This is a genomic window from Lentzea sp. NPDC102401 (assembly GCF_044765805.1).
GTDB classification, from domain to species: Bacteria; Actinomycetota; Actinomycetes; order Mycobacteriales; family Pseudonocardiaceae; genus Lentzea; species Lentzea sokolovensis.
Genome location: NZ_JBIWKS010000001.1, coordinates 662,717 through 720,387 on the forward strand (window position 1 = coordinate 662,717; position 57,671 = coordinate 720,387).

Annotated in this window: 40 protein-coding genes (1 of these 40 cut by a window edge); 20 read left to right on the forward strand and 20 right to left on the reverse strand. The window is 69.1% G+C overall.

The features are described 5' to 3' along the window. The first annotated feature begins 140 nt into the window (after positions 1 to 140). Entirely contained in the window at positions 141 to 2,717 is a 2,577-nt protein-coding gene (locus tag ACIRG5_RS03045) for a glycoside hydrolase family 9 protein (protein WP_402899253.1), read from the forward strand. Positions 2,718 to 3,232: 515 nt separating this feature from the next. Here ACIRG5_RS03045 and ACIRG5_RS03050 read toward each other — a convergent pair. Next, positions 3,233 to 3,790: a hypothetical protein gene (locus tag ACIRG5_RS03050; RefSeq protein WP_402899256.1), complete on the reverse strand. Its 558-nt coding sequence runs from the start codon at positions 3,788 to 3,790 to the stop codon at positions 3,233 to 3,235. Between the two features lie 706 nt (positions 3,791 to 4,496). Between ACIRG5_RS03050 and chvE the strand changes: the two genes are divergently transcribed. The 11 genes from chvE to ACIRG5_RS03105 all read left to right on the forward strand — a co-directional run bounded on the left by chvE (position 4,497) and on the right by ACIRG5_RS03105 (position 17,489). Further along, entirely contained in the window at positions 4,497 to 5,582 is a 1,086-nt protein-coding gene (gene chvE, locus ACIRG5_RS03055) for a multiple monosaccharide ABC transporter substrate-binding protein (protein ID WP_402899258.1), read from the forward strand. Between the two features lie 26 nt (positions 5,583 to 5,608). Beyond that, positions 5,609 to 7,111, forward strand: coding sequence for a multiple monosaccharide ABC transporter ATP-binding protein (gene mmsA, locus ACIRG5_RS03060; RefSeq protein WP_402900873.1), 1,503 nt, complete (start codon positions 5,609 to 5,611; stop codon positions 7,109 to 7,111). Beyond that, on the forward strand, positions 7,111 to 8,325 hold the full coding sequence (mmsB, locus tag ACIRG5_RS03065; protein ID WP_402899261.1) for a multiple monosaccharide ABC transporter permease: 1,215 nt from the start codon (positions 7,111 to 7,113) through the stop codon (positions 8,323 to 8,325). Before mmsA ends, mmsB begins: the two co-directional genes overlap by 1 nt. A gap of 37 nt (positions 8,326 to 8,362) precedes the next feature. After that, positions 8,363 to 11,434 carry a family 43 glycosylhydrolase gene (locus tag ACIRG5_RS03070; RefSeq protein WP_402899264.1) on the forward strand — a complete coding sequence of 1,024 codons (3,072 nt, stop codon included), beginning with the start codon at positions 8,363 to 8,365 and terminating at the stop codon, positions 11,432 to 11,434. Between the two features lie 13 nt (positions 11,435 to 11,447). Next, the gene (locus ACIRG5_RS03075; RefSeq protein WP_402899267.1) at positions 11,448 to 12,533 is read left to right on the forward strand and encodes an aldose epimerase family protein; all 1,086 of its coding nucleotides are present in this window, start codon (positions 11,448 to 11,450) and stop codon (positions 12,531 to 12,533) included. A 20-nt stretch (positions 12,534 to 12,553) separates the two neighbouring features. Further along, on the forward strand, positions 12,554 to 12,718 hold the full coding sequence (locus tag ACIRG5_RS03080) for a hypothetical protein (protein WP_402899270.1): 165 nt from the start codon (positions 12,554 to 12,556) through the stop codon (positions 12,716 to 12,718). 365 nt (positions 12,719 to 13,083) lie between these two features. Further along, positions 13,084 to 14,622 carry an amino acid adenylation domain-containing protein gene (locus ACIRG5_RS03085; protein ID WP_402899273.1) on the forward strand — a complete coding sequence of 513 codons (1,539 nt, stop codon included), beginning with the start codon at positions 13,084 to 13,086 and terminating at the stop codon, positions 14,620 to 14,622. Continuing rightward, positions 14,619 to 15,851 carry a hypothetical protein gene (locus tag ACIRG5_RS03090; protein ID WP_402899276.1) on the forward strand — a complete coding sequence of 411 codons (1,233 nt, stop codon included), beginning with the start codon at positions 14,619 to 14,621 and terminating at the stop codon, positions 15,849 to 15,851. The genes ACIRG5_RS03085 and ACIRG5_RS03090 overlap by 4 nt, the downstream gene beginning before the upstream one ends. A gap of 10 nt (positions 15,852 to 15,861) precedes the next feature. After that, positions 15,862 to 16,635, forward strand: a complete 774-nt coding sequence (locus ACIRG5_RS03095; RefSeq protein ID WP_402899279.1) for an enoyl-CoA hydratase/isomerase family protein — start codon at positions 15,862 to 15,864, stop codon at positions 16,633 to 16,635. A gap of 12 nt (positions 16,636 to 16,647) precedes the next feature. Beyond that, on the forward strand, positions 16,648 to 17,157 hold the full coding sequence (locus ACIRG5_RS03100; protein WP_402900876.1) for a sigma-70 family RNA polymerase sigma factor: 510 nt from the start codon (positions 16,648 to 16,650) through the stop codon (positions 17,155 to 17,157). Next, a complete protein-coding gene (locus ACIRG5_RS03105; RefSeq protein WP_402899282.1) occupies positions 17,154 to 17,489 on the forward strand; it encodes an anti-sigma factor family protein in 336 nt (111 codons plus the stop codon). Before ACIRG5_RS03100 ends, ACIRG5_RS03105 begins: the two co-directional genes overlap by 4 nt. A gap of 4 nt (positions 17,490 to 17,493) precedes the next feature. Here the strand turns inward: ACIRG5_RS03105 and ACIRG5_RS03110 are convergent, their stop codons facing one another. From ACIRG5_RS03110 to ACIRG5_RS03135, 6 genes are all read right to left on the reverse strand, one after another. Continuing rightward, a complete protein-coding gene (locus ACIRG5_RS03110) occupies positions 17,494 to 19,452 on the reverse strand; it encodes a family 43 glycosylhydrolase (RefSeq protein ID WP_402899285.1) in 1,959 nt (652 codons plus the stop codon). Continuing rightward, entirely contained in the window at positions 19,449 to 21,086 is a 1,638-nt protein-coding gene (locus ACIRG5_RS03115; RefSeq protein WP_402899288.1) for a glycoside hydrolase family 27 protein, read from the reverse strand. Before ACIRG5_RS03115 ends, ACIRG5_RS03110 begins: the two co-directional genes overlap by 4 nt. A 63-nt stretch (positions 21,087 to 21,149) precedes the next feature. After that, positions 21,150 to 22,604: a non-reducing end alpha-L-arabinofuranosidase family hydrolase gene (locus ACIRG5_RS03120; protein ID WP_402899291.1), complete on the reverse strand. Its 1,455-nt coding sequence runs from the start codon at positions 22,602 to 22,604 to the stop codon at positions 21,150 to 21,152. 39 nt (positions 22,605 to 22,643) lie between these two features. Then, positions 22,644 to 23,657, reverse strand: coding sequence for a cellulose binding domain-containing protein (locus ACIRG5_RS03125; protein WP_402899294.1), 1,014 nt, complete (start codon positions 23,655 to 23,657; stop codon positions 22,644 to 22,646). A gap of 168 nt (positions 23,658 to 23,825) precedes the next feature. After that, positions 23,826 to 24,881 carry a LacI family DNA-binding transcriptional regulator gene (locus tag ACIRG5_RS03130; RefSeq protein WP_402899297.1) on the reverse strand — a complete coding sequence of 352 codons (1,056 nt, stop codon included), beginning with the start codon at positions 24,879 to 24,881 and terminating at the stop codon, positions 23,826 to 23,828. Positions 24,882 to 25,006: 125 nt separating this feature from the next. Further along, positions 25,007 to 25,774, reverse strand: coding sequence for a FadR/GntR family transcriptional regulator (locus ACIRG5_RS03135; RefSeq protein WP_402899300.1), 768 nt, complete (start codon positions 25,772 to 25,774; stop codon positions 25,007 to 25,009). A gap of 298 nt (positions 25,775 to 26,072) precedes the next feature. Here ACIRG5_RS03135 and ACIRG5_RS03140 point away from each other — a divergent pair, with 298 nt between their 5' ends. Then, on the forward strand, positions 26,073 to 28,448 hold the full coding sequence (locus tag ACIRG5_RS03140) for an RICIN domain-containing protein (RefSeq protein WP_402899303.1): 2,376 nt from the start codon (positions 26,073 to 26,075) through the stop codon (positions 28,446 to 28,448). Positions 28,449 to 28,614: 166 nt separating this feature from the next. On the opposite strand, the gene ACIRG5_RS03145 is transcribed toward ACIRG5_RS03140, so the two are convergent. After that, positions 28,615 to 29,997, reverse strand: coding sequence for a glycoside hydrolase family 6 protein (locus tag ACIRG5_RS03145; protein ID WP_402899306.1), 1,383 nt, complete (start codon positions 29,995 to 29,997; stop codon positions 28,615 to 28,617). Between the two features lie 502 nt (positions 29,998 to 30,499). Here ACIRG5_RS03145 and ACIRG5_RS03150 point away from each other — a divergent pair. The 6 genes from ACIRG5_RS03150 (at position 30,500) to ACIRG5_RS03175 (ending at position 40,157) form a co-directional block, all read left to right on the forward strand. Further along, on the forward strand, positions 30,500 to 31,852 hold the full coding sequence (locus ACIRG5_RS03150) for an endo-1,4-beta-xylanase (RefSeq protein ID WP_402899309.1): 1,353 nt from the start codon (positions 30,500 to 30,502) through the stop codon (positions 31,850 to 31,852). 77 nt (positions 31,853 to 31,929) lie between these two features. After that, the gene (locus ACIRG5_RS03155) at positions 31,930 to 33,303 is read left to right on the forward strand and encodes a glycoside hydrolase family 43 protein (protein WP_402899312.1); all 1,374 of its coding nucleotides are present in this window, start codon (positions 31,930 to 31,932) and stop codon (positions 33,301 to 33,303) included. Next, positions 33,300 to 34,640, forward strand: a complete 1,341-nt coding sequence (locus ACIRG5_RS03160) for a PHB depolymerase family esterase (protein ID WP_402899315.1) — start codon at positions 33,300 to 33,302, stop codon at positions 34,638 to 34,640. Before ACIRG5_RS03155 ends, ACIRG5_RS03160 begins: the two co-directional genes overlap by 4 nt. A gap of 25 nt (positions 34,641 to 34,665) precedes the next feature. Further along, positions 34,666 to 37,500, forward strand: coding sequence for a glycosyl hydrolase family 95 catalytic domain-containing protein (locus tag ACIRG5_RS03165; RefSeq protein WP_402899318.1), 2,835 nt, complete (start codon positions 34,666 to 34,668; stop codon positions 37,498 to 37,500). 45 nt (positions 37,501 to 37,545) lie between these two features. Next, a complete protein-coding gene (locus ACIRG5_RS03170; protein WP_402899321.1) occupies positions 37,546 to 38,841 on the forward strand; it encodes a cellulose binding domain-containing protein in 1,296 nt (431 codons plus the stop codon). 29 nt (positions 38,842 to 38,870) lie between these two features. Further along, positions 38,871 to 40,157 carry a ricin-type beta-trefoil lectin domain protein gene (locus ACIRG5_RS03175; RefSeq protein WP_402899324.1) on the forward strand — a complete coding sequence of 429 codons (1,287 nt, stop codon included), beginning with the start codon at positions 38,871 to 38,873 and terminating at the stop codon, positions 40,155 to 40,157. A 554-nt stretch (positions 40,158 to 40,711) separates the two neighbouring features. Here ACIRG5_RS03175 and mmuM read toward each other — a convergent pair. The 7 genes from mmuM to ACIRG5_RS03210 all read right to left on the reverse strand — a co-directional run bounded on the left by mmuM (position 40,712) and on the right by ACIRG5_RS03210 (position 50,597). Next, positions 40,712 to 41,602: a homocysteine S-methyltransferase gene (mmuM, locus tag ACIRG5_RS03180; protein ID WP_402899327.1), complete on the reverse strand. Its 891-nt coding sequence runs from the start codon at positions 41,600 to 41,602 to the stop codon at positions 40,712 to 40,714. A 183-nt stretch (positions 41,603 to 41,785) separates the two neighbouring features. Then, positions 41,786 to 42,811 (reverse strand): LacI family DNA-binding transcriptional regulator, encoded by a 1,026-nt coding sequence (locus ACIRG5_RS03185; RefSeq protein WP_319974708.1) that lies wholly within the window; start codon positions 42,809 to 42,811, stop codon positions 41,786 to 41,788. A gap of 235 nt (positions 42,812 to 43,046) precedes the next feature. Further along, positions 43,047 to 44,795: a glycoside hydrolase family 6 protein gene (locus tag ACIRG5_RS03190; protein WP_402899331.1), complete on the reverse strand. Its 1,749-nt coding sequence runs from the start codon at positions 44,793 to 44,795 to the stop codon at positions 43,047 to 43,049. Between the two features lie 20 nt (positions 44,796 to 44,815). Further along, a complete protein-coding gene (locus ACIRG5_RS03195) occupies positions 44,816 to 45,268 on the reverse strand; it encodes a hypothetical protein (protein WP_402899334.1) in 453 nt (150 codons plus the stop codon). After that, positions 45,268 to 46,533, reverse strand: a complete 1,266-nt coding sequence (locus ACIRG5_RS03200) for a lytic polysaccharide monooxygenase (protein WP_402899337.1) — start codon at positions 46,531 to 46,533, stop codon at positions 45,268 to 45,270. The genes ACIRG5_RS03195 and ACIRG5_RS03200 overlap by 1 nt, the downstream gene beginning before the upstream one ends. 11 nt (positions 46,534 to 46,544) lie before the next feature. After that, a complete protein-coding gene (locus ACIRG5_RS03205) occupies positions 46,545 to 49,421 on the reverse strand; it encodes a glycoside hydrolase family 48 protein (RefSeq protein WP_402899340.1) in 2,877 nt (958 codons plus the stop codon). Between the two features lie 243 nt (positions 49,422 to 49,664). After that, positions 49,665 to 50,597: a polysaccharide lyase family 1 protein gene (locus ACIRG5_RS03210; protein ID WP_402899343.1), complete on the reverse strand. Its 933-nt coding sequence runs from the start codon at positions 50,595 to 50,597 to the stop codon at positions 49,665 to 49,667. Positions 50,598 to 50,770: 173 nt separating this feature from the next. On the opposite strand from ACIRG5_RS03210, the gene ACIRG5_RS03215 reads away from it, so the two are divergent. After that, entirely contained in the window at positions 50,771 to 51,535 is a 765-nt protein-coding gene (locus ACIRG5_RS03215; protein ID WP_402899346.1) for a pectate lyase, read from the forward strand. Positions 51,536 to 51,568: 33 nt separating this feature from the next. On the opposite strand, the gene ACIRG5_RS03220 is transcribed toward ACIRG5_RS03215, so the two are convergent. The 5 genes in view from ACIRG5_RS03220 to ACIRG5_RS03240 are tightly spaced (at most 7 nt apart) and all read right to left on the reverse strand, a layout consistent with a single transcriptional unit that may run on beyond the window. Further along, positions 51,569 to 52,714 carry an enolase C-terminal domain-like protein gene (locus tag ACIRG5_RS03220; RefSeq protein WP_402899349.1) on the reverse strand — a complete coding sequence of 382 codons (1,146 nt, stop codon included), beginning with the start codon at positions 52,712 to 52,714 and terminating at the stop codon, positions 51,569 to 51,571. Further along, positions 52,711 to 53,979 (reverse strand): ABC transporter substrate-binding protein, encoded by a 1,269-nt coding sequence (locus ACIRG5_RS03225; RefSeq protein ID WP_402899352.1) that lies wholly within the window; start codon positions 53,977 to 53,979, stop codon positions 52,711 to 52,713. The genes ACIRG5_RS03220 and ACIRG5_RS03225 overlap by 4 nt, the downstream gene beginning before the upstream one ends. Before the next feature lie 7 nt (positions 53,980 to 53,986). After that, positions 53,987 to 54,868: a carbohydrate ABC transporter permease gene (locus ACIRG5_RS03230; RefSeq protein WP_319974716.1), complete on the reverse strand. Its 882-nt coding sequence runs from the start codon at positions 54,866 to 54,868 to the stop codon at positions 53,987 to 53,989. Next, on the reverse strand, positions 54,865 to 55,740 hold the full coding sequence (locus ACIRG5_RS03235) for a carbohydrate ABC transporter permease (protein WP_402899355.1): 876 nt from the start codon (positions 55,738 to 55,740) through the stop codon (positions 54,865 to 54,867). The genes ACIRG5_RS03230 and ACIRG5_RS03235 overlap by 4 nt, the downstream gene beginning before the upstream one ends. Next, positions 55,737 to 57,671: the 3' portion of a pectinesterase family protein gene (locus ACIRG5_RS03240; protein ID WP_402899358.1), read on the reverse strand. 249 nt of this gene lie beyond the right edge of the window; only the last 1,935 of its 2,184 coding nucleotides appear in the window; the start codon falls outside the window, past its right edge; its stop codon occupies positions 55,737 to 55,739. Before ACIRG5_RS03240 ends, ACIRG5_RS03235 begins: the two co-directional genes overlap by 4 nt.

A 57,671-nucleotide genomic window follows, 5' to 3' on the forward strand; every position in this document is an offset into this window, starting at 1 on the left:
GGGGGGGGTCTTTTCTCACTTAGACTCCCTCCCCCCCCCCGGGGGGGGGGGGGGGGGGGCCCCCCCCCCCCCCCCCCGCGGGGGGGGGGGGGGCCCCCCCCCCCCCCCCCCCCCTCGACGAGGACGGAGAACCTCACAGCATGAGATCGCAACCCCCACGTCTCCTCGCCGCGACCCTGCTCGCGGTGCTGACGGCGAGCTCACTCCAGGCCGCGGGCGCAGCCGCGGCGGCGGACTACGAACGCGTGCTCAACGGCACGTTCGACAGCGGCGCCGCCGATCCCTGGTGGAGCGGCGCCGGAGTGACCAACCGGGTCACCGGCGGCGAGTTGTGCGCGGCGGTCACCGGTGGGACCACGAACCCGTGGGACGCCCTGATCGGCCAGAACGGCGTTCCGTTCGAGACCGGCCAGTCCTACACGTTCTCGTTCGACGCCCGTGCCACCACGGCACAGCCGATCACGGCCGCCGCGGGCGAGAGCGTGAGCCCGTACCGCGGGATCGCGAGCCAGCAGTTCGCGCTCTCCACCGCCAAGCAGCACTTCACGTTCACCTTCACGTCCACTTTGGACTTCCCGGACGCGGGCAACGGCCAGGTCGCGTTCCAGCTGGGCGGCCAGGCGGCCGACAACACGATCTGCGTGGACAACGTCTCGCTGGTCGGCGGCGTGAAGCCGCCCGGTGGCGTGAACCCCAACCCCGCCAAGAAGGTCCAGGTCGACCTGGTGGGGTACGCGCCGGGCCTGCCCAAGCGCGCGACGCTGGTCTCCACGGCGACGACGCCGCAGACGTGGACTCTCAAGAACTCCGCGGGCACGGCCGTCGCCACCGGCCAGAGCACGCCGAAGGGCGCGGACGCCACGTCCGGCGACCCGGTTCACCAGATCGACTTCTCGTCGTTCGACACGGCCGGCACCGGCTACACGCTGTCCGTCGGCGAGGACAGCAGCTTCCCGTTCGACATCTCCGCCGACCCGATCAAGCGGCTGCGCTACGACTCGCTCGCGTTCTTCTACCACCAGCGCAGCGGCACCCCGATCCAGGCGCAGTACGTCGGCGACGAGTACGCGCGGCCCGCAGGGCACATCAACGTCACCCCCAACCAGGGCGACAACAACGTGCCGTGCCGGGCCGACCTCGCGTGCGGCTACACGCTCGACGTGCGCGGCGGCTGGTACGACGCGGGCGACCACGGCAAGTACGTGGTCAACGGCGGCATCGCGGCCTGGCAGCTGCTCAACTCCTACGAGCGGGCCACCCGCGTCGGCGACGCGTCCGCGTTCCGCGACGGCACCCTCGCCATCCCGGAGAAGACCAACGGCGTGCCCGACCTGCTCGACGAGGCGCGCTGGGAGGTCGACTTCCTGCTGAAGATGCAGGCGCCCGACGGCATGGCGCACCACAAGATCCACGACGCGAACTGGACGGCCCTGCCGACCCGGCCCGAACTGGACGACCAGCCGCGCAGGCTGTCCGCGACCAGCACCGCCGCGACGCTGAACCTGGCCGCGGTCGCCGCGCAGGCGTCCCGGCTGTGGAAGGGCATCGACGCCACCTACTCGGCGACGCTGCTCACGGCGGCGCGCAAGGCCTACACGGCGGCCAAGGCGAACCCGGCCAAGCTCGCCGACCCGGACGACGGCACCGGCGGTGGCGCCTACAGCGACAGCACCGTCAGCGACGAGTTCTACTGGGCCGCGTCGGAGCTGTACGCCACCACCGGCGACAGCGCCTACCGGACCGACGTGACGGCCTCGCCGCACTACAAGGCTGCCGGTCTGACCAGGGCGGGCTTCTACTGGGGCGGCACCGCGCCGCTGGGTGACATCACGCTCGCCCTGGCACCCAACGGCCTGCCGGCGGCGGACGTCGCGGCGATCAAGTCCGCGTTCGCGACGGTCGCGGACCAGCACCTGGCCGCCATGGCCGGGATGGGCTACGCCGCGCCGTACGACAACAGCACGGACGGGTACGTCTGGGGCTCGAACTCCGCGGTCCTCAACAACGCCCAGGTGCTCGCCCTCGCCCACGACTTCACCGGTGCCGCCAAGTACCGCGACGGCGTGTTCGAGGCGCTGCACTACGTCCTCGGCCGCAACCCGCTGAGCACCTCGTACGTGGCGGGTTACGGCGACCAGGCGATGCGCAACGCGCACCACCGGTTCTGGGCGCACCAGAACGACCCGACCCTGCCGATCGCGCCGCCCGGTTCGCTGTCCGGCGGCCCGAACAGCGCTCTGCAGGACCCGGTCGCGCAGCGGCTGCTCGCCGGCTGCCCGCAGCAGAAGTGCTGGGTGGACGACATCGGCGCCTACTCGGTGAACGAGGTGGCGGTGAACTGGAACTCCGCGCTCGCCTGGGTCTCGGGCTGGGCGGCGGAGAAGTCCGGGACGACCACGCCGAAGTCGGACTGCGAGGTCGGCTTCACCGCCGGCCGGTGGCCCGACGGCCTGTCGGCGCAGGTGAAGCTCACCAACACCGGCACGACCGCGTGGACGTCGTGGAAGCTCGGGTTCGCGTTCCCCGGCACCCAGAAGGTCACCGCCGGGTGGTCGGCGACGTGGAGCCAGACCGGGCGGGACGTGACGGCGGCCAGCATGCCGTGGAACGGCCAGGTCGAACCGGGCAAGTCGGTCCACATCGGATTCAACGGCTCCGGCACCGGAACGGACCCGACCGCCTTCACGATCAACGGAAAGGCCTGCAAGATCGCCTGACCGAACCAGGGATGCGCCCGCTGTCACTCCGGTGGCAGCGGGCGCTTTGCGTTTGTGGCACGGACACGCCTTCCTGGACGCAACACCAACGCCAGTGCGAGCCGGAAGCGACGCGCGACACCAGTCCGAACATCCCACTCGGCGACTCCGCCAGGCCCTCGGGCACCACCGGCTGTCCGATCAGGACGAATCTCGCCCTGTGCAGGGAGGCACCCGGCCACCTCGGCCGAGGTGCGTACCAGGTGGTCGTCTGCGCGGTGCAAGGCGATGACGCGAGCGATCCCGTTCATCCGCAACGGGACGACGATCCTGACTCCCCGGCCAGCTGCGCAACCAGGTCGGCACGAGGTTTCCGATGATCTGTTCGAGGTGGGTGCGTTGAAGGGGCGACGCGGAACAGGAGGCACCGGACGCGGGCTTCTCTGAACCCATTGGAGCCTGGCAGACCGATCGACGCCGGCTACCGGGTTCCGCGGTGGCGGAACGCGCTATCGGCGGCTTGAGCGAAGGTCAGCTCAATGTGAAGACTCATGGTCACGTACCCATGCCGACGCTTCTTCGCGGCTGGTCGACGGCGGTGAGTCCATCAGGCATTGGGGGCAGCGGCCGAACCACCCGACCGCCTCCTGCCACGTGTGGACCTGATCGGATTTCACCCAGTTCGGTGCCCAATCGATGTCGAACGCATAGAGGACACCTGATGTGACTCCCTCCATCAGCCGCTCGATGGCCGCATCGCTCAATCCCAGATCCAGCATGCCGTTCACGACCTCGAGCTCTGTCCTGACGTTGTCCTCCAGAAGCGCGATGACACGGGCCTGCCGTTCTGACTCCGCCATGCCGACATCCTGTCTCACCGCACTGTCGTCGGCATAGCCGGTTACTTCGACGGGGATCGCGGACGTTGTCCTGCCGGTGAATGGGACAAAGACAGGCATGCCAAGCGTGACCTCGCTGGTTCGACGCTGGAGCGGGGCGTCGATCTGGGCGATCTTGTCCTGACGACGGTCAGGCTTACCTGCGGTCCTTCGACTCCTCCGACGGTCCTTCGACTCCTCCGAGTCGGCCGTCACGCTTGGCCTCGACGATCCGGGCCTCCAGATTGTTGCGATCTCCGCAAGTCGTGCGGCCCACACGTGCCAGCCGATGGACGTGGGGGCGATTGCCCTGCACAGCGCCCCGCCGGTGCCCTGGGATCAGTCCGGACTGGGCGTCCTGGGCTGCCTTCAGCCCGCCGCCCTGCGGTCAGGCGGCGTTCGCGGGCCGTTCGCGCACGAATCGGCAGAACAGTTAGCCGCTCGCGGGTGAGCTGATCCATGCAGGCTGGGCGGCGCTTGAGTTCCTTGAGCGCGGCCGATCCGACGCCACCGATCGAGCAGGGAACGGCCCAAGGCGCCTGGGGTCGTCGACGGCCCGTTGGGCGATGTCCAGACAGACGGCCCGCAGGCGGAGCAACTCGTCCTTGGCGTTGATGCGGGGGCATTGCATCTCCTCACCTGCCTAGGAGGTCACCCGTACGCCGTGTGGTGTTGCGGTTCAAGGGTGCTGACCCGTTCGGACCAGAGCGACTTCGCGGACGCAGTGACAGCGGGGACAAGGCTGCCGACTACGCGTTCTTCGACTTCAGCGACTTGACCTTCGCCACGTTGCAACCGGTTCCTGTGAGCGCTAACAGGAACTACCTGCTGTTATCCAGTTGAAACTTGACGGGCATGTTGTTAGCGATAACACTCGCCGCCTACAGCATTTGTTGCCTGTCGGTGACATCGAGGAGAAGCAATGAGGCTTGCCAGGATCGCGGCCACCACCGCACTCGCCGTCACCCTCGCCGCCTGCGGTTCGGCGGAGAAGACGGTCGACCAGCAGACCGGCTCCAGCGAGGGTGCGCTGGTGGGCGTCACCATGCCGACGCGGTCGTCCGAACGCTGGATCCACGACGGTGACAACATCAAGAAGGCCCTGGAGGGCAAGGGGTACAAGGTCGACCTCCAGTACGCGGAGAACGACATCCCCACCCAGGCCAACCAGATCGAGAACCAGATCACCAAGGGCGCCAAGCTCCTGATCGTCGCCTCGATCGACGGCACCGCGATCACGTCGCAGCTGCAGCAGGCCGCCGACGCGAAGATCCCGGTGATCGCCTACGACCGGCTGATCCGCAAGAGCCCGAACGTCGACTACTACGCCACGTTCGACAACTTCAAGGTCGGCGTGGAGCAGGCGAACTCGCTGCTGGCCGGCCTGAAGACGAAGGGCGAGGGCCCGTTCAACGTCGAGCTGTTCGCCGGGTCGCCGGACGACAACAACGCCACGTTCTTCTTCAACGGCGCCATGTCCGTGCTCCAGCCGCTCGTCGACCAGGGCAAGCTCGTCGTGAAGTCGGGCCAGAAGGACTTCAAGACCGTCGCGATCCTGCGCTGGGACCCCGCGACCGCGCAGAAGCGCATGGAGGACCTGCTCACCTCGACCTACGGCGGTGCCAAGGTCGACGGCGTCCTGTCCCCGTACGACGGCATCTCGATCGGCATCCTCTCCGCGCTCAAGAGCGGTGGCTACGGCACGGCCGGCCAGGCCTACCCGATCGTCACCGGCCAGGACGCCGAGGTCGCCTCGGTGAAGTCGATCATCGCCGGTGAGCAGTACTCGACGATCCACAAGGACACCCGCCTGCTCGCCGACGTCACGGTGAAGATGGCCGACGCGGTGCTCAAGGGCGGCAAGCCCGAGGTCAACAACACCAAGGACTACGACAACGGCAACAAGGTCGTGCCGTCCTTCCTGCTCCAGCCCGTTCCCGTGGACAAGGCGAACTACCAGAAAGAGCTGATCGACTCCGGTTACTACACCGCCGACCAGCTCAGGTAGGTCCTGTGTCCGACGACATCCTGGTGATGCGCGGCATCACCAAGAGGTTCGCGGGTGTCACCGCGCTGCACGAGGTCTCGTTGACCGTGCGGCGCGGTGAGATCCACGCGATCTGCGGCGAGAACGGCGCGGGCAAGTCCACGCTGATGAAGGTGCTGTCCGGGGTCCACCCGCACGGCACGTACGACGGCGACATCCTCTTCGAGGGCGAGCCGTGCGCGTTCGACGGCATTCGCGACAGCGAGCGCCGCGGCATCGTGATCATCCACCAGGAGCTGGCGCTGTGCGGCCAGCTCTCCGTGGCGGAGAACCTGTTCCTGGGCAACGAGAGGTCCCGGCGCGGGTTCATCGACTGGAACCGCACCAACCACGAGGCCCAGGCACTGCTCGACCGCGTCGGACTGCAGGCGAACCCGACGGCCCCGGTGAACGACCTCGGCGTCGGCAAGCAGCAGCTCGTGGAGATCGCCAAGGCGTTGTCCAAGGAGGTCAGCCTCCTGATCCTGGACGAGCCGACGGCCGCGTTGAACGACGACGACTCCCAGCACCTGCTGGACCTGCTCGACGGCCTGCGGAACGAGGGCATCACCTCGGTGATCATCTCCCACAAGCTGGGCGAGGTCACCAGGATCGCCGACACGGTCACCGTCCTGCGCGACGGCAAGACCATCGAGACGTTGCCCGCCAAGGGACTCAGCGAGGAACGCATCATCTCCGGCATGGTCGGCCGCGACCTGGAACACCGGTTCCCGCCGCGCACGCCCGACATCGGCGAGGAGGTGCTGCGCATCGAGGACTGGACGGTGCACAGCCCCGCCCAGCCGGACCGGGTGGTCGTCGACAACGCCACGCTGTCGTTGCGGCGCGGGGAGATCGTCGGCCTCGCGGGCCTGATGGGCGCAGGCCGCACCGAACTCGCGATGAGCGTCTTCGGCCGTTCGTACGGCGTCGGCATCTCCGGGCGCGTGGTCAAGGACGGCCAGGAGATCGACACTCGCACGGTGCGCGGCGCGATCCGGCACGGCCTCGCGTACGTGAGCGAGGACCGCAAGAAGTACGGGCTCAACCTGATCGAGGGCGTGCAGCGCAACGTCTCCGCGGCGGCGCTGGGCAAGCTCGCGAACCGCGGATGGGTGAACGAGAACGAGGAGTACACCGTCGCGGAACGGTTCAGGAAGTCGATGGGCATCAGGACGTCCGCCGTGTCGACGCCGACCGGCACGCTGTCCGGCGGCAACCAGCAGAAGGTCGTGCTGGCGAAGTGGATGTTCACCGACCCGGACGTGCTGATCCTCGACGAACCGACGCGCGGCATCGACGTCGGCGCCAAGTACGAGATCTACTCGATCATCAACGAGCTCGCCGCCCAGGGCCGCGCGGTGCTGGTGATCTCGTCGGAGCTGCCGGAGCTCCTCGGCCTGTGCGACCGCGTGTACGCGCTGTCGGAAGGCCGCATCACCGGCGAGGTCAGCCGCGAAGAGGCCACGCAGGAACGCTTGATGCAGTTTATGACGCGAGGACAGAGCTGATGACCACGAAGACCGCGCCCGCTCCCGCCGCCGCCCCGCCGGCCCAGCCACGGCGGTTCTCGATCAACCCGCGGCAGTCGGGCATCTACGTCGCGTTCGCGCTGATCGTCGTCCTGTTCGCGGTGCTGACCGACGGCGCCCTGCTGCAGCCGCAGAACATCTCGAACATCATCGTGCAGAACTCCTACGTGCTGATCCTCGCGATCGGCATGATCCTGGTGATCATCGGTGGGCACATCGACCTGTCGGTCGGCTCGACGGTGGCGCTGACCGGGGCGATCTGCGCGGTGCTGACCGTCCAATGGGGACTGCCGTGGCCGGTGGCGGTACTGCTGACGCTGCTCTCGGGCGCGTTGATCGGCGCGGCGCAGGGCTACTGGATCGCGTACTTCGGCATCCCGGCGTTCATCGTCACGCTGGCGGGCATGCTGGTGTTCCGCGCGCTCACCCTGACGACGCTGGGCAACCAGGGCATCGGGCCGTTCCCCGACGAGATCCGGTCGCTGGCGAACGGCTTCACGGGCGGCTACCTCGGCAACATCGCCCTCGGCCCGCTCGGCGGCGCCGACCTCGTGAGCCTGCTCGCCGGACTCGCGTTCGTGGCGGGGTTCGCGTTGTCGCAGTGGCGCAAGCGCGCGGCCAGGCTCGGCTACGGCCAGGTCGTCGAGCCGATGCCGGTGTTCGTCCTCAAGATCGTCGGCGTCGGTGTCGTCGTGATGGCCGTCGTGGTGCAGCTCGCCCGGTTCCGCAACCTGCCGTGGGTCCTGGTGCTGCTCGCGGCGCTCGCGCTCGGCTACTCGCTGATGGCCGGCAACTCCGTGTTCGGACGGCACATCTACTCGATCGGCGGCAACCTGCAGGCCGCCACGCTGTCCGGTGTGAAGGTCAAGGCCGTCACGTTCTGGGTGTTCGTGAACATGGGCGCGCTGGCCGCACTGGCCGGCGTGATCTTCGCCGGCCGGCTCAACCAGGCGGGCCCGACGGCGGGCATGTCGTTCGAGCTGGACGCCATCGCGGCCGCGTTCATCGGCGGTGCGGCGGTCCAGGGCGGTGTCGGCAAGGTCGTCGGCGCCATCACCGGTGGCCTGATCATGGGCGTGATCAACAACGGCATGTCCCTGATCGGCGCGCCCAGTGAGCGCGTGATGCTCGTGAAGGGTCTCGTCCTGCTCGCGGCGGTCGCCTACGACGTCTGGACCAAGCGACGCGCCTGAAATCTCCTCTCTCCACCCCGGAAGGCGAACAACAACGATGTTGTCATCCCTGCGCCGTTTCGGTCTGGTGGTGGCCGTGACGGCCGCCCTGGTCCCCATCACCCCTGCCGCCGCCGAACCGCTCGTGCGGACAGCGGCGAACGCGCTGGAAGTCCCGAACATCGACGACGTCCGCGGACATCTCACCCTGCCCGCCACCGGCGCGCACGACACGACCGTCACGTGGAAGTCGTCCAACGGCAAGGTGATCACGCCGACCGGTGAGGTGAGCCGCCCTCCTGCGGGCGGCAAACCCGCCAAGGTCGTGCTGACGGCGAAGGTGAGCCGCGGGCAGCAAAGCGTCACCCGCTCGCTCACCGCCACCGTCACCCCGTTGCCCGTCAAGGAACCGCTGGCGGGCTACAGCTTCTTCTACTTCACCGGCGAAGGCAGCCCGATCGGCGAGCAGATCTACGCCGCCGCCAGCAACGGGAACAACCCGCTGGACTTCTCCGAGGTCAACGGCGGCCAGCCGGTCCTGAAGTCCAGCCTCGGTGAACTGGGCGTGCGCGACCCGTTCATCCTGCGCTCCCCCGAAGGGGACAAGTTCTTCCTGCTGGCCACGGACCTGAAGATCAACGGCGGACGTGGCTGGGACGCGGCGCAGCGCAGCGGCAGCCGGTCGCTGATGGTGTGGGAGTCGACGGACCTGCGGAACTGGTCTCGCCAGCGCAGCGTCCAGGTCTCGCCGCCGACCGCGGGCAACACCTGGGCGCCGGAGGCGTTCTGGGACGCCAAGCGCGGCAACTACGTCGTCTACTGGGCGTCGAAGCTGTACGCGGAGACCGATCCCGGCCACACCGGTGACAGCTACAACCGGATGATGTACGCGACCACGCGCGACTTCGTGACGTTCAGCCCGGCGAAGGTGTGGATCGACCCCGGCTACTCGGTGATCGACTCGACCGTCATCGAGCACAACGGCACCTACTACCGCTACACCAAGGACGAGCGGAACAACTCGTCGTCCTCGCCGTGCAGCAAGTACATCACCGCGGAGAAGTCGGCGGACCTGCTGAACCCGAAGTACGACTTCGTCGCCGAGTGCATCGGCAAGGCCACCTCGACCAGCCCCGGCCTGAGCGCCGGTGAGGGCCCGACCGGGTTCAAGTCCAACACCGAGAACAAGTGGTACCTGTTCATCGACGAGTACGGCGGCCGCGGCTACGTGCCGTTCGAGACGACCGACCTCGCCTCCGGCAAGTGGACCATGTCCACGGGAGCCCGCCTGCCCACGTCCCCGCGGCACGGCACGGTGCTCCCGGTGACCCAGGCCGAGCTGTCCCGGCTCACCGCTCCCCCTGCTCCGGTGAAGGCCGACTCGAAGGGCCTCGTCGCGCACTGGCCGCTCAACGGGTCCGCCGCCGACGCCACCGGCCACGGCTACGACGGCGTGCTCGCCGGCGACGCCACGTGGTCCGAGGGCTCCCTGTCGCTCAAGGGCGGCCACGTCCAGCTGCCGAACAACATGCTGACCGGCGCCCCTGCCGCGACGATCTCCGCCGACGTGCTGGTCGACCCGGGCCAGCAGACGCCGTACTTCCTCTACGGGTTCGGCAACACGGCGCCGAACGGCGTCGGCAACGGCTACCTGTTCAGCACCGGTGACGGGTATCGCGGCGCGATCGCGACCGGCAACTGGACGACCGAGCAGGGCGTGAACTCCGGCAGGGCGCTGCCGCGCGGCGTCTGGAAGAACGTGACGCTGACCGTCGGCAACGGCGTGGAGGTGCTCTACCTCGACGGCGCCGAAGTGGCGCGCAACAACGCCGTCACCATCAAGCCGTCCGACCTCGGCGGTGGGATCACGGCAGCCAACTACCTCGGCAGATCGGTCTACGCGGCGGACAGGACGTTCCAGGGCAGGATGAAGGACGTCCGGCTCTACAACCGGGCGCTCGCGAGCACCGAGGTGGCCGCGCTGCCGTTCAACGCGACCCTGATCCGGTCGGTCGCGCACGACTCGCTCAAAGCACCCGCGGTCATCGAACCCGGCAGCGTGGTTCTCCCCGTGCGACCGGGTACCGACCTGCGGCGGGTCAAGCTCGACTTCGGTCTGGCTCCCGGCGCGACCATCACGCCCAGCGGCCCGGTCGACCTGCGCAAGCCGCGGCAGTTCACCGTGAGGCTGGGCCGTGAGAGTCGCGTGTGGACGGTCGAGGCCCACGAGATGCGCAGTCCCGTGCTGCCCGGCCTCAACGCCGATCCGAACGTCGTCGCGTTCGGCGACACCTACTACATCTACGCGACCACCGACGGCTTCGACGGCTGGAGCGGCACGAAGTTCTCCGCCTGGTCGTCGAAGAACCTGGTCGACTGGAAGGACGAGGGCGTCATCCTCGACCTCGGTCCCGGCGTCAGCTGGGCGGACCGCAACGCGTGGGCACCGACGATCGTCGAACGCGGCGGGAAGTACTACTTCTACTTCTGCGCCGAGGCCAAGATCGGCGTCGCGGTGAGCGACTCCCCGACCGGCCCGTTCGTCGACTCCGGTCAGCCGCTGATCGCCCGCAACCCCAACGGCGGCCAGGCCATCGACCCCGCCGTCTTCGTCGACCGCTCCGGGCAGCCCTATCTGTACTGGGGCAACGGTGAGGCCTACGTCGTTCCGCTGAACAGTGACATGATCTCCTACGACCCGGCCAAGATCACCCGCCTCACCGGGCTGACGGACTTCCGGGAGGGTTTGTTCATGGTGGAGCGCAAGGGCACGTACTACCTGAGCTGGTCGGTCGACGACACCCGCAGCGAGGACTACCGCGTCGCCTACGCGACCGCGCCCAGCCCCACCGGCCCGTTCACGAACCGCGGCCTGATCCTGAGCAAGGACCTGAAGCTCGGGGTGAAGGGCACGGGGCACAGCTCGATGCTGCAGGTGCCGGGTACCGACGACTGGTACCTCGTGTACCACCGCTTCGCCATCCCCGGCGGGGACGGCACGCACCGCGAGACCACGATCGACAGGATGAGGTTCGGCCGCGACGGCTCCATCGTCCCGGTCACACCGACCCTGGAGAGCGTCGCACCACAACGGATCCGGACGCAGCACTGCCGGGCCCTGATCAACTGACACGAGGAGTTCGATGTCGCAGCGGGAACCCGAGCTACGCCGGGAGCAGTTCGGCCGGGTCGGTGACACCGACGTCCACCGGTACGTCCTGGCGTGGCCGGGCGGCCTCACCGTGCGGGTGCTGGACTACGGCGGGGTGATCCAGTCGCTGGAGGCACCCGACCGCCACGGCGTTCCCGCCAACGTGGTGCTCGGGTTCCCCACGCTCGACGACTACGTCGCGAACACCCGGCCCGGCGCGACCAGGGTCTTCTTCGGCGCCGTGATCGGCCGGTACGCCAACCGGATCGCGCGCGGCGCCTTCACCCTCGACGACGTCCAGCACCAGCTCCCGCTCAACAACGGCCCGAACAGCCTGCACGGCGGACCGGCCGGCTTCGACACGCGTGTGTGGTCCGCGACCGAACTGCACGAGACGGACAGCGTGGGCGTGCGGCTCGAACTGGTGAGCCCGCACGGGGACGGTGGCTTCCCAGGCGCCGTGGATGCCCAGGTGACGTACCGGCTCGACCGGCACAACCGCCTGCGCATCACCTACCGCGCGACGACGGACGCGCCCACCGTTCTCAACATGACCAACCACACCTACTGGAACCTGGCCGGGGAAGGCAGCGGCGACGTGCACCGCCAGTCGCTGATGCTCAACGCGAGCCGGTTCTGCGCCGTCGACGAGGCCCTGATCCCGGTGGGCGCTCCCGTGCCGGTCGAGGCGAGCCCGTTCGACTTCCGGCTGCCGACCGCGATCGGCGCCCGCATCCGCGCGGCCCACCCGCAGTTGCGGATCGCGGGAGGGTACGACCACAACTGGGTGCTGGACTCCTCCGGTGCCTCGTTCGCCGCGCAGGCCTGCGACCCGGCCTCCGGACGACTGCTGACGCTGTGGACCAGCGAGCCCGGCCTGCAGTTCTACTCGGGCAACTTCCTGACCGAGGACCTGGTCGGCACCGGCGGCCGCCCGTACGGCCGCGGCGCGGGATTCGCCCTGGAGGCACAGCACTTCCCGGACTCGCCGAACCGCCAGGACTTCCCCAGCACGGTGCTGCGGCCCGGCGACGTCTACCACCAGGAGACGGTCTTCCAACTGTCCACTGCGGACTAACTCACGCCGCGTGACTGCACGTGGGGCAGCTGCAGTTGGCGCACGTGCAGTTCGCGCACGAGTCGGAGCAGCCATCGCACGCGCACTGGGCGTGGTTGCACGTCGGGCAGTCGCAGTCCGAGCAGTCGCACCACGCGCACGAGTCCGCGCAGTGCGCGCACCTGCACTTGTCGCACTCGTCGTAGTGAACACCGTGATCCGTCACGTGTTCGCGGTGCAGGTGTCCGTCGTGCAGGTAGTCGACGTGGTCTTGGTGCACGACGGCGTCGTGGCCGCAGCCGGGGCCGTGGGTGTGGCGGTGCAGTTCCGCGGGAGTGTGCACGACAGTCGTCATAGGACAGATGCTCATATGCGCAGGCGACTATGACAAACGCAGGAGCACCGGATCATCCGTCTGGGTGACGGGACGGCCCCGCGCCTGCCGCGAAGAAAAGCTTTGCACGACAAGGATTTTTCGAATTCGACGGGCGATTCGACACGACGTGAACTTCCCGGAGGGCTGTCTCGTTCAAGCGGTTGCCCACGCACCGCTCACGAAAGGGCACCCGTCGTGACAGCCCTGTTCCAGGAATCCGCCCTGTGCGATCTGTCCCCCGCCGACCGCGAACTGTTCCAGGCGTTCGGCGCCGGTCCAGTCCGGATCCCTCCGTCCGACCACGTCCACCACGCCTTCGAGACGCACGCGACACGTCGCCCGCACCTGACCGCGGTGGAACACCTCGGTGAGTCCCTGACCTACGGGGAGCTCGACGCCAGGGCCTCGACGCTGGCCGAGATCCTGGTCCGCGGCGGCGTGCGCCCCGGCGACCACGTGGGACTGTTCCTGACGCGGTCGATCTCCATGGTGGTGGGCGTTCTCGCGGTGCTCAAGGCCGGTGCGGCCTACGTGCCGCAGGACGTGCGCATCACCCCCGAGGCCCATCTGCGGCACATCGTCCGGGTCGCACGGGTGAACGTGGTGCTCACCACGACCGCGGACGCGGCCTCCCTGCCCCCTCACCTCGCCACGATCATCACGATCGACACGCTGCCCGCGGCCGGCGCGTTCCGCCGCACCATCACCGCGGAGTCGGACATCGCCGCCGTCATCTTCACGTCCGGCACCACCGGGCGGCCCAACGGGGTGCGGGTCTCCCACGCCAACCTGTGCAACGTCCTGCTCACCGCGCCCGGCTCCCTGGGCGTCGCACCGGGGATCAGGGTGTCGCAGCTGCTCAACATCGCGTTCGACATGGCGATGTGGGAGATCCTCGGCACGCTCGCGAACGGCGGCACGCTGGTGATCCGCGGCGACGACCTCGGGCGGACGGCGAGCACGGTCGACGTCGTGATCGCCACGCCCAGCGTGCTGGCGACGCTGGATCCCGCCGCGTGCCAACGAGTGCGCACGGTCGCGGTCGCCGGCGAGCGCTGCCCGCAGGCCCTCGCGGACGTGTGGGCGGGCCGCGTGGCGTTCCACAACGCCTGCGGTCCCACCGAGGTCACCATCGTCAACACGGTGCAGCGCTACGAACCGGGCTCCGGGCAGCTCACCATCGGCAGGCCCGTGCCGAACACGACCGTGTACGTGCTCGACGACGACCTGCGGCCGTGCCCCATCGGCGCGGTCGGTGAGATGTGGGCCGGCGGGGCGTGCGTGACGGCGGGTTATCTGGGCGACCTCGACCTCACGGCGGAGCGGTACCGCCCCGATCCGTTCCTCGGCGGCGACCACCTGATGTTCCGGACGCGCGACCTCGGCAGGTGGACGCGCGAGGGCCGGCTGGAGCACCGCGGCCGCACCGACGACCAGGTCAAGGTGCGCGGGTTCCGGGTCGAGCTGGACGCGGTCACCGCGGCGCTGGAGCGTGCCGAGGACTGCGACCGCGCGACGACGGTGGTGCACGACGGCAAGCTCGTCGGGTTCATCAGTCCCGGCACCGCGACGCCGGAACGGGCGCGACGGGCGGTCTCGCAACGGCTGCCGTACTACTGCGTGCCGACGCTGATCGTCCCGGTCGACACGCTGCCGACGACTGACCGCGGCAAGGTCGACCGGCGCGCGCTTCTGTCACGTGTGGACGGACTGCGGCGGGAGCCCGTGGCATGACGGTGCACGATCTGGTTCTTCCACCGGCCGAGCGATCCCTGCGCGCGGTCCTGCGCCGGCGCCCGTTCACCCACCACAACCGGCTCGCGGCGACCGTCGTCCTCGCGAACCTCGTCTTCGCCGCAGCCGGCGAATGGTGGGGCGATCAGGACGTGCTGACCACGCTCGTGGTCGTCAACGTGGCGCTCGCGGCGTTGATCCGGCAGCAGCTGGTGATCAACCTGCTGTTCCGGCTGGCCACCAGTGCGCCGGCGCACTGGCCGTTGCGGGTGCGGTGGACGCTGGGCAAGGTCTACCACTTCGGTGGCCTGCACGTCGGCGGCGCTGTCTGTGCCGTGGCCTGGTTCGTCCCGCTCGCCGTCATCACGCGCGGCGCGCTGCCGATCGCGTTGAGCTGGACGATCTTCACCCTGCTCGTCGCGATGACCGTGCTCGCGCTCCCCCGGTTCCGCGCCCGCCACCACGACCTCTTCGAACGGTCGCACCGGTTCGGCGGCTGGACCGTGCTCGTGCTGTTCGGCGCGCTGGCCGCGGTCTCCAACCCGGTGTTCCTCTGGCCGCTCGCCCTCGTGGTGGTCAGCGTGGCGCTGCCGTGGCTTCGGCTGCGGCGCGTTCCGGTGCGGATCGTCAGCCCGTCACCGCACGTCGCGCTCGTCTCGTTCGACCACGGCGTCACACCGTTCGCGGGCTCCTCGACAGCGGTGAGCCGCAACCCGTTGCTCGAATGGCACTCGTTCGCGAACGTGCCCGCCCCTGGGCGTTCCGGCTTCCGGCTCACCATCTCCCGCGCGGGCGACTGGACGGCGAAGCTCATCGCCGACCAGCCGAGCCACCTGTGGGTGAAGGGGATCCCGACCGCGGGCGTCGGCAACATCGACAAGCTGTTCCGCCGGGTGGTGTGGGTCGCCACCGGCAGCGGCATCGGCCCCTGCCTGCCGCACCTGCTCGCCCGCACCGCGCCGGCCACGCTGGTGTGGTCGACCCGCGACCCGCGCCGCACCTACGGGGACGCACTGGTCGACGAGATCCTCGACGCGCAACCGGACGCCGTCGTCTGGGACACCGCCGGTCAGGGCAAGCCTGATCTCGTCGCGCTCGCGCACGACGCCTGCCGCCGGTTCGACGCGGAGGCGGTCATCTGCATCTCCAACAAACAGACCACCTGGCACGTCGTCGAAGAGCTGGAGGCCAGGGGAATCCCCGCCTACGGCGCCATCTGGGACTCGTGAGGAGACCACTGTGGACTATCAGGACCTCGTGCTCGACGAGCAGGGCGGCGTGCTGACGGTGACCGTGCACCGGCCGCACGCCCGCAACGCCCTGTCCCAGCGGACTCTCACCGAACTGCGCCACCTGCTGTCGACCCTCTCCGGGCCCCGCGCGGTCCTGCTCACGGGATCGGAGGGACCCGCGTTCATCGCCGGCGCCGACATCCGCGAGATGGCGGCCATGACGCCCGAGGAGGGCGAGGCGTTCGGCGCGCTGGGCCAGGAGGTGACGTGCCTGCTCGAACGGCTCCCCGTCCCCGTGGTGGCCTGCGTCGACGGCTACGCGCTCGGCGGCGGCTGCGAGATGGCGCTGGCGTGCGACTTCGTCTACGCCACCCGCAAGGCCGTGTTCGGGCAACCGGAGGTGCTTCTCGGCCTGATCCCCGGTTTCGGGGGCTGCGTCAGGCTGTTCCGGCGGGTCGGGGTGGCGCGGGCCCGCGAGATGATCTACTCCGGCCGGCGGGTGGACGCGGCGGAGGCGCACCGCACCGGGCTGGTGAACCAGGTGTTCGACACCCGCGAGGAGATGTTCGCCGCCGCACGGCTCGTCCTCGCCGACATCGCCGCCAACTCGCCCACCGCGGTCGCCGCGTGCAAGTCGGTGATCAACGCCGCGGACGGTCTGCCCGTCGGACCGGGGCTGCACGTCGAACTCGAGGCGTTCCGGCACGCCTTCACCACGGACGACATGCGTGAGGGCACAGCGGCGTTCCTCGGCAAACGCTCCCCGGCGTTCCGCGCCTAGGCGGGGTGCGTCATCAACGACGACCACATCGCCCTGTTGCGCGCGCTGCACGACGGCCACGCCGCCGCCCTGTGGCGCTACGCCCTGCGGCTGACCGGGGACGAGCAACTCGCCGAGGACATCGTCCAGGAGGCGCTGCTGCGCGCCTGGCGGCATCCCGAGGTGCTGGAGCAGGGTTCGTCGGCGTCCAAGGCGTGGCTCTACGCGGTGGCGCGCAACTACGCCATCGACGAACGCCGCAGCGCCCGTGCCCGGTGGGAGGTGGAGTCGGAGAGTCCGCCCGAACGGTCGCGGGCCGACCACACCGACTCCACGCTCGACGCCTGGCTCGTCGCCGACGCGCTGTCCACGCTCAAACCCGAGCACCGGCTGGTGATCGTGCGGGCCTACTACCGCGGCGAGTCCATCGCCGAACTCGCCGACGCGCTGGAAGTACCGCAGGGCACGGTGAAGTCTCGGCTGCACTACGGCCTGCGGGCGTTGAGACTCGCCCTGCAGGAGAACGGGGTCACGGGGCGGTGAACACACCGGATCCGTTCCGGGAGTGGGACGGCGCCTACGTCCTGGGCTCGCTGTCGACCGCGGACCGGCTGGCCTACGAGCAGCACCTCGCGCAGTGCGCCTCGTGCGAGCGCGAGGTCTGCGGGCTCGCCGGGATGACGGGCCTGCTGTCGCGCGTGCCGGAGGCGTGGGCGGTGCAGTCGCTGGAGACCGGCCCTGAGGTGCCCGCCGCCGTCCTGCCCCGGCTCGTCCGGGCCGTGCGGCGGCGTCACCTCGTGGTCACGGCGGCGACGGTTCTCGTCGCCGCCGTGACCGGTGTGATGCTCGGCGTGCTGTTCTGCTGCTACCTCTGACCTGTCAGGGAGTGGTCAGCTCGAAGCGCTGCACCCCCACCGAGCCGCCGAGCGCCTGCGTGGCGTGGTTGAAGATGCCGAACCGGTAACCCATGAAGAACTGCCAGTCGCTCTTCAGCGTGAAGCCGCTGCCGAGTGACGTGAAGTTCACGCCGTCGGTGCTGTAGGAGAACCGGGCCTGCCGTCCACTGCCGGGACGGATGTCGGCGTTGGCGCGCAACCAGATCCGGGTGCCGGTGAGGTTCGCGCTCGCGACCTCGGTGCCGGTGCCGGTGGTGTTCCAGTTGCTGTCCATGGTGAGGCCGTTGACCATGACCACGCGGTTGCGGCCGCTGTCGCGCTTGACCCCGATCCACGCCGAGGAGTCGCGCAGCATCGCGAGTCCGGTGCGGTCACCGTCGCGCATCGACGCGAGGTCGAGTGTGACGGTGGCCGTGGAGGTCGGGCCCTGTATTCGGTGGGTGAGGGTGTTGCGGGCGTTGTACAGGTCGTTGGTGACGGTCGCGGTGGACAGCCGCAGACCGTTGTCGACGCTGTACTTCGTGGTGTCCGGGTTGTGGTTCCACTCCCATTGCGGCCCGAGTTTCGTGCCCTCGAAGGTGTCCACCCCGGTCATGGGTTTGACCTGGCGTGGTGGCGCGGGCAGGTTGGGCATGGGGTAGTTCGCGCCCCAGCCGCCGTTGACGGTGGTGATGCGCGGCCAGCCGTCGGAGGTCCAGGTGATCGGCGCGAGCACCGGCACGCGGCCGCCGGGGTAGGCGTCCACGAAGGCCATGTAGTACCAGTCGCCGTTCTGCGTCTGCACCATGCCGCCCTGGTGCGGCACTCCCCCGCCCTGGATCGGCGTGGGCATGTTCAGCAGCACCTGCTGGACGGTGTAGGGGCCCCACGGGCTCGACGACTTGAGCACGTACTGGCCGTTCGCGGGCCTGGTCAGCCAGATGTAGTAGCTGCCGTTGCGCTTGTAGAACCGCGCGCCTTCCAAGGTGCCGATGTTGGACGGCGTCTGGAAGACCTGCTGCGAACGGACTTCCGACTTCCCGTCCGCTGAGAGCTGCGCGACGCTGATCGTGGTGTTGCCGTACGCGACGTACATCGTGTCGTTGTCGTCGACCAGCATGCCCGCGTCGTAGTAGCACTTGTTGATCGTGGACAGCTTCGACCACTGCCCGTCCACGGCCGTGGCGGTGTAGATGTGGGTCTGGGCGAAGTCGACGCACCCGCCCCAGTAGAAGGTGTTGTTGCTCTTGCGGTGGTTGAGGAACGAAGCCCAGATCCCCCGCACGTACCCCCTGCCGCCGTTGAGGTCGTACTTGGAGCCGAAGTCCAGGCGTGGCACGGAGTGCCCGGCGAACTCCCAGTTCACCAGGTCGTAGGAACGCAGGATCGGCGCGCCCGGCGAGTAGTGCATGGTCGACGCCGAGTAGTAGTACGCGTCGCCCACTCGGATGATGTCGATGTCCGCGAAGTCCTGCCACAGCACCGGGTTGGTGAACGACGCCGGCCGGGGTGTCGACGTCGTCGTGGTCGTTGTTGTCGTGGTGGTGATGGTCGGATCCGTACCGCCGTTGCAGGTGGTTCCGTTGAGACGGAACGACACCGGGTCGGGGTTGGCGGAGCCGGACGTGGCGTTGAACCCGAACTCCACCTTGCCGCCGGAGGGCACGGATCCGTTGTAGGAGGCGTTGCGCGCGCTGACCTCGCCGCCGCTCTGCGTGATCACCGCGTTCCAGTGCTGCCCGACCTGCTGACCGGAGGCGTACGCCCACTCGAGCGTCCAGCCGGTGATCGCGTCACCGGTGTTCGTGATGGACACGGACGCGCCGAAGCCGCCCTGCCACTCGGAGGTCTTGGTGTAGGTGACCGAACAGCCGGGAGCGGCCTGTGCGGTCGTGCTCGCGGCCAGTCCGGCAGCCACCAGCGTGAGGGCGGACACCGCCGCCGCGACGGGAGCCCATCTCATGATCGTGACCACCTCTGGTTGGTCTGGCCGTTGCAGGTCCACAGCACCAGCTTCGAGCCGTTGGCGGTCGCGGCCCGTTCGACGTCGAGGCACAGACCGGCGTTCGTGTTGCGCAGCGTCCCGTCGGAGCCCAGCGTCCAGCGCTGGTTCGCCTGGCCGTTGCACTGCCAGACGATGACCCTCGTGCCGGTGGCGGTGCCCTGGTCGTAGGCGTCGAGGCACTTGTCGCCGAACACGCGGACCTCGCCGTTGGTCCAGGAGGTCCACCGCTGGGAGGCCGGCGTGAGGCAGTCCTGGATCACGACCGCGGCCCCGGCCGCCGTGGAGCCGTTCTCGACGTCCAGGCAGCGGTTCGACCCGGCTCCGCGCAGCCGCGAGGTGGTGTTCTCCAGCGGGCTGCCGCCGGTCACCCGGAACGCGGTGACGCCGTGTGCCGCAACGGTCGCGGAGATCGCACCCGACGTGCTGGACGTGCCACCGGTCCAGAGGTCGGTCAGCGTGAAACCGCTGCCGGACAGGCCGATCTGGGCAGCCGTGGTGGCGATGGTCGCCGTGCCGCCACCCCGGTTGAACAGGCCGACGGCGACCGAGCCGTCCGCGAGCGGCTTGGCGAACACCTCGGTGGCGCCGTCGTCACGCACTCGCCGCCCGCCCGCGCCAAGACCGTCCTGGTTCACGGCGATCAGGCGCTGGTTGCGCAGGACGGCGCTGACGTCGGCGGACATGGTGCGGATGTCGTTGCCCGCCATGAGGGGCGCCGCCATCAGCGACCACAGCGTGAAGTGCGACCGCGACTCGGTGAGCGTCAGGCCGGGCCGTCCGACGACGAGCATGTCCGGGTCGTTCCAGTGGCCGGGACCGGCCTGCACGGCGAGCGGGGCGGTGATGTCGACGACGTTGCCCACGCCCATCGGGTAGCTGTTGGTGTTGCCGTTCTGCCAGATGTCCAGCAGGTCCTCGGTGGTGCGCCACAGGTCGGCGACCTCGCTCCAGTCGTACCTGTCGCCGGTGGGAGCGTGGAAGCTGTTGGAGTTGATGCTGTAGACGATCGGGCGGCCGGTGGCGCGCAGGGCGTCGCGCATGATCGTGAACCGGGCGATCTGCTCGTCGCGGGTGCCGGCGCCCGAGCACCAGTCGTACTTCAGGTAGTCGACGCCCCACGACGCGAAGCTCCGCGCGTCCTGGGCCTCGTGCCCTTTGCTGCCGGTCGAACCGGGGTGGGCGCCGGTGCCCTGCGCGCACGTCTTCTCGTTCGGCGCCTGGTAGATGCCGAACTTCAGGCCGCGGCCGTGGATGTAGTCGCCCAGCGCCTTCATCCCGCTCGGGAACTTCGACGGGTGCGCGCGCAGGTTGCCGGAGGAGTCGCGCTGCGGGTCGAACCAGCAGTCGTCCACGACGACGTACTGGTAGCCGGCGTCGCGCATGCCCGACGACACCATCGCGTCGGCGGCCTGGCGGACCTGGCCCTCAGTGATGCCGCAGCCGAAGCTGTTCCAGCTGTTCCAGCCGAGCGGCGGGGTCAGCGCCGGGCTGCCGGGAGCGGCGGGCGCGGCGGCGGGGTTCGCGGTGACGGTCGCCATCGCCGCCAGCAGGACGGCGGCGAGACGCGTGAGTTTCCTGGACCAGGAGGGCATCGTTGCCCCTTTCTCGCAGGGGGACGCCGCCGGTGCGCGTGCCCGGCGGCGTCGGTCCCGCACTCAGCAGGTCGAGTTGGTCTGGGTCAGCAGGCCGAGCCGCCAGGGCAGCCGGTTGTAGTCACCCCCGGCGTTGGGATCCATGCCCTGGTAGAGATAGCTGAGCTTGCAGGGGCTGATCTCCATCGTCTGGTCGACGTTCGTGCGCACCATCTCGCCGTGACTGATGTCGCGCGTCCACTGTCCACCTGGGAACGTCACGTTGTTCGCGCGGGCGAACGGGTTCGACTCGCTCTCGGCCAGCCCCGTCCACGGACCGGCGATCGAGGGAGCGGTCCAGGAGCGGAACCAGCGGCGGCCGTCCGAGCCGATCGCCTCGTGCACCAGGAACCACTGGTTCTTCCCGGCGATCTTGTAGACGTTCGACGCCTCGAACAACCTGTTGCGGTTGCTGTCCTGCAGGGCGATCACCGTGTTGGTGAAGCCGTTCGGGAACTGCGCGAGACTGGTCTCCGACCGGTAGAGGTGGCCGTTGTCGTCGGAGGAGAACAGGTAGCACTTCCCGGTGTCGCACACCATCCAGAAGTCGACCCAGTAGCCGTTGCCGATGTTGTCGCGGATGATCTGCGGCATTCCGTTGGCGTAGAAGTTCTTCGGCGTGGACCACGAGGCCGGGTTGGAGATGTCCGTGGTCGTGGAGTACGACGCGTTGGACCCGGTCTGGTAGACGAGGTACCAGAGGCGTTGCGGCGCGAAGTAGAACACCTGCGGCGCGGCCCGGTACCCGGCACCGACGCCGGAGCGGTCGAGGTAGTAGTGCGGTGCCGACGACGCCTGGGACCAGTCGCTGAAACTGGTGTACATCAGGTTGTAGCCGTTGGTGTAGGTGGACGCGAAGACGTGGTACTTGCCGTTGTAGTACACGACGCTCGGGTCCTTCACCGCGACGTTCGCGTGCGTGGCGTCCGGCTTCGGGCTGATCAGCGCGCCGCTCGAGTTCCAGCGGAAGCTCGACGGCAGGCTGCCCACCGGCGGGTTGCCCGTCGTGGTCGTGGTGGTCGTCGTCGTGGTGGTGGGGCCGACGTCGCCGGTGCACAGGGTTCCGTTGAGCGTGAACGCCGTGGGGTTCGGGTTCGTCGAACCGGTGGAGGAACCGTTGAACCCGAACTCGACCTTGCCCCCGGTGGGGATCGTCGCGTTGTACGAGACGTTGCGCACGGTCACCTCGGTGCCCGACTGGGTCGCCTCGGCGTTCCAGGCCTGCTTCACCTGCTGGCCGGCGGAGAAGCTCCACGTGAGCGTCCAGCCGTTGACGGCGTCACCGAGGTTGGTGACGCTGACGTTCGCGGTGAAGCCACCGTCCCATTGCGACGGTGCGGAGTAGGTCACCGAACAGCCCGGCGCGGCGGAGGCGGGAGGCACCGCCACCGCGGCGAGCGCGGACACCGCGATGAGCGGCACGGCGGCGACGGCCGTGAGCCGGGCTCGTCGTGATGTGAACAATCGTGCGAAGAACATGATCACCCTTCGTCGTCGGAGGGAGCGGAGAAGCAGGGATCACGCGCTGGCGCAGGTGGCGGTTCCGACCGCCGCCACACCGGAACCGGACGCCAGGAAGCCGAACGTCGTCGAGGCGCCGGGGTTGATCGAGCCGTTGTACGGGGCGTTGGTGACCGTGACCGAACCGCTGGCGACACCACCCCAGATCTGCGACACGGTGTGCCCGTTGGGAAGCGTGAACTTGACGGTCCAGCCGGAGAGGGCGGACGCGGTGGGGTTCGCGACGGTGACCTCGGCCTGGAAACCGCCGTTCCAGTGGCCCGTGACGCTCGACGTGGCGGTGCAGGTGCCGCCGGGCGAGGGAGGATCACCGATGCTGCCGGGAACCGAGGACAGCGCGGCGAACCAGACGGCCGCCATCTTGCTGTAGCCGGCGGCGTTCGGGTGGATGCCGTCGGGCAGGTCGGAGATGGGCACCGCCGGGTACATGTCGACCACGTGCACCCGCTTGCCCGCCGCGGCTTTCGCGCGCAGCAGCGGGACGATGGCGGCGTTGTAGCCGCGTACGGTGGCGTCGGCGAACCGGATCGGGATGATGGTCGAGACGAACACCTCGGCGTTCGGCGCCTGAGCGGTGATCTTGTCCACCAGCGCGGAGAGCCGGCGGGGTGCGCCAGCCGGGTCGCTGCCGTACATGTCGTTGGTGCCGATGTGCAGCAGGATCGTGCGCGGGGTGTAGGTCCTCAGCCAGTTCACGACGTTCGCGTCGACCTGCGCGATGGTCCAGCCGGGGTGCCCCTCGTGGTTGCGGTCGGGCATGGAGCCCGGCCCGTCCGCGAGCGAGCCCACGAAGTCGACGGTGCGTCCGGCGGCACGCAGCTTCGTGCCGAGGTCGAGGCGGTAGCCACCGATGGAGCCGCCTTGGGTGATGGAGTCGCCCAGCGGCATCACCCGCACCGGGTCGGCGGTGACGGCCTGAGGGTCCACAGTGGACTGATCGGCGAGGGCGGGCGACGCGGCCAGCAGAGTGGCGATCAACGCACCGCACAGCGCTTTGAGCGGGCTCGGCATGATGAGCCTTTCGACGAGCGGTCAGCGGCGGGGCGGCTTCCAGCAATGTAGAAGACCCCGTCACGCCGGGTCAAAGCTAAATGTGAGCGCTAACTTTTAGCAAAAAGACGCGTGCAAGCGTTTAAACCGCAACCAGCCACCTTCGTGCTGTTAACGCGAACAACGCGCTCACCGCTGCGGCGGCGCGACCGAGCCGCCCTCGCGCACCGGCATCGGCACCCGGTGGACCAGTGGGGGCCGGACGCCGCGCCCCCGCCGTGTGAGCATCCCGACCAGGACCTCGACCGCCTGCACGCCGAGCTCGTGGTGGGGCAGGGCGATGGTGGTCAGCCTGGGCCGCATCCACGAGGCGACGGGGTGGTCGTCGAATCCCAGCACGGAGACGTCGCCCGGCACCGAGAGCCCTGCTTCCCCGAGTGCCTGGTAGGCCCCGAAAGCCAGGCGGTCGTCGAAGCAGACCAGCGCCCTGGGCAGGTGGTGCCGCAACAGTTCCCTGGTCGCGTCGTACCCGTCCTCCGGCGTCCACGTGGGGCAGCGGTGCGCGCTGACCACCTCGATGCCCGCGGCCGCGAACACCTCGCGCATCCCGATGAGGCGCTGCACGGCCGCGATGCTGTGGGGCGGGACGTCGTAGGGACCCGGTCCCGCGCCGATCAGGTGCACACCGTGGCGGTGCCCGGCCTCGACGAGGACATGTGCCGCCGAACGACCGCCCTGCACCTCGTCGGACACGACCGACGGAATGCTCGAACGGGCCCCGGCGGTGGCGTTGAGCAGCACGGCAGGCCCGCGGTGCAGGCCTTCCGGCACCGCGATGGCCCTCGTGTGCGTGGTGGCGTAGACGATGCCGTCCGCACGCCGGTCGCGCATCGCCTCGACCAGCGACCGCTCGAGTCCGACGTCCCCGCCGGTCTCCCCGGCGAACAGCATGAACCCGTGCCGATAGGCGGCTTCCACCGCGCCCTTCACCACCTCGCCCGCCAGTCCGGAGGAGGTGACGGTGTCGAGCACGAACCCGATCGTCCGCGACGGTCCCGGACGGGGCCCGCCCACCAGGGCGGCGCGCCGGTAGCCCAGCTCCCTGGCCGTGGAACGGACCCTCTGCTCGGCGTCCTCGGAGATGCGCAGTTCGCGGGCGCGTCCGGTCAGCACGAGCGACGCCGTCGTCACCGACACCCCGCTCGCCGCCGCGACGTCGGCCAGGGTCACGCGAGTTCGTCCCACCGCAGCTCCGCCTCCCGTGCTGTACGGGCCCGACCGCGTTCCAGTCGGATGTTCCACGAAATGGTTGTGGTCACACGCCTTCCGCCTAACGGCCCTGGCGGAGGGGCCGTCGCGCGACGAGCGGTCTACCGCTTCAGGCGGCCGGGGTCCCCCGCCTCTCCGCGGCGCACGAGCCAGGCCTCGGTGATGTGGGTGAACATGGCCTGGGCGGCACCGGCCTCGTCGCGGGCGGCGATGCGTTCGCAGATGCGGCGGTGTCCCTGGTTGGACGCCGTGCACATGTCCCGGCCGCTGCGGCCGTGGTAGCCGGCGCTGCCCAGCACCTGCCTCTCCAGCGAGCGCACCACGCCACGGGCGATGCGGTTCCCCGAGGCCTGCATGATCGTGTCGTGGAACAGGCGGTCGTGCTCCTCGTAGGTGGCGGTGTCGCCGACGAGCCCGTCCATCCGGTCCACCAACGCGCGCAACCGGTCCAGGGCGTCCTGGTCGGCGATGCGCGCGGCGACCCGCGCCATGTCCGACTCGAGCAACCGGCGGGTCACCACCACGTCGTCGAGGATCGCGAGGCTCTCGTCCTCGTCGACGGCGGCGGCGAGCACCAGCTCGTCGAGCATGTTCCACTGCGCCATCGGGGTGACCGTGGTGCCCGCGCCCTGGCGCACCCGCACCAACCCCTTCTCCTGCAGTACCTTCACCGCCTCGCGGATCACCGTCCTGCTCACCGAGAAGGTCTCGCACAGCACGGGCTCTGGCGGCAGTGTGGCTCCGGGGACGTAAGTGCCGCGCACGACGCGTTGCACCAGCTCGGCGGTGACCGCGGCGGCCAGGTTCACCGGTCTCCGCGTCCATCCGGGGATCGCGGCCGCACCCTGCTCCGGACGTGTCACCGACATCTCGCCTCCGTTGCGCCGCAACCTGTTGCCAGGACCCGACAGTATACGTAACACCATTGACGTCACACGTCATACGAGTTACGTTCGCGTTGTTCCTGAGCCGGCCCGGACGCCGGTCCTCCTGTCCACGGGCCCCGTCCGCACGCCCCGTTCCACGGTGCCGTCGCCGCGAAGTCCTCCGCCCGACGCCGGCACGTTCCCCGGCGGGCTCGACGAACCCGAACGTCCACACAGGACACGAGCTGTCCCGTCCGCCGCAGCGGGAGAGGTGATCAGGCCACACCCACCAGGAGGTCACTTGTCCACGTCCTCGTTCCCCGCTGTGCGCGGGCGGATCGCACTCGCCGCCTCGGCGGCGGTGATCGCCGCCCTCGCCCTCGCTCCCCCAGCCTCCGCGGCCACCACGACCCTGTACGCCTCTCCGTCGGGCACCGGCACGGCCTGCTCCGCCGCGGCGCCGTGCTCGTTGACCGGCGCGCAGGCCGCGGTGCGGTCCCTCAACACATCGATGTCCGGTGACATCGTGGTGGAGCTGGCCGACGGGACCTACCGGCTCACCGCGCCGTTCCGGCTCACCGCGGCGGACTCCGGCGGCAACGGGTACCGCGTGCGCTGGCAGGCGGCCCCGTCGGCGCGTCCCGTCATCAGCGGCGCCAGGGCGGTCACCGGGTGGTCGCTGGCCGACGCCGGCAAGAACATCTGGCGGGCCAGCGTCGCCGCCGGTACCGAAAGCCGCCAGCTGTACGTCAACGGTGCTGTCGCCACCCGCGCGCGGACCCAGGTGAACCGCGCCGACTTCACGTTCACCGACACCGGCATGCGCTTCTCGAACGGCGCGCTGAACTACCTGAACAACCTGGCGAACCAGAACCGCGTCGAGGTGGAGAGCGTCAACTCGTTCACCGACCGCTACTCGCCGGTGCAGAGCATCGCCGGGAACTTCCTCACGATGCAACAACCCGCGTGGAACAACAACACCTTCGGCTACGACACGCTCAGCAAGCCGCACCGGGCAGGGCCGCTGTACCTGGCGAACGCGTACGAGTTCCTCGACGCGCAGGGCGAGTGGTACGTCAACCCCGGCGCGGGCGCGCTCTACTACATCCCGCTCGCCGGGCAGAACATGAGCAACGTCAACGTGGAACTGCCGGTGTTGCAGTCGCTGGTCAACGTCGGCGGCACCTACGACGCCCCGGCGCGCGACATCACGTTCGGCGGCATCACCTTCACCGGTACCTCGTGGCTCGGGCCCAGCGGCAACCAGGGGTTCGCCGACCAGCAGACCGGCGCCTACATGGCGGGCAACCAGAACTGGCCGGCCGACCGGATCAACTCGTGCCAGCAGGGTTGCGCGCAGTTCGAGGCGGTGCGGCCGCACTGGTCCCAGATGCCCGCGGCGGTCCAGGTCTCGGCGGCGAGCGGCATCACCTTCACCGACTCGCAGTTCGTCAACCTCGGCCAGACCGCGATCGGCATCGGCAACGACGCCAACGCGCACGCCAGCGGTGTGGGGCTGGGCGCGTCCGGCATCACGATCACCAGGTCGGAGATCGCCCGCAACTCGGCGGGCGGCGTCGTGGTCGGCGGCGTGCGCGCCGACGCGCACCACCCGAGCGACCAGCGGATGGTCAACCGGGACATCACGGTCAGCCACAACCGCATCCACGACCTCGCCGTCGAGTACCGCGGCAACGTGTCGGTGCTCAACACCTACGTCACCACGGCGACCGTGTCCCACAACGAGATCTACAACATGCCGTACTCCGGCCTGTCCCTCGGCTACGGCTGGGGCGCCAACGACGCGGGCGGCAGCAACCACTACGCCAACCGCGGTCTGTACAACTACCAGCCGCGGTACTCGACGCCCACCACCGCGTCGAACAACAAGCTCATCAACAACTACGTCCACGACGTCATGCAGCAGATGACCGACGGCGGCTGCATCTACACGCTCGGCTGGAACCCGAACGCGGAGATCAGCGGCAACCACTGCCTGCGCACCAACGGGTGGTTCGGGCTCTACTTCGACGAGGGCTCCAAGTACTACCGCGCGACCGGCAACGTCTTCTCCTCCACCGGAACCTGGGCCACCGCCAACTACTGGGGCGGCGAGAACATGGGCAACTGGACCCTCACCGGCAACTGGTCGACCAACAACAGCACCAACGTCACCAACGGCGACCGCGGCAACGTGGTCAACGGCAACGTCGTGGTCTCAGGCGGAAACTGGCCGTCCGGCGCCCAGGCGGTGATCGCCAACGCAGGACCGGGCGGCACCGGGGGCGGCGGCCGGGAGAACGTCACGGTCGTCGGCGGTCAGTCGAACCGCTGCCTCGACGTCGCCGGCACGAGCAACAACACCCAGGCAAGGCTCTGGGACTGCAACGGCGGCGCGAACCAGCGCTGGAACCACACGGCGAGCAGGCAGCTCACCGTGCAGGGCAAGTGTCTCGACGCCTCCGGCGGAGGAACCGCCAACGGCACCGCGGCGATCCTCTGGGACTGCCACGGCGGTGTGAACCAGCAGTGGAACGTCAACGCCGACGGCACCATCACCGGTGCGCAGTCGGGGCTGTGTCTCGATGCCAGCGGCAACGGCACCGCGAACGGCACGCTGATCCACCTCTGGGCCTGCCACGGCGGGACGAACCAGCAGTGGAGCCTGCGCGGCTGAGCACAGCCAGTGGTGTGGCTCGGAAGGTCACAGGGCGAGTTCGCGGCCAGACGGGTGCGTCGCGGCGCCGCGAGGCGCTCCCCTGAGCGTGAACCACCCAGCCGGCCTTCCGAGCCACACCACCGGGTCCCCGCACCGACCGGTGCGGGGACCCGTCCACGTCACCTCAGGAGCAGGCGACGCCGTTCAGCACCGCTGACGAGAACGGAGGCGTGCCACCGTTGTAGTTCGCGTTGAACCCGATGCTCAGCTGCGCACCGGCGCCCAGCGAACCGTTCCAGGACGTGTTCGCCACGCGGACCTCGTCGCCCGTGTCGGTCCACGTCCCGTTCCAGCCCTGCGTGACGGACACGCCGGGAGCGGAGAACGAGAACGTCCAGCCGTTGATCGCCTGGCCGCGGTTCTCGATCACGATCTCCCCGGTGTAGCCGCCCTGCCACTGGCTGACGACGCGGTGGGTCGCCTTGCAGCCACCGCCGGGGTTGCCGCCGCCCGAGGTGGTCGTCGTGGTGGTCGTGGTCGTCGTCGTGGTGGTCGTCGTCGTGATCGGGCCCGCCGCCATCGCGAGCTCGTAGGCGCGCTGCGGCACGAACTGACCGGCCGGCCCGATGCAGCCGTCGGACTCACCCGGCAGCTTGACCCACAGGAACGCCTCGATCTTCGAGTCGCCCGTGTTCGTCGTGCTGGGCGTGCCGATCGCGCGTCCCGCCGGGTCGCACCACTCGCTGCCGGCGGGACCGTTGCCGTTGCGGCTGGTGTCGACCACGGCCTTGAGGCGGCTGTCGCCGACGGCGTTGAGCACGTTCTTCGCGAAGTTCACCTCGTCGGAGCTGGAGCGGTAGTTCGACACGTTCGTCGAGATGCCGTCGGCGCTGTTGGAGATGTCCGCGCCGCGCAGGCGGTTCGCGGCCTCCGACGGGCTCAGCCACGCCGAGTGCCCGATGTCGAAGTACACCTTCGCCTGCCCGGAGCCGGACTTGAGCTTCTTGCCGGCGTAGGCGATCGACGCCTTGGTCTGGTTCTGCTGGTCCGCGCTCTGGCAGGTGGTCATCAGCGGCAGCACGTCCGGTTCGAGCACGATCGTCGCCGGACGGCCGGCCAGTCCCGCGGCCACCTCGTCCACCCACGCCCGGTAGGCCGCGTGGGAGGAGGCACCGCCGCCGCTGGCTCCTCCACAGTCGCGGTTGGGGATGTTGTAGACCACCAGGATCGGGATCTTGCCGGCGGAGGCCGCCGCGCCGACGAACGAGCTGATCTCCGACCGCACCGTCGAGGTGTTGGTCGTGGTGTACCAGCGCGCCTGCGGAACCGACGCGATGCGGTCGCGGATGACCGCGGCCCGCGAGTCTCCCGGGTTCGCGGCGACCCACTTGGCGCTCGAACTCGACGGGTCGACGTAGAACGCCGACTCGGCCGCGCTGACGGTCGTGCCGCCGCTGACCACCAGGGCGGTGACCCCGGCGACGAGCGCGCTCGCGAGCAGGCCCGCGCCCGCCGCGCGCCTGCCCGGTGCCGTCGTGTCTCCTGGGGACGGAACAGTTGCTGTCATTCAGGTCCTCGCAGCGTCGTTGCTGATGGGAAAGGGCGCGATGCATGAGAGCGCTCTCATAAGCGGCACGCAGGTGTGCGGCCGCGCAGCCGAGCGCCGGCCCGGTTCGGGCCGGCATCGCGGAAAAGCGAATACGAGTTCGGGCCAACGTAGCCTCGGAACACCGTTCCGTCAACGCTAAAATTGTTAGCGCTAACTTTAGCAAAATGGAGTTTCAATGCCGTTCGATGAACGTGTTCAAACGGTTTGACGTTTACACTGGGAGCGCTCCCCTACATTCGTACGCCGATCGAGTCAACTTGGCGTCGAATTCGACAACGCCTGCTTGTGAGCGTGAACACCCGGCTGCCACACTCGGGGACGGCAACAGCGGCGACGACGGGAAAGTGCACCGTCAATCACTTCACCGCTCACCGGATCCGGCCCTGGCGCACCGGCTCCGGCCAACCGTCCTGCCCATCACCACCCTGCGGTCGGGGTGTTCCTTGCGAAAGCGTGAATGATGAAACTGACATCGAGGTCAGTGTCACTGATCCCTCTCGTGGCGACAGTCGCGGCGGCGGTACTCGGCGCCTCTCTGATCGTGACGGCCACGGCCAACGCGGCGACCACTCTCGGTGCCGCCGCGGCCCAGTCGGGCCGCTACTACGGCACCGCCGTCGCGGCGGGAAAACTCGGTGACTCGACCTACGTGAACATCCTCAACACCGAGTTCAACATGGTCACCGCCGAGAACGAGATGAAGTGGGACGCGACCGAGCCCAACCGCGGTCAGTTCAACTACTCCGGCGGCGACCGCATCCTCAACCACGCGGTGAGCAACGGCAAGCGGGTGCGCGGGCACGCGTTGTTGTGGCACCAGCAGCAGCCCGGCTGGGCCCAGGGCCTGAGCGGTTCCGACCTGCGGCAGGCCGCGATCAACCACGTCACCCAGGTCGCCACCCACTACCGCGGCAAGATCTACGCCTGGGACGTCGTCAACGAGGCGTTCGCCGACGGCGGCAGCGGTGGCCGGCGCGACTCCAACCTCCAGCGCACCGGCAACGACTGGATCGAGGCCGCGTTCCGCGCGGCCAGGGCGGCCGACCCCGGCGCGAAGCTCTGCTACAACGACTACAACACCGACGGCATCAACGCGAAGTCCACCGGCATCTACAACATGGTGCGCGACTTCAAGTCCCGCGGCGTGCCGATCGACTGCGTCGGGCTGCAGGCCCACCTGACCAACAACGCCCCGTCCGACATGCAGGCGAACATCCAGCGCTTCGCCGACCTCGGCGTCGACGTGCAGATCACCGAGCTCGACATCGCCGGTTCCAACCAGGCCAACGCCTACGGCGCGGTCACCAGGGCATGCCTGGCCGTCGCCCGCTGCACCGGCATCACGGTGTGGGGCATCCGCGACAGCGACTCGTGGCGCACCGGTGAGAACCCGCTGCTGTTCACCAGCTCGGGCGCCAAGAAGGCCGCGTACAACTCGGTGCTCGACGCGCTGAACGCGGGCGGCCCCGGTCCGACGACGTCCACGACGACGACCACCACCACCACGACCACCGACCCCGTTCCGGGCGGCTGCATCGCGTCGGTGTCGCTGAACCAGTGGAACGGTGGTTTCGTCGCGACGATCAAGGTCACGGCCGGCTCCAGCGCCCTGCGCGGCTGGAGGGTCACCACCACGCTGTCGAACGGCACGGTCACCAGTTCGTGGAGTGCCAACGGAAGCGGCACCAGCGGAAGCGTCACCTGGTCCAACGTGGACTACAACGCCAACGTGCCCGCGGGCCAGTCCACCGAGTTCGGCTTCCAGGGCAACGGCAGCGGATCAGGACTGAACCCGTCCTGCGCCGCGAGCTGACTCCCGCACCACACGAACGGCAAGCTCCGGCGGACGAGCGATCGTCCGCCGGAGCGGCCCTGCCCCGGGAGACGACAATGGTCACGAGAAGAAGGCTTTGGGCGAGCATCGCCCTGGTGGTGGGCACGATCCTGACGGTGGTCTCGCCGGTGAAGGCGGACAACCCGATCGTGCAGCACATCTACACCGCCGACCCCGCACCGTTGGTCCACAACGGACGGGTCTACCTCTACACCGGGCACGACGAGGACGGCTCGACCTGGTTCACCATGAAGGAGTGGCGGGTCTGGTCCTCGGCCGACATGGTGAACTGGACCGACCACGGTTCTCCTCTGAACCTCGCCTCGTTCAGCTGGGCGAAGCAGGACGCGTGGGCGGGCCAGGCCGTGGAACGCAACGGCAAGTTCTACTGGTACGTCCCCGTGGTCACGAAGGCCACCGGACGCCCGGCCATCGGAGTCGCCGTCGCCGACAGCCCCACCGGCCCGTTCCGCGACGCCCTCGGCCGTCCCCTGGTGGAGAACGGCGAGATCGACCCCACGGTCATGATCGACGACGGCGGTCAGGCGTACCTGTACTGGGGCAACCCCAACCTCTCCTACGTCCGCCTCAACACCGACATGATCTCCTACTCCGGCGGTATCAACAGGATCCAGCTCACCACGGCCGGTTTCGGCACCCGCACCGGTGACCCGAACCGGCCCACCCTCTACGAGGAGGGTCCCTGGGTCTACAAGCGCAACGGCCTGTACTACAACGTCTTCGCGGCCAAGTGCTGCTCGGAGTTCATCGCCTACTCCACCTCGCCCGGACCGACGGGGCCGTGGACCTACCGCGGCACCGTGATGTCCACGCAGGGCAGCAGTTTCACCAACCACCCCGGCGTCATCGACTTCAAGGGCGGCTCGTACTTCTTCTACCACAACGGCGCCCTGCCCGGCGGTGGCGGCTTCACCCGCTCCGTCGCCGTCGAGAAGTTCACCTACAACGCCGACGGCACCATCCCGTCCCTCACCATGACGACGGCCGGACCACCGGCGGCGGACACCCTCAACCCCTACGCACGCCAGGAAGCCGAGACCATCGCGTGGGGCAACGGCATCGAGACCGAGCCCTCCAGCGAAGGCGGCATGAACGTCGGCTTCATCAACAACGGTGACAACATCAAGGTGAAGAACGTCGCGTTCGGCAACGGCGCCTCGACGTTCACCGCCCGCGTTTCGTCGACCGTCGCGGGAAGCTCCGTCGAGGTGCGCAGCGGCAGCCCGACCGGTGCTCTCGCGGGCACCTGCTCCGTGCCCAACACCGGCGGCTGGCAGACGTGGACCACGGTCTCCTGCCCGGTGAACGGGCTGACCGGCACACGTGACCTCTACCTGAGGTTCAGCGGTGGCAGCGGCTATCTGCTCAACATGAACTGGTGGCAGTTCACCGGGGGGAGCTCGTCATGAGCAACGTGAACTCCAGCGGCCGGACGGGCCTCGACGGGCTCGGTCTCGCCGGCATCATCGCGGCCGTGCTGGTGCTGATCGCGGCGGTCGCGCTCTCACTGGTGCCCCAGCCGGCCCAGGCCGCGTCCTTGGTGCGCGTCACGAACTTCGGCACGAACCCGACCGGCCTGAACATGTACGTCTACGCGCCCGACCGGCTCGCGGAACGTCCCGCGCTGCTCGTGATGGTGCACTACTGCACCGGTTCCGCGAGCGCGGTGCACAACGGCGGCGGGCGCGACTACGTGACCGCCGCGGACCGCAACGGGTACGTGATCATCTACCCGGAGGCGACGCGAGACGGGCACTGCTTCGACGTGTCGACCCAGAACGCGTTGCGCCGCAACGGAGGCAGCGACTCCACGGGAATCATGTCGATGGTGTCGTACGCGCGCCAGCGCTACAACGTGGACCCGGAGCGCATCGTCGTCTCGGGCATCTCGTCCGGCGCGATGATGACCAACGTGCTGGCCGCCGAGTACCCGGACGTGTTCAGCGCCGGGGCGGCGTTCGCCGGTGTTCCGGCCGGCTGCTTCGCGACGACGGACGGGTCGATGTGGAACAGCCAGTGCTCGGGCGGGAACCTGCTGAAGACCCCGCAGCAGTGGGGTGACCAGGCGAGGGCGATGTACCCCGGCTACACCGGCCGCTACCCGCGGATGCAGCTGTGGCACGGCACCGCCGACACCACGCTGGCGTACCCGAACTTCGGTGAGGCGCTCGACCAGTGGACGAACCTGCACGGGGTGAGCAGGACACCGACGTTCACCGACCAGCCCCAGTCGAACTGGACCCGCACCCGTTACGGCACCGGCACACCGGCCGTCGTAGAGGGGATCAGCGCCCAGGGCACCGGCCACGACGTGCCGACCGCGGGAATGGTCGCGCAGGCCATCACCTTCCTCGGCCTGGACCGCCCACCGACGACGACCACCACCACAACGACCACAACCACCACCACGACCACACCGCCGCCGTCTCAGGGCTGCACGGTCAAGGCCGTCGTCAACGCCTGGAACACCGGCCTCACCGAGACGATCACCATCACGAACACGTCCTCGGCACCGGTGAACGGCTGGACGCTGCAGTTCACGCTGCCAGGCGGACAGACCGTCACGGGTGGCTGGAGCGCGACCTACTCCCCCGCCACCGGCCAGGTGACGGCCAGGAACGTGGACTACAACGCGCAGATCCAGCCCTCGGCCCAGGTGTCGATCGGCTTCCAGGCCACGCACACGGGCAACAGCTCACCCGCGGACGGGTTCACGCTCAACGGCGTGCGTTGCGCCGTGGCCTGACCGCGCACACCACTGGAGGACCGGCATGTCCGAACTGAACCGCCGGCAGCTCATGAAGCTCAGCGCGGGTGTCGCGCTGACGCAGGCGGGGTGGATCGCGAGCCCCGCCTCCGCGGACGTGCGCGCAGCCGGCGACCTCTCGCTCTGGTACGGCGGACCGGCCGGGAGCGACTGGTTGCGCGCACTTCCGATCGGCAACGGGCGGCTCGGCGCGATGGTGTTCGGCAACACCGACACCGAACGCCTTCAGCTCAACGAGGACACGGTCTGGGCGGGCGGGCCGCACGACTACACCAACCCGCGCGGCGCCGGAGCCCTCGCCGAGATCCGGCGGCTCGTGTTCGCCGGCCAGTGGACGCAGGCGCAGTCGCTGATCGACCAGACCATGCTCGGCAGTCCCGCCGGGCAGCTGGCCTACCAGCCGGTCGGCGACCTGCGCCTGACTTTCCCCTCCGCGACCGCGTCGTCCTACCAGCGGTCGCTCGACCTCACCACTGCGACGACGGTGGTGACCTACACGGCGAACAACGTGCGCTACCAGCGCGAAGTGTTCGCCAGCGCGCCGGACCAGGTGATCGTGATGCGCCTGACGGCCCAGACGCCCGGCTCGATCTCGTTCACCGCGTCGTTCAGCTCGCCGCAGCGCACGAACACGTCCACAGTGGACGGAACGACGATCGGGCTGGACGGGATCTCCGGCACGCAACGCGGCATCGCGGGCACCGTCCGGTTCCTCGCGCTCGCCAGGGCGGTCACCGAGGGTGGCACCGTCAGCAGTTCCGGCGGCACGTTGCGCGTCACCGGCGCGAACGCGGTGACGGTGCTGATCTCCATCGGCAGCGGCTACGTCGACTTCCGCACGGTCAACGGCGACTACCAGGGCATCGCCCGCGCTCGCCTGAACGCGGTGCAGGGCATCGGCTTCGACACCCTGCGGGCCCGGCACGTCGCGGACTACCAGGCGTTGTTCGGGCGCGTGTCGCTCGACCTCGGGCGGACGGCGGCGGCCGACCAGCCGACCGACGTCCGGATCTCCCGGCACGCGAGCACGAGCGATCCGCAGTTCGCGGTGCTGCTCTTCCAGTACGGCCGCTACCTGCTGATCTCGTCGTCGCGCCCCGGCACGCAACCGGCGAACCTGCAGGGCATCTGGAACGACCAGATGGCACCGTCGTGGGACTCGAAGTACACCATCAACGCGAACCTGCCGATGAACTACTGGCCGGCGGACACCACCAACCTCGGCGAGTGCCTCCAGCCGGTGTTCCGCATGATCAACGACCTGACCGTCACCGGGGCCCGCACCGCGCAGTTGCAGTACAACGCGCGCGGCTGGGTCACCCACCACAACACGGACGCCTGGCGCGGTTCCTCGGTCGTCGACTTCGCCGCGGCGGGCATGTGGCAGACCGGCGGGGCGTGGCTCTCGACGCTCGTCTGGGACCACTACCTGTTCACCGGCGATCTCGAGTTCCTGCGCACGTACTACCCGGCGCTGAAGGGCTGCGCGCAGTTCTTCCTCGACACGCTGGTCACCGAACCGAGCCTCGGCAACCTCGTCACCAACCCGTCGAACTCGCCGGAGCTCAACCACCACACGAACGCCAGCGTCTGCGCCGGGCCGACGATGGACATGCAGATCCTGCGCGACCTGTTCGACGGCTGCGCGAGCGCGTCCGAGGTGCTCGGCGTCGACGCCGAGTTCCGCACCCAGGTGCGCACGGCGCGGCAGCGGCTGGCGCCGACGAGGGTCGGATCGCGGGGCAACGTGATGGAGTGGCTGTACGACTGGACCGAGACCGAGCGCAACCACCGGCACGTCTCGCACCTGTACGGCCTGCACCCGAGCAACCAGATCACCAAGCGCGGCACTCCCCAGTTGCACGCCGCGGCCCTGCGCACCCTGGAACTGCGGGGTGACGCGGGCACCGGGTGGTCGCTCGCGTGGAAGATCAATTTCTGGGCCCGGCTGGAGGAGGGCGCCAGGGCTCACGACCTGCTCCGGTCGCTGGTGACGACCGACCGCCTCGCGCCCAACATGTTCGACCTGCACCCGCCGTTCCAGATCGACGGCAACTTCGGCGCCACCTCCGGCGTCGCGGAAATGCTGCTGCACAGCCACAACGGCGAGCTGCACGTGCTGCCCGCGCTGCCACCGGCCTGGTCCGCCGGCAGCTTCGCCGGGCTGCGCGGGCGTGGTGGGCACACCGTCGGCGCGACCTGGGGGGCCGACGGTGCCACCACCCTGTCCGTGACGCCGGACCGGGACGGCACGGTGAGGATCCGCAACCGGGTCTTCGCCGGCACGTTCGAGCTGCGCGACACGACGAACGGTGCCGTGGTCGAGCACGCCAAGCCGGAAGCGGACGTCGTCACGTTCTCCGTCCAACGTGGACACACCTACCGCGTGACGGGTCAGGTCTCCGGTCCAGGGGTGCGCCCAGGCGTCTACTACCGGCTCGTCGCACGGCACAGCGGGAAGTACGCCGACGTCAGCGGCGGGTCCACCGCGGCAGGAGCGTTGCTGCAGCAGTGGTCCGCGACCAGCGGGCTGAACCAGCAGTTCGACTTCCTCGACTCCGGCAGCGGCTACTACCGCGTCCGGGCCCGGCACAGCGGCCTGGTGCTCCAGGTCGCGAGCTCCAGCACCGGCGCCGACATCACCCAGCAGCCCGACACCGGTGCGACGAGCCAGCAGTGGCAGGTGGTCGACCACGGCGGTGGCGTGATCAGCCTCGTCAACCGGCAGAGCGGGCTCGCCGTGGACGTCTGGGAGGCATCGGCCGCCGACGGTGCCCGGCTGTCCCAGTGGAGTCCGACCGGCTCCACCAACCAGCGGTTCCAACTCCAGCAAGCGTGACGAGCGAAGGGACGACGATGTTCCACCTGCACAAGGGGTTCTGCCATGTCGCGGCATAGGTCCGTGCTCGCGGCGGCCGTCGCGAGCGCCGTGGCCTTCCTGGGCGCGGCGGGCATCGCGCTGGGCGGCCAGGCCGCCGGGGAGACCGGCACGGCCGCGGCGACGGCGGGGTGCGGCAAGCCACCGGCGCTGACGAGTGGCCAGCACACGATCAACAGCGGTGGCCAGAACCGCTCGTACATCCTGCGGCTGCCAGCCAACTACGACAGCAACCGCCAGTACCGGCTGTTCGTCGGCTTCCACTGGCGGGGCGGCACCGCGAACGACGTCGACTCCGGTGGCAGCGACGGCTACAACTGGTCCTACTACGGGTTGCGACGGCTCGCCGACGCCGAGAACAACGGCACGATCTTCGTGGCGCCGCAGGGCAACGGCAACGGCTGGGCCAACCCCGGCGGCCAGGACCTGAGGTTCGTGGACGACCTGGTCAGCCTCCTCGACTCGGGGCTGTGCATCGACACGACCCAGCGGTTCGCCGGTGGCTTCAGCTACGGCGGCGGCATGTCGTACGCGGTGGCCTGCGCCCGCGCCAACGTCTTCCGCGCCGTGGTCGCCTACTCGGGTGCGCAGCTCAGCGGTTGCGACGGCGGCAACCAGCCCATCGGGTACATGGGCATCCACGGTGTGAGCGACAACGTGCTCGGCATCGGACTGGGCCGCGGCCTGCGCGACACGTTCGTGCGCAACAACGGCTGCACCCCGCAGAACGCTCCCGAGCCCGCCGCGGGCAGTCGCCGGCACATCGTCACTAACTACAGCGGCTGCCGGGCGGGGTATCCCGTGGTGTGGGCCGCGTTCGACGGCGGCCACACGCCCGGCCCGATCGACTCGGGCGGCGACGGCTGGCGGACCTGGACGTCCGGTGAGGCGTGGAAGTTCCTCACCCAGTTCGCGGGCGGCGGCGGCCCGACGAGCACCACCACGACGACCACGACGACCACGACCACCCCGCCTCCCGGTGGCGCGGCCTGCCGCGTGGGCAACGTGATCAGCGCCTGGAACAACGGCCTGACGTCGAACATCACCATCACGAACACCGGTTCCTCGCCGATCAGCGGATGGTCGCTGGTCTTCACCCTGCCCGGCGGGCAGACGATCACGTCCGGCTGGAGCGCCACCTACTCCCCCAGTTCCGGGCAGGTGACCGCGAAGAACGTCCAGTACAACGGCGACATCGCGCCGAACGCGTCGATCACCGTCGGCTTCCAGGCCACGCACACCGGCAACAACTCGGCGCCGGCCTCGTACAGCCTCAACGGCAACACGTGCTCAGTCGCCTGACCGTCACTACAGGGAGCGCGAACAAACCCATGCACCAGCACAAGAAGTGGTGGCTCACCGCGGTGGCCGTCGCCGCACTCGTCCTCTCCGGCGTCAGCATCGGCACCGCTGCCGCTGCCCCGCAGACACCTCTCGCCGCGACGCCTGGCTGCGGCAAGGCCCCGACCCTGCGCAGCGGCACGCAGACGATCCAGAGCGGGGGCAAGAGCCGGTCGTTCGTCCTGAGCGTCCCGGACAACTACGACAACACCCGGCAGTACCGCCTGGTCTTCGGCTTCCACTGGTGGGGCGGCACGATGAACGACGTCGCCTCCGGCGGGAGCGACGGCGACGTCTACGCCCACTACGGGCTCCGGCGGCTGGCGAACAACAGCGCGATCTTCGTTGCGCCGCAGGGCCTCGGCAACGGCTGGGCCAACTCCGGCGGTGAGGACGTCACGTTCGTCGACGACATGCGCAACCGGATCGAGAACGACCTCTGCGTCGACACCACGCAGCGGTTCGCTCTCGGCTTCAGCTACGGCGGCGCGATGAGCATCTCGCTCGCGTGCTCGCGGCCGACCGTCTTCCGCGCGATCGCCGCCATCGCAAGCCCTGGCGAGATCAGCGGATGCGCGGGCGGCACCGCACCCGTCGCGTTCATGGGGATCCACGGCGTCGGCGACAACATCGGCTCCGGCCGCGGCCAGCGGGACAGGTGGGTGCGCAACAACGGCTGCCAGTCCCAGAACGCACCGGAACCGGCGGCCGGCAGCCGAACGCACATCACCACCACCTACACGGGCTGCCGGGCCGGGTACCCGGTGGTCTGGGCACCGTTCGACGGAGGCCACCAGCAGGGACCGGTGGACGGCTGCGCCGGTTGTGAGAGCGGAGCCCGCAGCTGGGTGAAGACCGAGGTCTGGAAGTTCTTCACCGGCGACACCACTCCCGCCCCGACCACGTTCCGGCTGCGCGGCGAGGCCTCGGGCCGCTGCCTGGACGTCAGCGGCGCCAGCACGGCCAACGGCGCCCCGATGGTCGTGTGGGACTGCCACACCAACGCCAACCAGCAGTTCACCCGCACCGGCCAGACCCTGCAGGTCCTGGGCAAGTGCCTGGACGCCCCCGCCAACGCCACGGCGGGCACCGCGGTGCGACTCTGGGACTGCCAGGGCGGCACGAACCAGCAGTGGAACGTCAACACCAACGGCACGATAGGCAACGCCCAGACCGGGCTGTGCCTGGACGTCAACGGCGCCGGCACTGCCAACGGCACGGCCGCGATCGTGTGGACCTGCCACGCAGGCGCGAACCAGCGCTGGTCGCAGGTGTAGGCCGCGTCCCGCGGCTCAGTTCGATGTGGCTCACGGGCGAGAGGCCCGGAGGCGGTGCCGCCGAGACGACCTCACGGGCGTGTCCGGTCGTTTCGGCGGTGCCGCCGCCGGGTCACTCGCCTGTGGCCGTCGTGGACGAGGCCCGCGGGACGTCGTTTGGCCGAACGGAGGGCTTCCACCGACCTGGAGTCGGCGGAAGCCCTCTCACCGTGAACGCCCACACCGGGTTTCTCGTTCATCACCACCGCGCACGAGACCGCACCGGGTATCCCTCGCACGGACGAGCGGCTTTCACCGGTCCCGAGCCGGCGGAAGCCCTCTCACGTGAGCGCCCGCACCGGGTCCTGGTTCGTCACCACCGCGCACGAGGCCCCACGGGGCGTCCCTCCCTCGCACGGACAAACGACTTTCACCAGTCCCGAGCAGCGGAAGCCCTCTCACCGGAACGCCCACACCCGGTCCCTGGCTCATCACCGCGCACGAGACCGCACCGGGCATCCCCCGCCCGAACAAGCGACTTTCACCGACCTGAACCCGGCGGAAGCCATCTCAGCTCACCGCCGCAAGCCCTCCGCCAGCACCGCGATCGCGTCCGGCCCGGTCCGGCAGCACCCACCCACCAACCGGGCGCCACCGTCGACCCACCCCTCGGCCGACGCGGCGAAACCGGCCCCGTCACCCGACCACGACCGCGCCGCCGCGTCCCACTGCTCGCCGCTGTTCGGGTACACCACGACCGGCAGCCCGATCACCCGGCGCGCCACGGCGACCGCGTCCGCCACGTCCTCCGGTGCGCAGCAGTTCACGCCTACGGCGATGACCTCGTCCACTCCGGCCGCGACCGCGAACGCCTCCTCCAATGGCTGGCCCGCGCAGGTCCGGTCGCCGCGCACGGTGTAGCAGAGCCAGACCGGCACGCCGCTGCCGCGCACCACCTCCAGCACGGCCTCGGCCTCCTCGACGTCGGGGATGGTCTCGACCGCGAGCACGTCCGGGCCCGCCTCGCAGAGCGTCGAGATGCGAGGGGCGTGGAAGCTGATCAGTTCCTGCCGGCTCAGGCCGTAGCGGCCGCGGTACTCCGAGCCGTCCGCCAGCACCGCGCCGTACGGGCCGACCGACGCCGCGACCCAGCGCGATCCGTCCACTTCGGACGCGGCAGAGCGGGCGAGCTCCACGCTGGACCGCAGCAGTCGCGCCGTCTCCGCCTCGCTGATACCGCGGCGGGCGAAGCCCGAGAAGCTCGCCTGGTAGCTCGCGGTGATGGCGACCTCGGCGCCCGCCCGGTAGTAGGCGAGGTGCGCCGCGCGCACGGCGTCCGGGTCGGTGAGCAGCAGCCGGGCCGACCAGAGCTCGTCGGACAGGTCATGCCCGGCGAGCTCCAGAGCTGTCGACATCCCGCCGTCGAGCACGACCGCCCTGTGTGCCAAAGCCTCTGCCAGTTCCATCCCGGCGAGTCTACGGACGCCGGGATGATGGGGAGGGGTGCGCGACGGCCGCTCCGCCGTGGTGTCGCGCACCCCTCCGGGACGATCTTCAGGGGCCTCCGCGTGTGCGCGCCGCATTTCCGCACGCGCGGAGGCCGTCCCAGTGACCGCCCGTCCTGCCCCGGCCCGCCGACGGCGGACCGGTCAGCCTGTCGCGCCGCGGTGTGCGGCGTGGTCCGGCGTGCTCGCCCGACGGGAAAGCCTGGGCGGCAACAACATCAACGGTGGTGGCTGCTTGCCCTCCAGCTTGGCGACGAGCAGGTCGACCGCGTGCCTGCCGAGCTCCTCCGCGGGCAGGCGCACCGAGGTGAGCAGCGGTGACGTCTGCTCTGCCAGCTCGTCCGGGCAGATCGCGACCACCGCCACGTCGCCGGGGACCTGCCGGCCGGCCGCGCGCAGGCAGGTGGTGATCCAGCCGAGCGCCGCCTCGTTGTGCACCACCAGCGCCGTCATCGACGGGTGTGCGCGGATCAGGGCCTTGGTCGCCCTGAGCACCGAGTCGTGGTCGCCCTCGACGGCCAGTGCCGTCGCGGCGACTCCCCTGCGCATGGCGGCCGCGCTGAAGCCGTTCATGGTGCGGTGGGCGAAGCCGGTGCTGCGCCGGTAGACGGCACTCGGCGCGCCGAGGAAGCCGATGGACCGGTGCCCCAGGTCGGCGAGGTGGTCGACGCACTTCGCGCCCGCGGCCTCGAAGTCCAGGTCCACGCAGGTGAGTCCGCGCGCGGCTGCCGGATGTCCGATGAGGACGGACGGTTTGGACAGCTGCCGCAGCAGCGGCACGCGGTCGTCGTCCATCTCCACGTCCATCACGAGGAACCCGTCGACCTGCGCGCTGTTCGCGGCCCGGCGCAGACCTGCCGCGCCGTCGTCCGCGGTCATGAGCAGCAGGTCCATGTCGTAACGGCGCGCGGTCGTCACCGCGGCGGTGACGAAGCGCATCACCGCGGGCAGGTGGGTGCCCGCCCGCAGCGGGAGCACCAGCCCGATCACGTTCGTCCGGCCCGCCGACATCGTGCGGTCCGAGGCGTGCGGCTGGTAGCCCAACGCCCTGATGCTCTCGCGGACTCTCGACTTCGTGTCCGCGGAGATCGACCGCTTGCCCGTGAGGACGTAGGAGACCGTGCTCGGGGCTACCCCGGCGTGCCTTGCGACGTCGGCGATGGTGACCACACAGCCTCCTTTCGCGCTTGCGCTCAGTGAGCGTGTCGACACCATAGGGAGCACCTTCTGATGACATCAAGGGTTATGTGTGCGTTAACATTGCGCAATTCGGGTGGTCCAGACGAATTCAGCACTGTCTGGAAACTTGCCCGACAGAAACCGAGGCCAGGTAGGAAGAGCGCACCCACACGGCGCGGCCCCGAACGACAGGGCCGGCCGCATGGGCACGTTCACATCCAGTTGCTCACAGCGCCGGGTAGGCGTTGCGCATGAGCTCCTGGAACTGGGCGGAGAACCACTTGCCGGAAATCGGGGCGTTCCCCAGGGCTCCCGACATGTTGTTGCCGTTGCGCACGTTCCCGGTGTAGGTCGGGTCGCACATCCGGTCAAAGCCCTTGCCCTCGTTGTTCGGGATCTCCTCGCTCGCGCCGTCGGACTCGCCAGGAGGCTTCACCCACACGTACGCGTCGATACCCGCCTCCGGTGCCGCCTTCGGGCGCTCGCCCAGGCCCGCACCCGACTGGTTGCACCAGTTGCCGAGGTGGATGCGGCGGTCCAGCTTGCCGCCGTTGACGTACGCGTCGACGCCGGTCGTCGGGCCGGGGCCCGTCGGACGGGCGCTGCCGCCCCAGCCGTTGCGGCTGGTGTCGATCAGCATGCCGACGTTGGCGTCGAAGCCCGCCTGCACGGCCCGCTGCCGGAACGCCTGCGCGTAGGACAGCTCGTCGACGTAGCGGTTCCAGTCCACCCACTTCGACTGGCGCACGGACGTGCCGTTCACCGAGTCCTCGATCTTGAAGTACGGCTCCTTCAACGCACCGTAGTTCGCGGTGTTGGCGATGAAGCCCTGCACGTTCGCCTTCGTGCTGCCGGAGGCGTTCGCCGCCTGGAACAGCAGTTCGGCGGTGGCGCCGAAGTTGTCGTCCCAGCCGATCCAGCCGTGGTGGCCGATGTCGAGGTAGTTGTAGACGTTCGGCACGGCACCCAGCTTCGCGAGCGCGTAGCCGACACCGGTGACGTAGTTGCCGTTCGCCTTCATCACGTCGCACGCCGCCACGGCGGTCGGGCGCGGTGTCACGTTGGTGACCAGGTTCGGGAGGGAGTCGATCTCCACCGTCGTGACGATCCGCAGGCCGGCGTACGCGGGCCTGGCGAGGATCGCCGCGATCGGGTCGATGTACTCCGACTTGTAGCGGTCGATCTCCGTCGCCTTGAGCTCACCGTTGGAGGCGAGCGCCGAGCAGTCGCGACCGGGCAGGTTGTAGATCACCAGCTGGATGACGAGTGGTGAGCCCGCCGCCTGGCGCACCGCCTCGTCCAGGTGTCCGACCAGGCCGCGGGAGTCGGCCGTGCCGGCGATCGCCGCGATGCGGTCCAGCCACACCGCCGTCGGCTGGTTCGCGACTCGGCTGCCGCCCGGTTCCGCGTTCGCCTTGGCCGCCCAGTCAGGGTTGATGTACTGCTTCGCGCCCACGTACGCGTTGTCGACGCGGTTACCCGGGTTCGGGTTGCCGCTCGTCGTCGTGGTGGTCGTGGTGGTCGTCGTCGTGGTGGTCGTCGTCGTCGGCGCACCGGTGCACACCGTGCCGTTCAAGGTGAACGTCGTCGGGTTCACGTCACCGCTGGCGGCACCGGAGCCGTTGAAACCGATGTCGATGGACGCGTTGGTGCCCAGGCTCCCGTTCCACGACATGCTCGTCGCCGTCACGTTGGCGCCCGACTGAGTCCAGTTCGCACTCCAGCCCTGCGCCACGCGCTGGCTGCCGGGCAACGCGAACTTCAGCGTCCAGCCGCCCGTCACCGCGTCGCCGAGATTGGTGATCTTCACCGAGGCGCCGAACCCTCCGCCGCCCCAGTTGTTCGCCGTGTAGTCCACACGGCAGCCGGGTGCGGCGCCCGCGGGAGGCGCTGTCAGCGCCACCGCGATCGTCGCCGCGGTGGTGGCGACCACGACTCCCGCCGCGGCCCACCGCCTCTGTCCGTTGAGCTTCATTGCTCCGGATCTCCTGTCTTTCAATGGTGTCTGATCTCCATGAGCGAACACGCCGTGGGCGTGCACTCAAGTCTTTTGAGGCCGAGGTACTCCATGCCGATCGAGCCGGTGAGCGCGAACCCGTCCCCGAAGGCGAGGTCCGGGTCGCCCCGGACCTCGCCGTTCGCGAGCGCCGTCCGCCAGGCCTGTTCCAGGCCCGGCTTCAGGACCAGCAGCCCGAGCCGCTCGTAAGGCGGCTTGGCGCAGGTCCCCCACTCCGCGATGAACGGCGCGTAGACCTTCGACCGCACCGGACCTGCGAAGTCGGTGAAGTCGTTGCCCCGCTTGACGTTCGAGCACTCGTCGGTCAGGTCGTTCAGCCATGCCGCGATGCCGTCGACGCCCTTGCTGAGATCTGGGGTGGGTTCGGCGCGTCCTACGAGGAGGGCGAACGCGACCGAACCCACCACCAGGAGGGCGACCAGGGCCCTCATCACCGGATGGCGCACGCGGATCCGTTGAGCGTGAACGACGTCGGATCAGCAGGTGTGGACGTCGTCGTGGCGTTGAACCCGAACGTGACCGAACCTCCGGCCGGGATGTCCGCGTTGTACGACACGCCCTTCGCGGTCGCCTGCCCGCTCGCGACGGTGACCGTCGACGACCAGGCCTGCGAGAGCTGTTGTCCGGAAGGGAAGTCCCACACGAGCTGCCACGCGCTGATCGCGCTGGTGCCGCTGTTCGACACCGTCACGTTCGCGGTGAATCCGCCGTTCCACGTGCTCGGCCGCGAGTACGCCACCGAACAGGAACCGGTGCTGCCACCACTCGATGTTCTGACCGCGACGGCCGGCGACGCCGAGGAGGCGTTGCCCGCCGAGTCCGTCGCGACCACCGTCAGCGAGTACTGGGTGTCCGCGGTCAGACCCGTGACGGTCACCGAGTTCGTCGCGGAGGTCGCGACCACCTGGCTTCCGTTGTAGACGCGGTAACCCGTCACGCCGATGTTGTCCGTCGACGCGCTCCAGTCCAGTTTCACCGTGCTGCTGGTGACGCTGGACGCGACAGGGGTGCCGGGCGCCGACGGCGCGGTGGTGTCCGGCGTGCCGGTGCCGCCGCCGAACACGACGTCCGAACAGCTGTAGAACGCCTCCGGGCTGTCCGAGCGCTGCCAGAGCGAGTAGATGATGTGCCGGCCGGACTTGTTGGGCAGCCGGGCCTGCCAGGCGTACTCGCCGTTCGCCAGCGGCGGGTTCGTCACCTTGTCGAACGGTGCCGACTCCAGGTCGGACCACTTGAGCGGCTTCGTCACGTCGAAGCCGTCCTTGGTGACGTACTGCTCCCACGTGCCGGGGTGCGGCGCCCACGCGTTGTACCGGAAGGTGACCGAACTGTTCGCCTGCACCTGGGTCGTGGGCCAGTCGGCGCGGGTGAGGTTGTAGGCGGCGTACTTCGTGGTGGGACCGCAGAGGTTGCCGTCGGGAATGATCTCCCGGTGACGTCCGGCGGCGTTGCTGATCAGGTTGCCGAACCAGTCCCACAACGGTTGCTTCCCGCCCTGGGCGACCGCGGCGACGCACGCCGGGTTGGTGGGCTGGATGTCTCCGCCGCCACTACCGGCGCGGCCGTCCTCGTAGCAGAGGTAGGTGCGACTGCCGGGCCAGACCATCGACCCGTGCGCGACCGCCGTGCCACCGGTCTGCACCAGGACGGCACCGACCGCGGCTGCGACAGCCAGCAGGGCTATGCGTTTCCTCATCTCGGGACTCCTCACCCGTAGATCTCGGCGTGCAGGGAGAACGCCGTCGCGATCTCGGCTTGCGCCCAGAAGCGGTGGTAGGTGAACGTCGGTGCCGGTCCACCGTCCAGATAGGACTGCACCTTCGGCCACTGCGGGTCGTTGCGGAACATCGACCGCATCGACAGGAACGACGAGCCCTGCCCGATCTGGTCACCGTTCGGCATCTTCCCGGTCCAGCCCGGCGGCACGTACGGGCCCTCGCGCGTGCTGGTGTTGTAGACGTCGTCGAACCGGTTGTAGTCCGTGCGGGTCTCCGGCGTCGCGATGCCCAGGCTGTCCTGGTGCGAGAGCAACGACGTCAGCAGCGACTCACCCGTGGTCTTGGCCGCGGCGTTGCCCGACCTCGCCGCGTAGTTGAGCAGCACCTTGGCGTACGACGCGGCCACACCGACGTCCTGGTTGTGGTTGAGCACGCTGACCCGCAGGTTCGCGTTCGAGCCGGGGTTGGTGGCGTTCCACGTGTCCGGCGCTCCCGACCACTGCAGGTCGGCCGGGATCTGGAAGTTCGTGCCCGTGGTGGTGTTCGCGATCGCCCACGGCACCCACTTGTCGAGGATCTTCTTGGCGCGCGCGTCCCCGGTCAGCCGGTACAGCGCCGCCGTGCGCTCGATGCCCCACACCTGGAAGCCGAACCACCGGTTGCTCGGCGGGTCGCGCCACACCGGGTGGGCGTCGTAGTACATGCCGTAGAACGTCGGCGTGCCGGACGGAGGCGAGGCGTACTGCCCCTCCCAGCTGTTCGTGACGCCGCCGGCGAGACCGCCGTCGGCCGACTGCAGCCACTGCAGCATCTCGAGCTGCCTGTTCAGCGACGTCGCCCAGTCCTGCTGCCCGGTGGCGGACAACGGCTTGAGCGCGGGCACGTTCGCGAGAGCGTGCGCTGCCAACGGGTTCTGGTAGCCCTGGTGCGAGGCACCGTCGCCGATGCGCCACGCCCAGCCGGCGGACGTGTCGGTCGCGCCGCCCCAGGCGTAGTACCAGGACATCAGGTAGTGCGCGCTGTTCTTGCCGGTCGCGCCGGGGCACGACGACGGACTGTTGCAGTTGCCGACGCGCTTGAAGTACTTGTCGAACATGGCGTACCGCAGGTAGTCGCCCATCTTCGCGGACTTGCCGATCTCGCTGGAGATGTCGCCGGCCTTGCCCTGCGCCGTCGCCCACTGCTGGGCGAGCAGCGCCACCTGCACCACGCGGGCGTCCGCGTCCGGTGCGTTGGTGTACTTCCACTGCTTGGCGTAGGACGAGTCCTTGGTGAACAGGTCCAGGAAGCCGTTGGGGCCGCCGTGCTTGAACGTGTCGCACGAGGGCTGCGGGATGGTCTCCCACACCGACTCCGACGAGCCGCGCTGGTAGGTGTTGATGTACGCGGGCGCCGTCGTGCCGTCACCGCACTTGCCGAAGCCGTAGGTGTTGTCGACGTCGATCAGCCAGTGCATGCCGTAGACGTCCGAGTTGCCGTACGCGGACTTCAGCTCCGCCGCGATCGGGTCCTGGCCCACCGGAACGGTGCCGTCCAGCGTCGACGGGTAGGCGTCCATCCTCGGGTGCTCGGGCGCGTAGGTGGCCGGCTTCGACGGGTCGTACTTGTCGTTGGTCGGCTGGTCGGCCTTCGCCGGGATGATGTACTTCTCCATCGACGCGAACGCGGACTTGAACGGCGCCCAGTCACCGGTGACCCGGCCGTAGCTCGCCTCCAGCCACAGGTAGTAGCTGAACGCCTCGGACGTGGTCTGGTGACCGTGGTCCGGCGCCTCCACCATCAGCGTCTCGACCGAGTGGTACGGCACGAGCAGGTCGCCGAACTTGCGGAAGTAGCCGCTCGCCGGGTCCTTGATCTTGTTGTACTGGTCGAGGAACGCCTTGTTGAAGTCCAATGTGGACGGATCGATCTCGTTGACCGTGACGCTCGCCGGGCTGTACCCGGTGGCCGACGCCGTGAACGTCGCGGTGCCGAGCGCGCCACCGTTGTTCGCCGACGTCACCGTCACCGTCTGCTTCGCGGTGCCGGAGAACGTGAGCGTCGTGGGGGTCGCCGTCAGGTCCGCGCTGCCGCTGCGGGCGAGCGTGACCGTGACGGGCTGGCTCGGTGCCGTGGCCAGGGAGACGTCGAACGTCGCCGTCTGGCCCTGCTTCACCGAGACCGTGCTCGGGGAGGCCACCACCGCCGGTCCGGACAGCACCTTGACCGCGGCCGGTGCCGAGGTCGCGGTGGCGCCGCGGTTGTCCGTCGCCCGCGCGGTGATGCTGTGGTCACCGGCCGGGGCCGACGTCCACGTGCCGGTGAACGGCGCGCTGGTGTCGGTGGCGATGAGGGTGTCACCCGCGTAGAAGTCGACCTTGGCCACCGTGCCGTCGGTGTCCTGCGCGGTCGCCGCCAGCGGGATCTGCGCGGGCAGGGTGTAGCTGCTGCCACTCGCCGGCGCCGTCAGCGCCACGGAAGGCGACTGGTTGGGGCCGGTGCAGGACACGCCGTTGACGGCGAAGTCCGTCGGGGGCCGGTTCGTCGAGCCCTTGCTGCCGTTGAAGCCGACCTGCGCGGTGCCGCCCGAGGGCAGCGTGCGCGCCCAGTCGGGGTTCGTCACGCTCACGACCGCACCGGTCTGCGTGAAGTTGCCGCTCCAGCCCTGAGTGACGCGCTGACCGTCCGGGAACGTCCAGGTCAGGTTCCAGCCGTTCAGCGCCTCCCCGTCGTTGCGGATCGACACAGCAGCGCCGAATCCGTTGTTCCACTCGTTGGTGATCTGGTAGTTGACGGTGCAGGCCACCGCGAGTGGTGCGGCGACGGCGGGTACCCCGCCGATCAACACCACCGCCGTGACCGCCAACGCCATTGTTCGTCGAGTCATGCCGCCGCCCTCTCGACAACTGGGAGCGCTCCCAGAGTTCACGGCACTGTAACGTGGACCACATCGGCCAACTGGCCGCCGGTGCAGTCGATGATCGACCGAACGGCACTGGCTTTTGGTCCGTGCAGCGCAACGACGATTCGTCTGCCGGTTCCTCTTACTGCTCTCTTCGAGTGGAATTCTGGGAGCGGTCCCAGACGAGGGTGGGGGCGCCCACGCCACTTCGGGCGCCCCCTGGTCTCGTCAGCCGCGTCCGGCTCCCGCACCGGCCGTGACCACGCTCTTCACGCTGCTCGCGCCGTCCAGCGGGTACGAGTAGGGAATGCTCTTCACCGAGCCGCCCTGGTCGCCCGTGCCCGAGTTGACGAAGTGGTTGGCGCGCGCCACCAGCGAGCCACCGGGCGAGCTGCCCTCACCGCGGTGGAACGGGTCCTCGGTGTTCTCGAAGTAGTTGCCTTCGACCAGGACCCCGGCCTCGACGGTCGACGCGACGCCGTAGTCGGTCACACCGCCGTAATAGTTGTTGTAGACGTGCACCGGGTTGCCGAACCGCACGCGCGGGTGCCGCTGCTGCGTTCCGTCGAACCAGTTGTGGTGGTAGGTCACCCGGAGCTTGCCGCGGTCTTCCGACCCGTTGTCGTCGCTGTGGCCCAGCAGCATCGTCTTGTTGTGGCTGCTGAACTTGTTCCAGGACACCGTGACGTAGTCCGAGGCCCGCTTGACGTCGACCGCACCGTCATAGCCGTTGGAGAAGGTGTTGTGGTCGATCCACACGCGGGTGGAGTACTGCACGTTGACCGCGTCGTCACCCCAGTTGCGGAAGTTGAGGTTGCGCACGATCACGTTCGAGGCGTTGGCGATGTTCAGGCCCTGCCCGGTGATCGTCGACGACGAGCCGACGCCCTCGATGGTCTTGTTCGAGGCGACCTTCGTCATGCTCGACAACGAGATCGTGCCGGAGACCCGGATCACCGCCGCGCCCGACGCCTTCGCGGCCGCGACGAAGGCGGACGCCGTGGTGACGGTGACCGGCGAGGCACTGCCGCCGCCCGTCGTGCCACCACCCTGAGTGGCCCAGCCGACCAGCCCGAACGGAGCGGCGGCCGCCTGGGGAACGGACATCGCACCCAGGACCAGCGCGACGGCGGAAATCAATGCTGTGCGCTTTGGAATCATTTACTCGCTCCCAATGAGAGTGAGCGGCGGTAGAACTCACACAACCAGCACCGGTCAGAACGGTCAACCAATTCGAAGATATTCGATTCGAACGTTCGAATAGAGGTTGACAGAAAAGATCTCCGCTCTACCATCGAATTACCGCCGCGCATCCCCCTGCAAGCGGAGCGCACATGAAGAAAATGGCACCATTGGTGTTGGCCGCGGCTCTGGCCGCGTTTCTCGCACCTCAGGCACAGGCAGCGGGCAGCACCTTCCCCACGCCGTCCGGGTCGAAACCGGTCGGCACGACCATCAAGGTCGGATCGAGCGGTTACGACGGTGGCATGCAACGGTTCTACGGCACCGGCGAACTCGGATCCGGCGGACAGGGCGAGGACCAGGGCCCGATCTTCCAGCTGGCCGACGGCGCGACGCTGAAGAACGTCGTGCTCGGCGCGCCGGCCGCGGACGGGGTCCACTGCCTCGGCACCTGCACGCTCACCAACGTGTGGTGGGAGGACGTCGGCGAGGACGCGGCCACGTTCAAGGGCACGTCGTCGTCGCAGACCATGACCATCAGCGGTGGCGGGGCGCGCAAGGCGGCGGACAAGGTGTTCCAGCACAACGGGCCGGGCACGATGATCATCCGCAACTTCCAGGTGGACGACTTCGGCAAGCTCTACCGGTCCTGCGGCAACTGCAAGACGCAGCACAAGCGCAACGTCGTGCTGGAGAACATCACCGCGTTCTCCCCCGGCAAGTCGCTGGTCGGCATCAACACCAACTACGGCGACACCGCGCGGTTCTCGAGGATCACCATCGTCGGGGACAGCAGCAAGAAGATCGCGATCTGCGACAAGTACCAGGGCGTCACGAGCGGTGAACCGAAGAAAATCGGCACCGGGGCGGACAGCACGAACTGCCTGTTCAAGTCCTCGGACATCACCTACCGGTAGAGGAAATGCCCCGGCCACTGGCCGGGGCATTTCTCACCACACTTCAAGAGTGTGAACTCCGATGTGTTCGAAATTCCAGTCGTCGCCAATTCCGGGAATCACCGGCAGCGCCACGTGCCCGTTCTCGTCCAGCGGATCGGCGATGGCGTTCCGGTGCGGCGGGACGCGGTCGAAGTCGACCTGCGGGTGCAGCAGACCGCGTTCGTACCACCGGCCCGCGTCGGTCGCCCCGAGCACGGTGAGACTGCCCGACCCGTTGCCGTGGATCTCGCAGTCCATGTTGAACGACTCCGCCAGGTGCACGGTCTTGAGCACCGGGGTGATGCCACCGCTTCCCGCCGGGCCCGCCCGCAGGATGTCGCAGGCCCCGGCGGCGATCCACTCCGCGCGGGTGAGGTGCTTGCCCCACGCCACCTCCGGGCCGATCACCGGGATGTCGAGCTGCTCGGTCAGCCACCGGTAGGAGCTGATCGACGCCTCCTCCATCGGCTCCTCGAACCAGTAGAAGTCCAGCTCCTGCAGCGCCCTGCCGAGCCGCAGCGCCTCGGTCCGCGAGTACCAGTGGCTCGCGTCGAGCATCAGCGCGACGTCCGGCCCCACCGCGTCCCGCACCGCCTGGCACGCCTCGACGTCACGGGAGACGCTGGGCGCGCCGGGCACCGGCGGCATCCACGTGTGCAGCTTGATCGCCCGATAGCCCACCGACACGAGGTGCTTCGCGAAGTCCGCGTAGTCACCTGGCGTCGCGAGACCGTCCGTGTCGCCGCACATCGTGCTGCCGTAGGCGGGAATCCGGTCGCGAGCACCCCCGGCGAGCTTCCACGCGGGCAGCTCGACCCGGCGGGCGACGAGGTCCCACAACGCCTGGTCGACGAACCCGAGCGCGCGATCGGTGAACCCGCCGTGCGCGCCCCGCTGCCTGCGCGCGAGCAGCCGCCACAGCCGTTCGCGGTCCCACGGGTCCTGGCCCAGCAGCACCGGCCGCACGTGCTTGTCCAGCACGGCGGGCCGCAACTGGTCTGGCTGCACCTGGCAGTAGCCGGTGGCACCGTCGGCATCGGTGATCTCCAGCAGCGCCTCGACCACCTCGTGCTCCGGCGCCGGATGCCGGTGCCCCTCCGGGTCGACGGACGTGGCCGCCGTGGTCTTGAACGTCCGCACCACCACCCGTTCGATCACTTTCGCTTCTCCCAGTCCTGCTGGGCGGTGGTGAGCTTGGCCGCGAGCTGGTCGAGGAACTCCTGCGCGGACATCTGCCCCAGCAACACCTTCTGGTACAGCGGTTCGGTGTCGGTCTTGGTGATCGAGGAGTACTCGGGCAGGTAGACCGGTGCGGGCACGAGCACGGTCGCCGGGTCCTCCAGCACCCCGAGCGCCATCTTCACGGCCGGGTTCTTCTGGATCCACTCGGCCCCGCGCACGTCGGTGTTCGCCGGGATCTGGCCGACCTTCTCGTTCCAGTAGCCGTTGCTCTCGGCCGACGTCAGGAACTCGACGAACTTCCAGGACGCGTCCCGGTTCTTGCCGCCCTTGAACACCGCGAAGCCGTCGGTCGGGTTCGGCACCACCGTGCGCTTGCCGGACGGCCCCTTCGGCAACGGCATGGCGGCGACGCGCTCCGGGCCGAGCGCCTTCATCACGTCCGCGGTCGAGCCGAGGTTGTGGTGCATCATCGCCACCGTGCCGCCGGTGAACTGCGCGACCATCTGCGTGTAGCTGTTGCTCACGTCGGCCTCGGGCGTGGCCTTCTTGTACAGCTCGGCCACCTTGCGCACGAGCTCGGCGTTGCGCGGGTCGGCGACCGTGCTCTTGCCGCCGTCGTAGAACTTCTCGACGGCCGAGTACGAGTAGGCCTCGGACAGCAGCTGGAACACGGACCCGGCACCGCCGCGAATCGTGAAGCCGTACTGGTTGTCCGCCGCCTTCGTCAGCTGGATCGCGGCCTTGGCCAGATCGTCCCAGGTGGACGGTTCCGGGATCTTGTTCTCCTCGAACCGGTCCGACCGGTACCAGATGATGTCCATGTTGCCCGACGCGGGAACGGCGTAGAGCTTGCCGTCCGGGGCGGTCTGCCGCACGGTCTCCAGCAGGCCGTTCAGCAGCTTTCCCTTGAGCGGGCCGTTCTCCACCCGGTCGTCGGCAGGTTCGAGCGCGTCCTGCCCGATGAGGTGCGAGAGGTAGGACGTCGTGACGCCGCCGACGTCCGGGGTGGACCCGCCGGCGATGGCCGTGTCGTACTTCTGCTGCACCGAAGCGCTGGGAATGCCGACGTACTCGACCTTGACGTCGGGGTTGGCCGCCTCGAACCGCTTGATCAGCTCCTGGTAGATGGGTGTGCGGCCGGGGCCGCCGTTGTTGTCCCAGAACGTGATCGTCGTGGGCCCGTCCTGTCCCGCGGAACACGCGCTCAGCACCAGTGCCAGCGCGACCAGCAGTCTCCTCATGTCTCCCTCATCCCTTGACCGCGCCGGCGCTGAGTCCCTGCACCAGGAACCGTTGCACCACGGCGAAAACCAGCACGACCGGCACCGCGGCGACGACGCCGCCCGCCGCAAGCGCCCCGAAGTCGGTGTTGAACTCCCCCAGCGCATAGCTGAGTCCGACCGGCAGCGTGAACTTGTCCTGCCTGCTCGCGAACATCAGCGCGAACAGGAAGTTGTTCCAGGCACCGATGAACGCGAACGACCCGACGGCCACGATCGCGGGCTTGAGCTGCGGCAGCGTCACCGCGAAGAACGCGCGCAGCCGGGAGCAGCCGTCGACCATCGCGGCCTCTTCGAGCTCGATCGGAACGTTGCGCACGAACCCGCTCATCAGGATCAGCGCGAGTGGCAGCTGGAACGCGGTGTCGGCGATCACCAGGCCGGTGAGGCTGTTCAGCAGCCCGGCGGACTTGAAGATCACGAACAACGGGATCAGCATCATCGCGCCGGGGATGAACTGCGTGCACAGCAACGCCAGCAGGAACACCCGCTGGCCGCGGAACTTGAAGCGCGCCAGCGCATAGCCGCCCATGAGCGCGAACACGGTGACCACGACGAGCGTGCCGACCCCGATGATCAGGCTGTTCTGGAAGAAGAGCCCGAACCCGATGCCGTTCCACACCGTGTCGAAGTGCTCGAACGTGATCGGCCACGGCACGAGCGAGGTCTCCCCCGCCGGCCTCACCGCGAAGACCACCATCCAGTAGAACGGGATGAGCGTGAACAGCAGGTAGAGCACCAACGGCAGGTGCAGCCGGAAGTACCGGCTCGGATCGCGGTGCCTCTTGCGGCGAGGTGGCGCCGGCGGCGGTGTCAGGACCGTGGCCGGGCGGGTGAGCGTCTGGGTCATGCCCGGCTCCCGAACTTGGACAGCCTCAGGTAGAGGACGGAGAAGAACAGCAGGATCACGAAGCCGGCCATCGTGAGCGCCGATCCGTAGCCGAAGTCGTGCGAGTCCACGGCTTTTCGTGCCACGTAGAGCGGCAGCGTGGTGGTCTGGTTCGCCGGTCCGCCACCGGTGAGCGTGTAGATCAGGTCGACGTTGTTGAACTCCCACACCGCGCGCAGCAACGTGGACAGCACGATCGCGTCCCGCAGGTGCGGCAGGGTGACGCTGACGAACCGGCGCCATCTCCCGGCGCCGTCGACCGCCGCGGCCTCGTACAGGTCGTTCGGGATGGTCTGCAGGTCGGCGAGCAGCAGGATCGCGAAGAACGGCACCCCGCGCCACAGTTCGGTGACGACGGTCGCGGGGAACACGGTCGCCGGATCGCCGAGCACCGACGTGCCGGGATCGCCGATGCCCCACTGCGCGAGCTGCTGGAAGATTCCCGTCGACGGGTTGTAGAGCAGGATCCAGATGCCGGTGGTGAGCACCCCGGACACCGCCCATGGAGAGAACACCAGGGACCGGGCGAGCGCACGGCCGACGAACGTCTCGTTGACGATCAGCGCGAGGATGAGTCCCAGCACCAGTTGCAGTCCCACCTCGACGGCGACCCACTTGGCGCTGAACACGAGGCTCTGCCAGAACAGCTGGTCCTCGAACAGCATCCGCCGGAAGTTCTCGAAGCCGATGAAGCCGTTCTTCCAGGGCTGGGTGACGGTGTGCTGGCGCAGGCTGAACCACCCGACGCTGGCGATCGGGTAGACCAGGAACACCGCCATCAGCACGAGCGTCGGGGCGATCAGGGCGTACGGCGCCCAGGTGCGGGTCCTCACGCGGGGTTCCACCCGCTCAGGTAGGCGTCCTTCGTGTGCTGCCGCGCCTGCTCGTCGGTGAGCTGCGGGCGGTCGGTTCCGGTGCCCGCGCCGGAACCGGTGTTGCGGTACTCCGCGAACCTGGCCCCACGCCACGGGAATCCGGACATGTCGGTCCACGGCGCGTTCTTGATCGCGGCGGGCAGCACGGTGTCGCGGATGACGACCTGCGCGATCGCGTCCGGGTCACCGCCGGGATGCCACGGCCTGCCGAGGAAGTACGTGCCGGCCGGCGCGTCGCTGAGGATCTTCGAGTTGACGATCAGGAACCCGTGCGGGTTGTCCTTGCGGGTGCTGGCGGCGGTCACGTAGCCGTTGGGGTCGCCGCCGCGGTTCAGCGCGGTGATGGTCGCCCGTTCGAAGACGGCCGTCGCCCTGCCGAAGAGGAAGTCGACGTCGCCGGTGATCGCGCAGTCCCGGTAGTACTGCCGCGATCGCGTGCTCACGTCCGGGGTGTCGGCGTACAGCGTGTCCTGGTGGCCTTCGAAGCGCACGCGGTCGAACAGCATCCGATCGCCGGTGGCCTTGACCGCGACGGCCTGCGTGGCCGTGATCTCCGGGTGCCGCGAGCGGTCGAACGAGTTGCGGAAGGTGACGTCGCGCGCGGTGAACCCGTTGGCCGCGATGGTCGCCGTGGCGCTGCCGGTCGTGCCGTAGGTGGTGCCGTCGGGCTTCTTGGTGCCGCTGGCGTTGTCGAAGTCGATCACCACGTCCTGGGCTCGCCCGGTGGCGCCTCGCAGCGTGAGGTTCTGCTTGGTCGCCGGGATCTTGACGACCTCCCGGTACACGCCCTTCGGCAGGGTGATCACGCCTCCGGCCGGTGCCGCGTCGATCGCGGACTGCACGGTGGCGAAACCCTGGCCCACCACGAGGTGGTGTCCTGCCGGTGGCGCGCCCGCCTGGAGGTGCCTGATCCGGTGCGCCGGTTCCAGACCGCGGTTCAGCGTCGGCGTCCACCCGGCGTCCGTGCCGAGCGCCTTGTCCGGGAACGCCGCGTTGTGCGCGTTCACCAGGCTGACCGGCCTGCCGTCGACGAGGTTGCCGGTGTCGGTGATCGCCGTGCCGCCCCAGTTGTAGACGATCTCCTCGGGCGCGATGCCCCTGACGAAGTTGTTCTGCGCGTAGATCTGGGACTTGACGCCGACACCCCAGCTGTACGTCTGGGCGCCTTCGTACAGGTTGTTGTAGACGTGCACCTGGCCGAACCGCACGCGGGGCGCGCGTTCCAGCACGTTGCGGAAGACGTTGTGGTGCACCGAGACCCGCAGCTTGCCCGGATCGGTCGTGGACGAGTTCGACGACCCGATCAGCATGGTCTTGCCGTGCTCGGCGAAGACGTTGCGGGACACGGTGACCAGGTCGGACCCGTTCGTGATGTCGAGCTGGCCGTCGTGCACCTGGTACGGCCGTCCGAAGTGGAGCGGCTGGGTGCTGTCGACGTTCGGCTCGTCGGTGAACGTGCTGTGGTCGACCCACACGTTCTCGGACCGCTGCAGCGACACCGAGTCGTAGAGCGAGTTCCAGTTGCCGGGCGGGGAGGCGGGGCTGTTGTCGGTGGGATCCCACTGCGGGAAGCAGTCACGGGTGTCGCGGAAGGTCAGGTCGCGCACGATCACGTTGCGCACGCCGTGGATCCGCAGGCTGCCGCCGGTGATACCAGCGCCACGGCCGACCCCGACGATCGTCGTGTCCGCCTGGACGTTCAGGCCGATGACCGCTTCCTGCTTCTTCGCCGACGCGGCCCGCGCGTCCTCCAGCGCCCCTTCTGGTTCGCGTTCCCATCCCCAGACGGCCGGATCGTACGCCGCGAGGTACCCGGCCAGCGTGTAGCCGTCGACCGCGTAGTCCTCACACCGCAACGGTTTCCCATCGTCGCCGGTGTTCGCGTCGAT

Bases quoted from the DNA above. Each gene is read 5' to 3' on its own strand.
- ACIRG5_RS03045 (WP_402899253.1), top strand. From the start codon at position 141: ATGAGATCGCAACCCCCACGTCTCCTCGCCGCGACCCTGCTCGCGGTG.
- chvE (WP_402899258.1), top strand. From the start codon at position 4,497: ATGAGGCTTGCCAGGATCGCGGCCACCACCGCACTCGCCGTCACCCTC.
- mmsA (WP_402900873.1), top strand. From the start codon at position 5,609: ATGCGCGGCATCACCAAGAGGTTCGCGGGTGTCACCGCGCTGCACGAG.
- mmsB (WP_402899261.1), top strand. From the start codon at position 7,111: ATGACCACGAAGACCGCGCCCGCTCCCGCCGCCGCCCCGCCGGCCCAG.
- ACIRG5_RS03070 (WP_402899264.1), top strand. From the start codon at position 8,363: ATGTTGTCATCCCTGCGCCGTTTCGGTCTGGTGGTGGCCGTGACGGCC.
- ACIRG5_RS03075 (WP_402899267.1), top strand. From the start codon at position 11,448: ATGTCGCAGCGGGAACCCGAGCTACGCCGGGAGCAGTTCGGCCGGGTC.
- ACIRG5_RS03090 (WP_402899276.1), top strand. From the start codon at position 14,619: ATGACGGTGCACGATCTGGTTCTTCCACCGGCCGAGCGATCCCTGCGC.
- ACIRG5_RS03110 (WP_402899285.1), bottom strand. From the start codon at position 19,452: ATGAGATGGGCTCCCGTCGCGGCGGCGGTGTCCGCCCTCACGCTGGTG.
- ACIRG5_RS03115 (WP_402899288.1), bottom strand. From the start codon at position 21,086: ATGCCCTCCTGGTCCAGGAAACTCACGCGTCTCGCCGCCGTCCTGCTG.
- ACIRG5_RS03120 (WP_402899291.1), bottom strand. From the start codon at position 22,604: ATGTTCTTCGCACGATTGTTCACATCACGACGAGCCCGGCTCACGGCC.
- ACIRG5_RS03125 (WP_402899294.1), bottom strand. From the start codon at position 23,657: ATGCCGAGCCCGCTCAAAGCGCTGTGCGGTGCGTTGATCGCCACTCTG.
- ACIRG5_RS03135 (WP_402899300.1), bottom strand. From the start codon at position 25,774: ATGTCGGTGACACGTCCGGAGCAGGGTGCGGCCGCGATCCCCGGATGG.
- ACIRG5_RS03145 (WP_402899306.1), bottom strand. From the start codon at position 29,997: ATGACAGCAACTGTTCCGTCCCCAGGAGACACGACGGCACCGGGCAGG.
- ACIRG5_RS03150 (WP_402899309.1), top strand. From the start codon at position 30,500: ATGAAACTGACATCGAGGTCAGTGTCACTGATCCCTCTCGTGGCGACA.
- ACIRG5_RS03155 (WP_402899312.1), top strand. From the start codon at position 31,930: ATGGTCACGAGAAGAAGGCTTTGGGCGAGCATCGCCCTGGTGGTGGGC.
- ACIRG5_RS03160 (WP_402899315.1), top strand. From the start codon at position 33,300: ATGAGCAACGTGAACTCCAGCGGCCGGACGGGCCTCGACGGGCTCGGT.
- ACIRG5_RS03165 (WP_402899318.1), top strand. From the start codon at position 34,666: ATGTCCGAACTGAACCGCCGGCAGCTCATGAAGCTCAGCGCGGGTGTC.
- ACIRG5_RS03170 (WP_402899321.1), top strand. From the start codon at position 37,546: ATGTCGCGGCATAGGTCCGTGCTCGCGGCGGCCGTCGCGAGCGCCGTG.
- ACIRG5_RS03175 (WP_402899324.1), top strand. From the start codon at position 38,871: ATGCACCAGCACAAGAAGTGGTGGCTCACCGCGGTGGCCGTCGCCGCA.
- mmuM (WP_402899327.1), bottom strand. From the start codon at position 41,602: ATGGAACTGGCAGAGGCTTTGGCACACAGGGCGGTCGTGCTCGACGGC.
- ACIRG5_RS03190 (WP_402899331.1), bottom strand. From the start codon at position 44,795: ATGAAGCTCAACGGACAGAGGCGGTGGGCCGCGGCGGGAGTCGTGGTC.
- ACIRG5_RS03195 (WP_402899334.1), bottom strand. From the start codon at position 45,268: ATGAGGGCCCTGGTCGCCCTCCTGGTGGTGGGTTCGGTCGCGTTCGCC.
- ACIRG5_RS03200 (WP_402899337.1), bottom strand. From the start codon at position 46,533: ATGAGGAAACGCATAGCCCTGCTGGCTGTCGCAGCCGCGGTCGGTGCC.
- ACIRG5_RS03205 (WP_402899340.1), bottom strand. From the start codon at position 49,421: ATGACTCGACGAACAATGGCGTTGGCGGTCACGGCGGTGGTGTTGATC.
- ACIRG5_RS03210 (WP_402899343.1), bottom strand. From the start codon at position 50,597: ATGATTCCAAAGCGCACAGCATTGATTTCCGCCGTCGCGCTGGTCCTG.
- ACIRG5_RS03215 (WP_402899346.1), top strand. From the start codon at position 50,771: ATGAAGAAAATGGCACCATTGGTGTTGGCCGCGGCTCTGGCCGCGTTT.
- ACIRG5_RS03225 (WP_402899352.1), bottom strand. From the start codon at position 53,979: ATGAGGAGACTGCTGGTCGCGCTGGCACTGGTGCTGAGCGCGTGTTCC.
- ACIRG5_RS03230 (WP_319974716.1), bottom strand. From the start codon at position 54,868: ATGACCCAGACGCTCACCCGCCCGGCCACGGTCCTGACACCGCCGCCG.